Raw genomic sequence first — 56,513 nt, 5'->3', positions numbered from 1 at the left:
TGGTCGCGGTGCCGACATTGGCGACGTCAACGATGGTCTTGCCCGCAAGATCCTCGAGCTCGACGGTCGGCGCGCCGGCAGGTCCGGCCAGGATCCAGGGATTGCCGGCGGCGACGGCGCAGAACGAGACGAGACGGTCCTCGCCGTCCTCAAGCATCTTCATCGTCACCATCGGCCCGCCGACGGTGAGTTCGGCCCCTCCGGCGAGCACCGCCGGGACCTGGCCGCCGCGCACGGTGTGGCCGCCGGTTCCAGCGACCTGGAATTCCACCGCGACGCCCTCGGCGCGGAAGAAGCCGAGCGCCTCGGCGACGAAATGAACGCCATAGTAGATGCGCGCCTCGCTGGGGTCGCCTTGGTTGAGGCGGAGCACGGGCAGCGGCGGCTGGCTTTGGTCGGTCGGGGTCATCGGGCGCCTCCATCTTCGACGAGGTGGCTTGGGCGAAGCTCGGCGAGCGAGGCGGCGCCGAGCCAGCTGGTGATGGCGAGGGCCTCGTCGAGCCAGCCGCGTAGCATCGCTTCCAAAGCCGCCTCGCCGCCGCCGACGAGGGCGGTGATCACGGGGCGAACTGTGACGGCGAAGTCGGCGCCGAGGCAGCGTGCGACGACGAGGTCGGTCCCGTTGCGCACGCCGCCGTCGAGCCCGAGCGGCAACGGCGTCTCACCGCGCAGCGCCGGCAGCTGACGCGCTGACGCGGCCCAGCGGCCGCTTTGCCGCAGGCCGATGTTCGAGGCGATGATGCCGGCGGCACCGGCGCTTTCGGCCTTCGTCGCATCGTCTGGATGCAGGACACCCTTTAGCAGCACCGGCAGGTTTCGCTCAGCCGCGGCGCGGCAGACGGTCGCGATGTCGGGCCAGCCCCAGCCTGGAAAAGCAGAAAGAGGGGAGACGCCGGGCCCCGTCGAGCCGATCGTCGACCAGCCGCGGCGGACCAGCTCTTCTCCAATTGAAAAACCGCCCGGCTGCAGGCCAGGCACCGGGTGCACCGGCGCCAGCACCGTCAGCACCAGGCCCATCGCCTTGGCGTCGGCGGCCGTGTCGAGGAGGCCGAGAATGCGGTCGACGGGGCCGGCGGCGCGCAGTTGCAGGAAGGCGGCGTCGTGCGCGGTTGTGATCTCGGCGAGCGGTGTAACGGTCTCTTCCGAAACCATCAGCGGCAGGCCGATGCGCTGGCAGACGCGGGCGATCGGCATGAGGCCGTCCTCGTTGAACACGCGGTCACCCGCATAGGCGCCGACCGCGATAGGCCCTGCAAAATGGCGTCCGAGGAGTGGGAGGCGGACGTCGGCCCCTTCGGCGCCGGTCAACACCCGGGGCAGCAGCCGGTAGCGGGTGAGATCGTGGGCATTGCGGTCACCCTCGTCCGGCCCGGCATCTCGCGGCTGGCCGATCATGTAACGGTAGAGCGCCTCGCCGAGCACAGCGCGGGCTTCGTCGGCGAAGGGCAGCGGCGCGGTCATGCCGGTACCGCTTGCTTGCCGGCGAATTCCTGGCGCAGGAAGGCGGCGAAGGATTCCGTTTCTGGCGCCTGCAGCCGTGACGGGGGGCCTTCCTCGACCAGTCGTCCGTTCTGCAGGAACACGATGCGGTCGGCGACGGTCGCGGCAAAGGCGATGTCATGCGTCGAAATTAGCATGGTCATGCCGGTCTCTGCGAGGTCGCGGATGGTCTGGTTGACCTCGCGCACCAGTTCCGGATCGAGAGCCGAGGTCGGCTCATCGAAGAGGAGGACGTTGGGCTCGCTGGCAAGCGCCCGGGCAATTCCGACGCGCTGCTGCTGGCCGCCGGAGAGTTCGTGCGGCAGGCTGGTCTCGAAGCTCGACAGGCCGACGCTGGCAAGTGCACGGCTCGCCTTGGCGCGGGCGACGGCCTCGGGCAGGCGCTGCACGAGGCGGGGGATCGACATGGCGTTCTCCAGCGCCGTCATGTGATCGAACAGGGCAAAATGCTGGAAGACGATGCCGACGCCCGACGCGGCGCGGTTGCCCGGCAGATGCCGTTCGCGCAGCGGCTTGCCGTCCGTGGTGCGGCCGATCGGGTGTCCCTCGACCGTCACCGAGCCGCTTTTCGCTGGCGCCAGCGCCAGGATCGCCTTCAACAGCGTGCTCTTACCCGAGCCCGAGCGGCCGAGCAGCACCACGACTTCGCCGCGGCGAACGCGCAGAGTGATGCCGTCGAGCACCGTCTTGTCGCGATAGGCGACATGCAGGTCGTCGATGTCGAGGATGGTCGCGGCATTTTCGGAGAAGCGGCGCGCGGCGTACGGGCCCGTTGGCAGTGCAACCGCGGCGACGGCGTTTCTGGCCTGCTGCTTGCGGGCGCGTTTCGCACGGTGCTCCAGGCCGACCCGCCGTTCCAGGTACCATTGCATCGCCGCGATCGAAGAGGAGAGGATCACGTAGATCGCTCCGGATGCGACGAGCACCGGAATAAACAGGAAATTCTGCGAGACGATGGTCTGTCCGCGCATGGTGAGTTCGTTGACGCCGACGACAGAAGCGAGCGAGGTGGACTTCAGCAAGCCTACGGCCTCGTTGCCGAGCGTTGGCAAGATGGCCCTGAGCGCCTGCGGAATGACGATCCGGACCATTTCGGTGGTGCGGGAGAAGCCGAAGGCCTGCGCCGCCATGCGCTGGTCGCGGTCGGTCGACTGGATGCCGCCGCGAATGATTTCCGCGCAGAACGCCGTCTCGTTGATGGTCAGCGCCAAGAGCGCGCTGGTGAAAGCGGAGAAGGTGATGCCGAACTGCGGCAGCACGTTGTAGAGCAGCACCAGTTGCAGCAGCACCGGAGTGCCGCGCAGGATGTAAATGTAGGTCTGTACGGGCAGGCGGATCCACCAATGCCGCGACAAGCTGGCGAGCGCCAGAAAGAAGCCGATGATAATGCCGCCCGCGAGGGCGCCGACGAGCAGTTCAATCGCGATCACAGCTCCTTCCCAGAGATAGGGAAGGGTCAGATAGGTGAGGAAGTCCTGCATGTCGGCGCCTTCGTTGGGTTGGTCTAGCCGCGGATCTCGACCGGGCGCTCGCCGTCGGCACCCTGGCCCCAGAAGTCGAGCAGCTTCTTCTGCACGCCGGTCTCCTGGATGATCTTCATCGCCGCGAACACTGCGTCGCGGATCTCACCCTTTTCCTTGGCGACGGGAAAACCCACCATGATCGGCAGGTCGACGGTGAACGCTGTCTCCAGCGTGTCGTCGGTTTTGGTGATCTGACCAGCCGAGCCCGCCTCGGTGAGGTAGATATCGGCGCGGCCGCTGCGGACCGCCTGGATGCTGTTGTCAGTGTTTTGGACAAGCAGAAGGTCTATCGCTGGCTTACCGGCATCCACACACACTTTGCTTTGCTCAGGGATCAGCTTTGTCGCCTCGTACGCACCGGCCGCCGAGGCGACGGTCATGCCGCACAGGCTGTCGAGAGAGGTGAGCTTCTTTGGATTGCCCTTGGCGACGATCGAGCCGTCACGAACCTGGACCGAGGCGATGAAAGTGACCTGCTTCATCCGCTCTTCGGTGACGTACAGCATGGGGCCGATATCGGCGCGGCCGCTGTTGATCGAGGTGAGCAGGACGTTGAACGAGCCCGTCTGGTAGGTCGGGGTCATGCCGAGACAGCCGCCGATCCGCTCGAACAGCGAGGGATCATGACCTTCGAGGCGCGATGGGTCGTCTTCTGCCGGGGCTTCCCAGCCCTTAGTGTAGCCGCCGAGGCCGACTTTCAGCTCTTTGCCGACGAGCGACTTATGCGTTTCCTGCAAGGCTTTGCAGGCCGGCATCTCGGCGAACGCCTTGGCGCTCGGCTCGATGGTTTCCGCGGCCTGGACCGGGGCGGCGATCGCGAAAGCGAGTGTCGCGGCGCCGCCGAAAAACGCGGTGAAGCGGCGGATGGCAGTAGGCATGGGCAGTCACTCCTGGGCGCGGTTGATAGGGACGCCGTGATCGACGCCTTTCGCACCGGCGAGCCGTCGCGCGGGTCGCTCGTCAGTGCGCATGTTCCGAAAGGCGTCGGCGGGCGGCTAGTAGCCGAGGGTCCGGTCGACGACGTTCGTGAGCGGCTCGCCGGCAATGCGGCGGCGAAGGTTTTCGACGAAGATGTCGAGGCAACGCTCGACGTAGCCGTCATGGTCGTCGATGCTGCAGTGCGGCGTCATGATGAGCCGCGGGCAGGCCCAGAGCGGGTCGGTCTCCGGCAGCGGCTCGACCGGGTAGACGTCCAGCACCGCGCCGCCGAGATGGCCGGCGCGCAAGAGGCCCGCCATCGCGGCATAGTCAACCACCTTCGCCCGGCCGACGACGATGACGCCGGCACCCTTCGGTAGGGATTCAAGCCGCTTGCGGTCGATCAGCCCTTCAGTCTCCGAGGTCAGCGGCAGGGTCGAGATCAACATGTCGGCTTGGCGCAGAACCGCGTCGATCTGGTCGATCGCGATGGAGTCGTCGAGTTTTGCATCACTCGATCCTGAGCGGGTGACACCGATCACCTTGACGCCGCGCGAGCGGAGTGCCGCAGCCGCGGCCTTGCCGATGCCGCCAACACCGAGGATCACCGCGGTCTTGCCAGCGATCGGTCCGCCGAACAGCGGCTGCCACTGCCGCGCCGCCTGGTCTGCAACGAATTGCGGGATGGCATAGTTCAGCATCAGGGCCGCGGTCAGCACGAACTCGCCGCCCTTATCACCGTGCACCCCGGAGGCGTTGGTGAGGGTGACATCGGCCGGCAGCGTCGGCAGCAGCGCCTCGACGCCGGCCGACACCACCTGGACCCAGTCGAGCGCCGGCGCGGCGGCCTTGGCCGCGGCGATATTCAACTTCCGGCAGGCGAAGACGATCTCCGCGCCAGCGATCGCTGACGCCATCGCGGTGGGGGTGCCGTTCTCCGTCACGGTCAACCCATCGGTGGCGATGCCCGCCGCCACCAGCCGTTCACGCAGCCGGGTCGCCGAGAGTTGCAGAGCGTCGCTGTCATGTTCGATATGAATATGCATTCGCTCTCTCCGAGTCCGGGCTCAGCCGGCGCCAACCGCGATCGCATCCATCTCGACCAGGAGACGGGGATCGTTCAGCGTAATGCCGACTGTGGCGCGGGCCGGGTAGGGTGCCTCGAAGAACTCGGCGTAGACCGCGTTCATCGCCGCGAAATCCTCGAGCCGTGTCAGGTAGATGCCGACCTTGCCGACGTTCCGCATCGTCATGCCGGCGTTCTCGACCAGCGCCTTCATGTTCGTCAGGACCTGGCGCGTCTGGCCCGCGACGTCATCGCCTACCACCGCGCCGCTAGCGGGATCGATAGCCACCTGCCCAGATACAAATAAGATCGACCCGCACTTGAGAGCTGACGATAGAGGGGCCGAACCCATAGGGCGATCGCTGGCGGACGTGCCGGGATAAGAGATGGCGATAGGCATCAGCTGACCCTTATTTCGTATTAGCGTATATTCGTATACGAAATTTGTTCGGTCAATGTTTAGCGTGCATATCCTTTACTCAAGCCATGCCCAAATATTGCGCTTTGCGTCAACTGCAGCTAAAATTTTTAGCGATCGAAACTCTCTTGCACCATAAGAGGTTTTCAGAGGAGCGAAGTAATTACCCTGAGTTTGCGGGATGTTCAGGGTGTCTCGGAGTGCAACAAACCAATATGCGGAACGTGTCCTAGGCTCAGGACTCATTGATCAGATCTAGAAGATGACGGTGGCTGCGATGCAAATGGCTGAGAAGAAGGTATGGGCGCATCGGTCGTAGCGGGTTGCGACGCGCCGCCAGTCCTTGAGCTTGGCGAACAGGTTCTCGATCTTGTGGCGCTGGCGGTAGAGGGCCCGGTCGTAGGCGAACGGGATCTTGCGGCTTCGGCTCGACGGGATGCAGGGCTCGATACCTCGTGCATTCAGCGCCGTTCGAAACCAGGCGCTGTCGTAGCCCCGGTCGGCGATCAGATGGGCGGCGGGTGGCAGGGCGTCGAGCATGAGGCGAGCGCCTCTGTGATCGCTCATCTGGCCTTCCGACAGCAGCATGACGATCGGCCGCCCGTCGTTGTCGCAGACGGTGTGGAGTTTGGAGTTCAGTCCGCCCTTGGTCCGCCCGATGCGACGGGGAACATCCCCTTTTTAAGGAGGCTCGCCGCCGTGCGGTGAGCCTTGAGGTGCGTGGCGTCGATCATAATGCGCTCGGGCTTGGGCCCCTGGCCGGCGAGCCCGGCAAAGATGCGATCAAACACCCCCAGCCGCGACCAACGGATGAATCGGTTGTAGAGCGTCTTGTGCGGCCCGTAGCCGGCGGGCGCGTCCTTCCACTGCAACCCGTTGCGGATCACGTAGACGATACCGCTCACCACCCGCCGATCATCGACCCTTGGAACCCCGTGCGACAAAGGGAAAAACGGCGATATCCGCGCCATCTGGCGCTCGCTCAGAAAAAACAGACCGGCCAACCGAACCTCCGTTCGAAAGCACCACTGAATCAGACTTCAAAGTGAATTTATAGGTCCTGAGCCTAGGTTTAGCAACTCAATCAACGACCCTTGGGATCACGCAGCAAGATGCAAATGGCCGTCGGGGGCAAAGGAAATGTCAGCTCTGATCTCCTTTTTCCGATTAGCGGACAGGTCGCTTTCGCCCCCGAAGCGACTGCAAATCGAGCGATGCGGACAGTTGCAATAGGCTACATCCACTTCGCTTTCATCGTGAATGGATGGCTGGCCAGACGCACGGGATCGCATCGGCCAGCCGATGAACAATTAGGCGAAGGCTACAGTGAGTGCTTCGTCGATCGCCGTGGTGATGGCATCGATATCGTACACAGACGCAACGAGCGCTGGGGCAAGGCAAAGGACATTATTGAGCCCGGGCACCGAGCGATTGGACGCGCCGATCATGACGCCGCGCGCGGTGGTCTCGGCAATGACCCGAGCGATGCTCTTCTCGTCCACAGGCTCCTTGGTTGCGCGGTCCTTGACGAGTTCCGCCCCTTGGAAGAGGCCCATGCCGCGCACGTCGCCGATCACGGCGTGCTTGTCCTTCAATGCCTCGAGATTGGCTCGCAGGCGCGCGCCCATGGCTAGGCAATTTTCGAGTAGATGCTCGTCCTCGATGATGCGCATGTTCTCGAGCGCCGCCGCAGGCCCGCCGGCACAACCGCCGAACGTCGAGATGTCGCGGAAATGAGCCATCGGATCGGCCGCACTTTTGAACATTTCGAACACGGCTTCGGTGGTCACCGTGCAGGAGATGGCGGCGTAGCCCGAGGCGACGCCCTTGGCCATGGTCACGAAGTCGGGCTGGATGCCGAAGTTCTGGTAGCCGAACCAGGTGCCGGTGCGCCCGAGCCCACAAACCACCTCGTCGATATGAAGGAGGATGTCGTACTTCCGGCAGATCTCCTGTACGCGCTCCCAGTAGCCCTTCGGCGGCACGATGACGCCGCCGCCCGCCGTGATCGGCTCAAGGCACAAGAGGCCGACGGTCTCCGGCCCCTCGCGTAGGATTACCTCCTCAATGGCATCGGCCGCGCGCTCGCCGTAGTTCCCGACGTCCCACTGCTTGCGGTACTCCAAGCAGTGGGGAACCATGACGAAGCCGTCGGGATAGGGGCCGTACATGGCCGCGCGTTCCGGCTGGCCGCCCGCGGCGAGCGTGGCGATCGTGGTGCCGTGGTAGTCGCGCTCGCGGTAGAGGATCTTCCACTTGCCTCCGCCGTGATGGCGCTGTGCGATCTGGCGCACCATCTTGAAGACCTTCTCGTTGGCCTCCGAGCCGGAATTATTAAAATAGACGCGCGACAGGCCCGGCATCTTTTCGAGAAGCTTTTCGGCGAAACGCGCCGCCGGGATCGAGCCCGCCGACTGGGCGAAGTAGTTCATCCGCACGAGCTGGTCGCGCACGGCATCTGCGATGGAGGTGCGGCCGTAGCCAACATTGACCGTCCAGACGCCGCCCGACAGCGCATCGAGATACTCGCGCCCAGCGGCATCCCAGACCTTCAGCCCCTTGCCCTCCACGATGATGCGCGGATCGTTGGTCTCCAGCGGCTTGTGCTGGAGCATGTGGTGCCAGACGTGACGGCGGTCCGCCTCGATGATGGGGCGCATGTCGTTGGGCTGGGGAACGGCGTTCATGGCGTGGCTCTCTTGGAAGTAGGACTGAAAGATGCTGGCGTCAGTGCATGAATTCGGGTTCGGAGCGGGCGAGCTGTCTCTTGACGCTTTCGAGGTGCAGCCGCGCGCTTTCCGGGTCGCCTTCGCGCATCTGGCGATAGGCGCGCTCGGCGATCATGGGCGCGATCGGCTTGAGGGGACGCCCGAGCGACATCGCCTTCACCTGCGCTTCGGCGGCACGCTCGAGATAGTAGAGGTCGTCGAAGGCTTCGGCGATCGTGGGACCGAGTACCATGACGCCATGGTTCTTCATGAAGACGATGTCGGCGTCGCCGATCGTGGCGGCGATGCGCCGGCCCTCGCTCTCGTCGAGCGCGAGGCCGTTGTAGTCCTCGTCGACGGCGGTGCGGCCGTAGAACTTGAGGGCCGTCTGGCCTGCCCAAACGAGCGGCGGCCCTTCCGTCATCGCAAGCGCAGTTGCATGGGGCATGTGCGTGTGGAACGCGGCTGTCGCGCGCGGCAGCGCCTTGTGCAGCGGGGCGTGGATATAGAAGGCCGTCGCCTCCGGCTGGCCCTCGCCCGCGATCACCCGGCCCTCGAAGTCGCAGATCAGGAGCTTGGAGGCGCTGATCTCGGCGAAGGCCCAGCCATAGGCGTTGACGAGGAAGAGGTCGTCATGGCCGGGCACGACCGCCGAGAAGTGGTTGCAGATCCCCTCCTGCAGCCCGAGCCGGGCCGCCATGCGGAAGCAGGCGGCCAGATCGATCCGCGCCTGGCGCACGGCGTCCGTGTCGAGCGACTGGTTGCGGAGCACGGCGGGGGAACCGGATTGGACGGTGAATTCGTGGGCCAAGGCGGGTCGTCTCCTCGCAGGCGTTGGATGGGGCGGACACGCGGCGTTCTTCGCCGGATGGGGGGTCCGGCGACGATAGGGTGGCGACCGCTCGGTCGGGGGGTCAGATTCGGTCTAGGGAATGCGCCAGAAGCTCGACCCCCCTGCCGATACGCTCGGCGTCGATGGCATTGAAGCCGAGGCGCATGAAATTGGTCGGGGCAGCGCTCTCGAAGAAGAACTGCTCGCCGTACTCGAAAACGACGCCCTGGCGCGCGGCCGCCCAGGCGAGCTTGCGGGTGTCGATCGCGCCCGGCGCCGCCAGCCAGAACGCGCTGGCCGTCGGCGAGCCGATATGGCGGCACGCATCGAGATCGCGGGCGAGCGCCCCGTGCAGGAGATCGCGCCGGCGGGCATGCTCGGCTTGGAAGGCGCGCAGGTGCGCGTCGTAATAGCCCTGCGCCAGGAACTCGGCCATCATGCGCTGGTTGTTGAGCGGCGGATGGCGATACATCAGCCGGCGCAGCGAGCGCAGTTCGTCGACGAGATCCGCGTCGGCCACGAGATAGCCGAGCCGCAGACCCGGCGAGAAGGGCTTCGACAGGCTGCTGAGATAGATGACGCGGTTGCCGGCGCCGCCTGCCTTGATCGCCGGAAGGGCGTCGCGGTCGAGGTTGAGCTCTGCGTCGTAGTCGTCCTCGATCACGATCTGGTCGTTCCGCCGGATGCCTTCCATCAGCCGCTCACGCCGTTCGACGCTCATGACGATGCCGGTCGGCACTTGGTGGCTGGGCGTGAGGTAGACATAGTCGCATTCGGCCATCTGCGGCGTGAGCACGAGGCCTTCCTCATCCATCGGATGAAGCTGCACGTCGGCGCCGTGCAGTTCGAAGATCGACAGGGCATCCCGGAAACCCGGCGTCTCCATCACCACACGCGTCTGGCGGTTCATCAGCAGCGCGGCAATGAGATAAAGTGCGTTCTGGGAGCCGAGCGTGACGAGGATCTCGTTGGGCTTGGCCCAGATGCCGCGCTTGGGCAGGACGCGCGTGCGCAACTGCTCCACCAGCATGTCGTCGTCGCGGTCGAACCGGTCGTGCAGCCAGGACGGCGCGCTCTCTCGGCGCAGCGCCTTGCGCGAGGCCTCGCGCCAGCGCTTCAGCGGAAACAGGTCGCGCATCGGCTGGCCGTAGACGAAGGGGTAAGGGAAACGTGCCCAGTCCTGCGGCCGGAAGACGCCAGACGTCATGCCGGGGCGGAGCTTGAAGCGTCGTTCCCAGTCGAGCGCCCCGGTCCCGCCGGCCTCTGCCACGGCGTCCCCGCTGCCCTCGGATGCTTGGCCATGGGCCGTGGGGGGAGATCCGCCGGCATAGGCGGGATGCAGGAAGAAGCCGCGGCGCGGTTGGCTGACGATGTAGCCGCTGTCGAGAAGGCTCTCGTAGACGAGGTTCACGGTGTTGCGGGAGACCCGCAGCTGGTCAGCCAGCTTGCGGCAGGAGGGCAAGGGCTCACACGCCGGGAAGCCGCCGCCGAGGATCGCCGAGACCAACGCCTCGCGAAGCTGCTCCTGCAGCCCGCGGCCCGGCTCGAAACGGACGGGGAGAAAGTGGTCGATCATTGGGGGCTCCGCGCAAGCTGCGAGGGAGTCCCAGGCAAAACTTGCGCCAGACAGCCGGATGCAGACCGACCCATGCGGCAGGGGGCGGCGGCATGGAACGCGGTCCGCCATCCTCGTCCGCCGAAGGTTTGGGCAGCAGCGTCGAGGCGCCTCTGGCTCAAAGGCGCCCAGGCTGCCTGCGTGATATGCAGGGCGCATGGGTCAGGTCCTGAGGCCCCTTGGGGGACGCGATCTCGGGAGGGGCGGCACCCGGACTTCGAGGGTCCTCCACCGGCCGTCCGCGATCCTAGAGACGGATTTTCGCGGAGCGATAGGACCAGTTTCGTCGTCGAATGGGTCCAGTCAAGCCTCTGACATTGCGGAAACCTTGCGGCGGCGGCCGTTTGGGTGATGCGGTGCACCCTGACACGAGCGCATTGCAAAACTGGTCCTATCGCTGCTTGAATAGGCATTTCTATGATCCGTTTATTCCGTCAGCAGCCTGGTCGACAGGCCGCCGCCGCTTCTTCCGAGAGCGTCTCATAGAACAGGAGCTTCCGATGCCCATGACGAGAATGGCCCAGGCCTTGAGGCCGATCAATTTGCTGCGTGGTCTGGCCCTGGTCGGCGCGTTCGTATCGTCCTTGTCCACGGCCCTTGCCGACATGTCCGACATCAAGGCCAAGGGCGTCATGACGGTCGCGACGGAGGACGACTACGCGCCGTTCAACTACATCGTCGACGGCCAGCCGGAGGGTTTTCACAAGGAACTCCTGGAAGACCTGCAGGCCTTCGCCAAGAAACAAGGATTTGAGGTCAAGCAGGAAATCCTGCCCTGGACCGGTCTCCTGGCCTCGGTCTCGTCCGGCCAGTACGACATGGCCTTCACCGGTGCGCTCGTCACCGACGACCGGCTTCGCGTCTTCAACTTCGCTCCGCCCTTCGCCTCGGCACAGCACTACTATGTCAAGCGCAAGGGCGACGACCGGATCGGCGACATCGCCAGCCTCTGCGGCAAGACCGTTGGGCTGCAGGCCGGCAGCGCGCTCCTCGCCCGCCTGCCGGAGCTCAAGAAGATGATGGCGGACAAGAACTGCGAGATCGGCCAGGTGGTCGAGTACCAGTCCTACCCGGAAGCCTATGCCGACCTCGCCAACGAGCGACTCGACTACGTGATCAACGCGCTGATCTCGATCAACGACCTCGTCAAGAACAAGGGCGACGTCTTCGAGAAGGGCATGGCCGTGTCGGGCGCCGGCTTCGCGGCCTGGCCGATGCCGAAGGAAAGCCCCGAACTCCTCGAATTCGCGACCGCCTTCATGAAGGAGGCGCGCGACGGCGGCCGCCTCGCCGCTCTTCAGGCCAAGTGGTTCGGCGAAGCCTTCCCCGACCTGCCGACCGACCCGATCAAGGACGTGGAGCAGTTCCACAAGCTCGCCGGGCTGAACTGACGTCGCCGGCCTCCCGCTTTCCATGCGCGACGGCCGACATCGGACACGACCACCTTCGATGACGGGCGGACATGACGCAAAAAGCCTGGCTACTGCTTCTGGAAGGCGCCTGGGTCACGCTCTGGATTTCGGGCAGCGCGATCGCCATCGGCCTCGTTCTCGGCCTCGGCGTCGCGCTCCTGCGCGCCGCCCGGATCCCGGTGCTCGATCAGGTGCTCGCCGTCTACACGAGCCTTGCACGCGCCACGCCGCTCGTCACCCTGGCGCTGTTCCTGTTCCTGGCCGCGCCCCGCTTCGGCATGCCGCTGGACCGGACGACGACGGCGATCCTCGCGCTGACGCTGAACACGACCGCCTTCAACGCCGAGATCTGGCGCACCGCCTTCCTCAACTTCTCGCGCGAGCAGCGCGAGGCGGCCTATGCCTGCGGGATGGCGCCCGTGACCTTCTTCCGCCACATCATGCTGCCGCAGATGGTCACGACCAGCCTTCCCGGCCTCGTCAACGAAATGTCTTTCCTCGTCAAAAGCAGCCCGGCCATCGCCATCATCGGCCTCGTCGACCTCACGCGCGTCACCAACCGGATCAGCGCCGTGACCTACCAGCCGCTGCCGCCCATCCTCGCCGCCGGGTTTCTCTACATGATCATGATCGGCGTCCTCATCAAACTGCAGTCCCGGGCCGAGCGGAAGGCCAACCGGCTGGCGATGTGAGGAGCGCTCGATGACCGAATGGACCATCCTCTGGGAAAGCCGCGACATCATCCTGTCGGGCCTCTGGATAACGCTTTGGATCTTCGCGCTCTCGACCCTCGGCGCCTTCCTGATCGGCGGCCTCATCGTCTACGGCATGGAAGGGGGCGGCGCCTTGGCCGCCGCGCTGCGCGGCTACGTCAACGCGATGCGCGCCCTGCCTTTCCTGGTGCTGGCCTATCTTCTCTACTACGGCCTGCCGCAGCTCGGCCTGCGCATGTCGGCCGTCACTGCCGGCCTCCTCGCCATGACGATCTACCACGGCGCCTATTTCGCGGAGATCCTGCGCGGCGCGCGCCTGGTGCTGCCGCCCGGAACGGTGGAAGCGGCCAAAGCCTACGGTTTCCTGCCGCACAAGACCTTCCTGCGCATCATCTCGCCGCAGCTCCTCCTGCGCACCCGCCCGATGATCGGCAACCAGCTGATCTATGCGCTCAAGGACACGTCCTTCCTCGCCATCATCACCGTGCAGGAGCTTACCGCGGCCGCCAACGCGCTCCAGGCCCAGTACTTCATCCCGACTGAAGCCTTCGTCGTCGTCATCGCCCTCTACTGGGCCATCACCGTCTGCCTCGAGCTTGCCGTGAAGAAGGCCGGCGCGCTCGGCATCAAGCGAGGCTTCGAGAATGTCTGAGCGGCCGGCCGTCGAGATCCACAAGCTCTGCAAGAGCTTCTCAGGCTTCGAGGTCCTGCGCGACATCGACCTTACGGTCGCCAAGGGCGAGGTCGTGAGCGTGCTGGGCTCTTCGGGGTCGGGCAAGTCCACCATGCTCCGCTGCATCAACTGGCTGGAGGAGCCCGACAGCGGCACGATCCGCATCGCGGGCGAGCGCATCGGTTTCAACGAGGCCAAGAAGCGCAAGATGACCAACCGCGAGATGGCCGCCATCCGCGCGCGCGCCGGCATGGTCTTCCAGAGCTTCAACCTCTGGCCCCATCTCAACGTCGTCGACAACGTGATGATCTCGCCCGTCCAGGTGAAGGGCATGCCGAAGGCGCAGGCCCGGGAGGCGGCGATGCGGCTTCTGGAGAAGGTTGGGCTCCTCGAAAAGGCCGAGGTCTATCCCTTCACCCTGTCGGGCGGGCAGAAGCAGCGCGTGGCCATCGCCCGCGCGCTCGCCATGAGCCCGGAGGTCATCCTCTTCGACGAGCCGACCTCGGCGCTCGATCCCGAGCGCGTCGGGGAGGTTCTGCAGGTGATGCGCGACCTCTCGGCGGAAGGGTACACGATGATCGTAGTCACCCACGAGATGGACTTCGCGCGCGCCGTGTCCGATCAGGTCGTCTTCCTCGACAAAGGGCTCATCGTCGAGAAGGCGCCGCCGGAGAAGTTCTTCGGCAACCCTGATTCGGAACGCGTGCGCAAGTTCCTCGAGCGTATGGACTGACGCCTCCGCGGCCGTCCCGGCTATTCCTACTTCAGAAAGTCTCGCCGCCGCGCTTGCGCGCGGCAGTGCTCATTCGCCCCCAAGGACCCCGTCATGACCAACGTCGCCTTCATCACCGGCGCGACCTCCGGCTTCGGCCGCGCCACGGCCCGCCGCTTCGCCAGCGAAGGCTGGGCGCTCGTCCTCACCGGCCGACGCCTGGAGCGGCTGGAGGACCTGAAAGCCGAACTGGAGGATCGGGTGCCCGTCCATATCGCCGCGCTCGACGTGCGCGACGCGTCGGCCGTCCAGGCTGTCGTGGACGAACTACCGGCCGCGTTCCGCTGCGTCACCGCGCTCGTCAACAATGCCGGCCTCGCACTCGCGCCGGAACCAGCACCCCAGGCCGCACTGGCGGATTGGCATACGATGATCGACACCAACGTGACCGGCCTCGTGAACACGACGCATGCCGTCCTGCCGCTCCTCATCGAGACGGGCACGGGCTCCAGCATCATCAACATCGGCTCGGTGGCCGGCGAGTGGCCCTATCCCGGCAGCCATGTCTACGGCGCGACCAAGGCCTTCGTGAAGCAGTTCAGCCTCAACCTGCGCTGCGATCTCCTGAAGACGGGTGTGCGCGTGACCGACATCGCGCCGGGCGCGGCCGAAACCGAGTTCACCATGGTGCGCACGCGCGGCAACCAGGCGGCCTCCGACGCGATCTACCGCAACACCACCCCGCTGACCGCCGAGGACATCGCGGACCAGATCGTCTATGTCGCCACCCTTCCGGCGCATATCGCCATCAACCGGCTGGAGATCATGTCCCAGCGCCAGGCCTGGTCGCCCTTCGCCGTCGATCGGGACGCCTGAGCCGCTATCCGGCGAGGGCTCGACGGCCATGGACATCATCGGCACGATCATGGCCGCCGGACGTTCGGCGGTGGAACTGTCGCTCTTTACGCTCCTGCCCGTCATGGTCGTCATGTTATCGATCATGCGGCTGGCGGAGGCCGCGGGCCTCCTCGACAGGCTGACGCGACTCCTCGCGCCGCTGCTTCGCCCTTTTGGCCTGACGGGCCTCAGCGTAATCGCGCTCCTGCAGGTCAGCTTCGTGAGCTTTGCCGCGCCGGTCGCCACGCTCGCCACCATGGAGCGCCAGGGCGTCTCGGATCGGCATCTCGCCACCACCTTCGCCATGGTCCTGGCGATGGGACAGGCCAACGTGGTCTTTCCGATGGCCGCGCTGGGGCTCGACATCGGACGGTTCATCGCGATCTCGATGATGGGCGGGCTCGTGGCTGCGACCCTGACCTACCACGTCTTCGCAAGCCGCCTCTCCCGCGATGGACAGAGCGACGACACCCTCGTCTCGCTGGCAGCCGTGGAGGACGCGCGGGGCGTCCTCGCGATCATCAATCGGGCGGGGAGCGAGGCGTTTCGGATCGCGACGGGATCGATTCCGATCATGGCCCTCTCGCTGAGCATTATCGCCGGCGTACGGGCTGCGGGCGGGCTTGATGGCCTTGATTGGCTTCTCTCAACGCCCCTGGACCGGCTCGGGATCGATCCGCGCCTGATCGCACCCACGTTGAGCAAGTACCTTGGCGGCGGCGTCGCGGCGCTTAGTGCCATGGCCACTCAGGAAGCCGCTGGCGCGATCGACGCAGAGTTCGTCAACCGCGCGGCGGACTGGCTCGTCCACCCGCTGGATCTGCCGGGCATCGCCATCCTGACCACGGCCGGCAGCCGCGTGGCGAAGCTCTGGGTTGTCGCAGCAGTTGGCGCTTCCGTGGGTATTTTCGTGCGCGCGACAGTGGGAATGTTCATAGGAGGCTAAGACGGTAGAAGTATAGCGCTTTCCAATTACTCTTTAGTATGGCTTGGGAGGCCCGAACGTCACCACCCGCGACGATGGATTCAAGATCTGCATCGTTGGTCGCTGTCATTGTGCTGAGCCTAGACAGAAAGCGATAGGTCGATGCCGGTGTCGGCGCACTGGCACTCATGGGACGACTGCTTTCAGGCTACCTGCCCCTAAAGCGGTCCGTCTGCTTCCGGCCCAACTTCTCACAAGCCACTGATTCGCTGGAGGAGCAATCGGCAGCGCTTGGATCACTATGGACTGACGCTGGATGACGGTCGGCACTGTGGTTCCAAACGGGTAGCAGTTCGCGTACTCAACATTTCTCGTCGCGGAGTGACGGGTTGCATGAGTCAGAATCGCCAGCGATGAAGCGCGGAATGTTTTGCAGTAACCTAGAGCTTAACGATAACGATACTACTATCGTGATGCTGTGCCGTCTGCGCGCAAGTGAATGAAAAAGGGGGGGGTGAATGCCGGCTTACGATAGGCAGACGTCATTGAGAATTTGGAACGAATATCACGTTCTCAAGCTGATGGTTCGTCCGGCAGCCGGGTTCAGCCTTGTGCCGAGCGACGATCTGCACGGGAAGGTCGTGCGTGAACTCAACAACTATATCTCGAACATCGCTAGTCCGTATTTTGCGATATGGACCAGGGAGTTCTTCGATCCACGATCGCCGGTCATCGACTATTCCACCGTAGCTGAACCGAACGCCTTCGCGATCGGAGACTCGATCCCGTTGAACGGCGGGCGCTGCCTAGCCAGCATCGTCCTGCCGTCTGCCTTTGTTGAAGCTAAACCCAATCCACGGGGAAGGCCCGGGTCGTCGTCGCGCACAAACGTGACGTCTCAGCAGGTCACGCGCGCTTGCATCACCGGTCTCTACGACCCGATCGAGCTCGGTGTCGCGCGCGCGGTCATGGTGCAAGTCTATCGTCTCGTTCGTTTCATCGCTGGCCACCTGGACGCAGAAAATCGAGAGGTGGCCAATGATCGTGCCATGGACGCCCTCCATCCTTATGTCGAACCGCTCAGTGCTATGACCTTCCATCGCGGTTCATCTGGACTTGGAGTGGACGACGGACGATCCGTCGTAACGAAGATCCTCACTGATATGTGCGAGGAGGCGCCAGCTCACGTCGCTTTCATCTACGGTACGCAAGACAGTCGTGAGATGGGCTGGGCATGGGCGAAGGCCGGAAAGGCCCAACCGCGAAAGTTGAACGCCAAGCCGACCGATTTGCCTCAAGTCCAGGACATGCTGGCGGTTCTTCAGAGTCTTGTGGCTCTCCGTCTCGAGGCGCGTGTCAAGGCCGATGCTATTCGACGTCTGAAGCGGGAGGCGGTCAAACAGGACAAGCTTTCTGTATCCGATACGGCCGGGGAGGGATACGACGTTCCCAGCGACGTGGCCGAAGCCATTGGCTTGATGCGGTATGCCGACCGCTTGCCGGGCGATGCCATGATGGTCCGTTTGGCGCATGAGTTCGAGTTCGATGCATCGCGTCTGATGCCAACGAAGGCTTATCTGCGCCCGCTGATGGAGGCTGCGATGGCTGTGGGTGCATACGAGCGACGGGTGGAAACGGAGCGTTCAGTGCTGGCGACCTATGGTCTGCGAGCGTGGTCCAGGGGGTTCTACGGACTTTCCCATCCGGCGTGTCAGGCGGCATTGGAGATCGCCTCAACGATCCCGAATCCGCTTCTTCCAGCGTTGGACGAGATGCCAGAGATGCTCCCGGTGGATGCTGAGATGCGGCGCCTTAAATCGACACCATAGCTGGTCGAGGAGCGAATCGAGCGAGGCTTCCACCTTCGACGGGTAGCACACAATCATGACGTAAAACCTCACCGGGCGAGGGAGATCGTACAGACACTGCTCGTATCCGTCCCTGAGTCCTTTCGCGTAGCGGTTCCGGCGGGATGCCTTCAACTGGGCGCAGCGATCCTCAAGGGCGGCCACCTTCCCAAGGGTTTGCCGGTTGCAATTCAGGATACAGGCTTCGCGTTTGGCGAGAAGCTGGCCAAGCTGCCTGGGGGGAACCAGTTGTGCCGCTTCCATGATAACAGCTGCCAACTGATCGGGGTGGCAGCGGAGGATTAGCCGGTGAAGGGGCGCGCGATCGTCGCGCACCCGCTGGATGATGGATGGATCGAGACGCTTCATCAGCCGAACAGCACCGCGAAGGTCCGCTCCATTCCGGCGCGCCAGGCGGTCAAGTCTCCGCGGATGTATGATGCGAGGACCATCCGTTCCTTGATCTCGGGCATCAAATCCTTGATCGCCATATCCGGCAGCTGCCATGGGGACAGGGACGTCCGACCGATCGCGGTGAGAGTACGCATCGGCAGCCGCGGGTGGCGCGCGGAGTAACGGCGGTCCAACGTTTTGAGGATCGTCGTGTAGGCCTTCTGCGCCGATGGCACGCCCAAGTCCTCGACGCTCCCTCCGTCTTCGCACAGGAGTGGTACGATGCGGGCCGTCGGCAGAACCGCCTCGGCACGTTTGATGGTGCGGCAGGCCAGGAGAATGGCGTCCGGATGCGTTGTCGTTGGAACGATGACGGTGACGGCACGCCGCCGTTCGGCGAGTTCGTGGTCGAGGTCTAGAGCGGCTGCAGCGTCGAAGAATCTGGCGTCGTTATTGGCGCCGCAGTCGACGATCGTGACGCCACGGCCTTCCAAGATCTGCATGAAGAGCGGCTCGAGCGCGACGGCATCCGCCAGATCGTCCTGCCGCAGCGTATCCGCCGACGGCATGCGGATCGTCGTCACCAGATCGCCGAACATCGAGGGCAGCGTCAGTTGGTCGTCGATCTGGCAAACACTGACGTCGGGTGTCCTGGCAAGAAAAAAGCTCGTCAGCGCCGCAGCCGTGGCGGTCTTGCGGGTGCCACCGCGCTCGGTCGCGATGATGGCGATTTGATCGACGGGCGCGTCGTTCGTGTGGGCATCAAAGGTCATGATCTATTGCTTTCAAAAGGGCGCGGCTCTGAAGGATCCGTGCGCTGGGGGAGGTCGGAGGGGTGGCTTCGGACGATGCGGCGTCCGGAACCGCGGCCGGGATTTGGGTGGGTCGGAAGGGTTGCCGGTGAATTGGTTGCAGATGCAGTCGCTCGCGCGAAGGGAGCAAAGCCGGCGCCCGGCGGAACAGGGAGCGCAAGGAGCCTGCCGAAAGCGGGGGACGGTCCATCGCGATGAGAGGTGCCGAAAGGACGCCGGCGATGTCCCGCCAGCCGACGCCATCGTCTCGGGCAGCCCGAATCATCGCTGCGCACTGGCGAACGGCATGGGATATGGATGCGTTGCCGATGTCCGTCCGCAGCGACGTTCGGAACGCGGTCGCCAACTCGGCCGCCGTGATGCTGGTGCGATAAGTCATGGCGCTGAGCGTACGACGCAGGCGGAAGCGCAGACCCCCCACTTAATTCGTGTCTCGATCTGCGCTCAGCGCTTCATGGTCACGGGCCGGTTGCGATGACGTCGTCGACGAGTTGGTACGCTCGGCGAATTAAGTGGGGGGTCCGGCCGCTAGGCGATCGCCACGATCGCCTGCATGTCAGACGAACGCCGAAGATACCCCAAGTCGCCATATCCTCGTCCGTTCGCCGCAGTGGTGGAAGGGACAATCGCGATCGGAGAACCTGAGTTGGCTTTGTTGGGCGCAGTGCTCGAGAACATTATCTCTGAGGGTGAATGGGATCCCAAACGACGGGCGGTTCGTGTTGCGGACGGTGGATGCGAGTAAAAGGTATGATCGCGTGACGGATCAGAAGCTCGTGCCGGCGGTCGCCTACTACCGCGTTTCCACCAAGCGACAGGAGCGCGAGGGAATCAGCCTTGCGGACCAGAAGGTCGCCGTCGAGGCGTACGCAACCCAGCACGGCTTTACGCTGGTCGAGGCCTATGTCGATGGCAAGTCAGCTCTGACGCAGAATCGTCCCGCACTCCAGCGTCTCCTACGAGATGCTGCAATCAACCCGCCGCCGTTCCGCGCCATCATCGTCTACGCTCAGTCCAGATTTGGACGGAACGCGCCGGAAACCGAGCTGACCCTCCGCGATTTGCGGCGGCGCGGTGTGGAACTCTACTCGGTCACCCAGCAGATCGCACGCGACGAGGGCGGCGATCTGATGCGACAGCTCCTGGCCGTCGTCGACGAGCATTCGAGCCGCGAGACCGCCAAGCATGTTCGCAGCACCATGAGGGCGAATGCAAGCGCGGGCTATTGGAACGGGTCTGCACCGCCGTTTGGCTACAGGACCTACGTCTGCGAGGTGGTGGGTAAGAAGCAGAAGAAGAAACTTGCCGTCGATGAGGTGGAAGCGCCGGTCGTGCGCATGATCTATCGCCTCGCGCAGATCGGCGACAACCGATCGGGGCCAATGGGTGTGAAGAACATCGCCTCCCATCTGAACGCAGCCGGTTACCGCACGCGCAGCGGCAAGATGTGGCATACGGGACCGCTGCACGCACTGATGACCAACTCCGTCTACAAAGGAGTCTACGTCTACAACCAGACGGATTCGCGGACGCGCGAGGCGAGAGATGACAGCCAGCACGTGCAGGTGTCCTGTCCCGCGATTGTGGATGCCTCGACGTGGGATGCGGTGCGCCAGTTGCTGCGGAGTCGCAATCCGAAGGTCGCCCTGCCTAAGACCGTCTTGGGCCCAATCCTTCTGACCGGCCTCGTGCGATGCGCCGACTGCGGGGGTGCCATGACCATTCGAACCGGCAAGAGCGGTCGCTATCGCTACTACACTTGCGCTACCCAGCAGGCCCGCGGGAAGTCGGCTTGTGCGGGTCGCTCGGTACCGATGGACAAGTTGGATCACGCCGTGACCACGACGCTTGTTCGCCATCTGTTCGAGCCTAGCCGACTGGCGCGTATGCTGCAGATGATCGACGAGCGGCGTGCAAGCTCGTCGGCATCGGAGAACAGGGAACTCATCCGAATCGAGGAGGAGTTGGCACGGGCGAACGCGCGACTGGCCGTCCTCTACGATGGCGTCGAACTGGGTGCGTTGAGCCTGCGTGATCCGGACATCGCCGGTCGCATCGAGCGAGCCAAGACCGAGCGGGCGATCGCTCAGGCCGGTAAGGAGCGCGTGCTGGCCCGGATCGGACCGAGCCTTGACCTGACGCCTGAGAAGGTTGTCGCGCTCTCACAGGTCATGTCCGACCGCATCGCGAACGGTGCGGTGGCGTTCCGCAAGAGCTACATCCGGGCGACGGTGGACAGCATCGTGGTCGGCGACCATGTCGCCACCGTCCGGGGCCGAAACGACGTCCTGCGCCAACAGATCGGAAAGGTCGATCAGTTGGCAGAACTGGTGCCCAGTTCTGTTCAGGAATGGCGCACCCGACAGGATTCGAACCTGTGACCTCTGCCTTCGGAGGGCAGCGCTCTATCCAGCTGAGCTACGGGTGCCTCTCGCGGGCGCGGGGCCTGCGATGCAGTCTTTCTTGGACGGACCGTTGATACAGGAGCGGCGGCGGGGGGGCAAGACGGGATCGTCGCGTCAGCGCTCGTCGTGCGAGGCGGGGCGAAGGCGCCGGGCGAGCGTGCGCTCGAGCTGGGTGAGGGCGTCGTAGACGAGCACCGCCAGCACCGCGACGATGGCGCCGCCCTGGAGCACGAAGGCGGCGTTGTCGGAGAGGAGGCCGGCGATGATGACCTCGCCGAGCGTGCGCGCGCCCACCGTCGAGCCGATCGTCGCCGTGCCGAGGCCGATCACGGCCGAGAGGCGCAGGCCCGCCACCATCAGCGGCAGCGCCAGCGGCAGCTCGACGCGCCAGAGCCGCTGCCAGCCGGTGAGGCCCATGCCGCGCGCCGCCTCGATCACCGCCGGGGGCAGGGTGGTGAGGCCGGTCAGCGTCGTCTCGAAGACGGGCAGCAGCGCGTAGAGGAAGAGCGCGATCAGCGTCGGCGTCTCGCCGAAGCCGACGGCGGGCACCGCGAGCGCCAGCACCGCCACCGGCGGGAAGGTCTGGCCGACATTCACGAGGCTGCGCGACAGCGGCAGGAACTCGGCGCCGACGGGCCGCGTCACGAAGATCGCCATCGACACGGCGAGGAGCGCGGCGAGCGTGGTCGACAGGGCGACGATGCGCAGATGCTGCCACGTGAGGTCGAGCAGGTCGCCCTGGTTGTAGATGACGGGCGCGCCGGCGCGCGCAAGCGGCGCCAGAACCGGCGCGGCGAGATCGGGAAAGCCGAGCAGCACCACGAGGAGGGCGACCGCGAGGATGCGCGCGGCGAGAGCGAGGAGGCCGCGTGCCCCGAAGGCGGGCGCCCCGAGGCGGATGGCGCTGGCCCTCACGCGGCGGGCCGCGCGGCGGCGGCGATCAGCGAGGCGGCCGTGACGATGCCGAGCGGGCGCCCGGCGGCGTCCGTCACGGGAGCCGACGCGCGCCCCGTCCAGAGGAGGTCGGCGAGCGCGTCGCGCCGCGTGGCGCCGACGGGGATCGGCGGCCCGGCGGCGGTGCCGGGCTCGGCCAGCGCCTCCAGCGTTTCCAGCGACAGTACCTTGAAGGCCCGGTCGCCGCTGCCGATCATCTCCTCCACGAAGGGGCTGGCGGGCCGCGACAGGATGTCGACGGGCCGGGCGTATTGCACGAGGCGACCGGCATCCAGCACCGCGATGCGGGCGCCGAGATGCACGGCCTCCTCCATGTCGTGGGTGACGAGGATGATCGTGGTGCCGGTGGCCTTCTGCACGGCGAGGAGATCGGCCTGCGCCTTGGCGCGGATGATCGGGTCGAGCGCCCCGAAGGGCTCGTCCATCAGGAGGATGTTGGGCTTGGCCGCGAGCGCGCGCGCCACGCCCACGCGTTGCTGCTGGCCGCCCGAGAGCTCGTGCGGAAAGCGCCCGGCGAAGAGCGCCGGGTCGAGGCCGAAGAGTTCGAGCAGCTCGTGCGTGCGGGCCTCGCGCCGACGCCGGTCCCAGCCGAGCAGCCGTGGCACGGTGGCGATGTTCTCGGCGACGGTGCGGTGCGGAAACAGGCCGTGGTCTTGGATCACGTAGCCGATGCGCCGGCGCAGCTCCGGCCCCTTGATCGTTCGGTTGTCGACGCCGTCGATGAGAATCGCGCCCGCGCTCGGCTCGGTCATCCGGTTGATCATGCGCATCAGCGTCGTCTTGCCCGAGCCCGAGGTGCCGACGATCGCCGCGATCGTGCGCGGCTCCACGGTCAGCGTCACGTCGTCCACCACGCTCCCGTCGCCGTAGCGCTTGCTGACGTTTCGGATCTCGATCATGGCGCGCGGCCCTTCGATGGGGTCGAGGCGAGGTCCACCGCGGCGTCGAGCACCACGGCGGAGGCGAAGGCGAGGGCGACGGTGGGCACGGCGCCGAGGAGCACCAGATCCATCGCCGTCTGTCCGACGCCCTGGAACACGAAGACGCCGAAGCCCCCGCCGCCGATGAGCGCGGCGATCGTGGCGAGACCGATATTCTGCACGAGCACGATGCGGATGCCCGTGAGGATCACCGGAAAGGCCAGCGGCAGCTCGACCTGGAACAGGCGCTGGCGGCCGCTCATGCCGAGGCCGCGTGCGGCGTCGTCGGCGGCGCGCGGCACGCCGGCAAGGCCCGCCACCGTGCTCGCCACCACCGGCAGCAGCGAATAGAGGAAGAGCGCGACGAGCGCCGGCGCGACGCCGACGCCGCGAAGGCCGATCGCCTGCGCGGCCGGCACATGGGCCGCGATCCAGCCGAGCGGCGCGATGAGGAGCCCGAACAACGCGATCGACGGAATGGTCTGCACGATGTTGAGGACGTTGAGGATGGGCTCGCGCAGCGCCCGGATGCGGTGGCAGGCGATGCCGAGCGGCAGACCGACGAGGCTCGCCGCGGCCAGCGAGCCGAGCGCCAGCACGACGTGGCGCGTCGCCTCGCGCCAGAAGCTGTCGGCGCGGCCCGCATATTCGCGCAAGATCGACAGACCGTCGAGCCGCCCGGAGCCAAGCAGCAGCGCCAAGCCGGCGGCGAGCGCGGCGAGCAGCAGCACGCGCAGAGCCGGCGAGGGGCGGAGGCGCGTCAATCCGTCGGCGGCGAGCATCGCGAAGGCCAGCAGCAGCAGCCAGAAGCCGGCCGCCGGCGACACCCGCGCATAGCGATCGCCGGCACCCGTGAGGTGCGCCGGCGACAGGCCGAGGGCGAGGAACAGGAGCACGACGACCACGGCCGCGGCGAGAAGGCGGGCCCATGCAGGCGTGCGCAGCAGCGCGACCAGCGCCCCCGCCGCGACCGCGAACAGGAGGAGGCCTGCGACCGAGGCGGGCAGCGCGTCGGTGATCCCGCACCCCTCGCCGGCGACGATGCGGTTGGCGCGAAACAGCGCGAAGGGCGCGCCGAGCGCGCCGAAGGCGGCGAGAGCGGCGACGGGAAGCCCGACCTTGTTGATCCCTCCTCTCAACGGCCCCTCTTTCCCCGGCTCGGCGGTGCGCCTTTCCGGCGACCGTCACACGCTTCTATTATGGAGCGGGAATCCGAGGCGTCAGCGGGCGCTGCGACACGGCGACGCCATCCTTGTGCCGCCCGCAACGTTTCGTAACTGGAAGGTCATCCTGCGGCCATGCTCGGCCCTTAGACGGCGAACGGCATTCGCTTCACGCAACGAACCTGGGATGGCATGGCCCACCGGCTCCGAAACACCTTCGTGATCCTCGCGCTGGCAGGGGGGCTCGTCGCCGGCGGGGTCGTCTGGCAGCGCGGCCGCGTCGTGCCCGACGTTGTCCCGGCGACAGCCGTCGCCGCGCCGGCGGTGCCGGTGGAACTCGCCAGCCTCGAGGTTTCGGCCGTCGCACGCGAAGACATCGCACGCACGATCCGCGTCTCGGGCTCGGCCTCGCCGCGGCGCCAGACCGTGGTGACCGCGCAGGTGTCCGGCCGGCTCGAGGCGGTCGAGGTCGAGGTCGGCGACACGGTCGCGGCCGGCCAGACGCTGGCGCGCTTCGACACGGTGGCGCTGCGCTCGGCGCTCGATGCGCAGCAGGCGACGCTGGAGGCGCGCGAGGCGCAGCGCCGGCTCGCGGCCTCCGTGCTGGAGCGCGCGCGCAAGCTTGGCACTGCCGGCATCTCGTCGGAGGCGACGCTGCTCTCGGCCGAGGCCGATCTTCTCAATCTCCAGGCGCAGGTGCGCGGCCTCGAAGCCTCCGTCGCCGATGCTCGCAAGGCGCTCACGGATGCCGTCGCGACCGCGCCCTTCGACGGGGTGGTGGCCGAGCGCAAGGTCGAGCCGGGGCAGAGCGTGCCCGTCAACACCGAGCTCCTCACCGTCGTCGATCTTCGGGAGATGGAGATCGAGGCGATGGTGCCGACCAGTCGCATCGCGGAGGTGCGCGTCGGCCAGCACGCCGCCATCCGGCTCGAAGGCACGAGCGGACGCACGCTCGACGCCGTGGTGGCGCGCATCGCGCCCGTGGCGGTGGCGGGCTCGCGCGCGGTGCGGGTGTTCCTCTCGGTCGACAATCCGGAAGGGCTGCTGCGCGGCGGCCTCTTCGCCACCGGCGAGATCGAGGTCGAGCGGTTCCGCGACGTCATCGCGCTGCCCGCCGGCGCCATCCGCCGCGACGAGGCCGGCGCCTTCGTGCTGAAGGCCATGGACGGGCGGCTGCGCCGGCAGGGCGTCGACACCGGCGCGGTGTTCGCGGACCGCGGCACGGTGGAGATCGCGCAAGGTCTGAAGCCTGGTGACGTCGTGGTGACGGCGCCGCTGCCCAATCTCAAGCCCGACGTCGAGGTCACCATCGTCGATCTCGGCGCGGATCTCAGCTGAGATGGTCCTCACCCGCATCTCCGTCGCCCATCCCGTCTTCGCCACGATGATGATGGCGGCGATCGTGGTGATCGGGCTGTTCGGCTACTCCCGGCTCGGCGTCGAGCAGTTTCCCGAGGTCGACCTGCCGGTGGTGGTCGTGTCCACGACCTATGACGGCGCCTCGCCCGAAACGGTGGAGAGCGAGGTGACGCGGCCGGTGGAGCAGGCCGTCAACACGATCGGCGGCGTCGACGAGATCTCCTCGCAATCCTTCGAGGGGCGCTCGCTCGTGATCGTCGAGTTCACGCTCGACACCGATTCGCGAACCGCCGCGCAAGAGGTGCGCGACCGCGTCTCGCGCCTCAAGGCCGCCTTCGCCGACGGGGTCGACACCCCGCAGGTGACGCGCTTCAACCCCGACGACCAGCCGATCCTCTCGCTCGCCGTCTCCTCGCCGACGCGCTCGCTCACCGAGATCACGACCGTTGCCGACCAGATCGTGACCAAGCGGCTGAACGTCGTGGCCGGCGTCGGGCAGACCTCGATCGTCGGCGGCGCCGAGCGGCAGGTGCAGATCCTGCTCGATCCCGAGCGCATGGAGGCACTCGGCGTCGGCGTCACCGCCGTGCTCGACGCGGTGCGGCGCGGCAACCAGGATTTCGCGGCCGGCACGCTGATCTCGGGGGCGGATGAGCGCACCGTCACGGTGGAGGGGCGCATCGCCGACGTCGCCGGGTTCGAGCGCCTGATCGTGGCGCAGGAGGGCGGCGCCCCGATTTACCTCGCCGACGTCGCCGCGGTGCGCGAAGGCGGCGCCGAACTGACGAGCCGGGCGAGCCGCGACGGCGTGCCCGCGCTCGGCATCGACGTCGTGAAGATTCAGGGCGCCAACACGGTGGAGGTCGCCGACAATCTGCGCGCCGAGATCGCCCGGCTGCAGACCGAGCTCGGGCCCCAGGGGCTGCAGCTCGCCGTCTCGCGCGACAATTCGCGCTCGATCTCGGCGCAGGTCTCCGAGGTGCAGCGCACGCTGGTCGAGGGTGCGTTCCTCACCGTCGCGATCGTCTTCCTCTTCCTCAACTCCTGGCGCTCCACCGTGATCACCGGGCTGACGCTGCCGATCTCGGTGATCGGCACCTTCGCGGTGATCCATGCGCTGGGCTTCACGCTGAACACGATGACGCTGCTGGCGCTGTCGCTCGCCATCGGCATCCTCATCGACGACGCCATCGTGGTGCGCGAGAACATCACGCGCCATCTCGCCATGGGCAAGTCGCATCGGCAGGCAGCGCTCGACGGCACGAACGAGATCGGCCTCGCGGTGCTGGCGACGACGCTTTCGATCGTCGCCGTGTTCCTGCCGGTGGCCTTCATGGGCGGCGTCATCGGCCGCTTCTTCCTGCAGTTCGGCGTCACCGTCTCGGTGGCCGTCCTCATCTCGCTCTTCGTCTCCTTCACGCTCGACCCCATGCTGTCGAGCGTCTGGTACGATCCGCACTCGCAGCCCGGCGCGAAGCGCGGGCCCCTCGGCCGGCTGGTGGCGCGATTCGACCGCGGTTTCGAGCGCCTCGCAGGCTCCTATGCCGGTCTGATCCGCTGGAGCTTCCGCCACCGCATCCTTACCGTGCTGATAGTGCTCGCGATGTTCGTCGGCAGCCTGATGCTGGTGCCGCGCATCGGCGCCGAGTTCATGCCGGAGGGCGACAACGGCGAATTCACCGTCTCGATCGAGGCGCCGCAAGGCTCCTCGCTCGACTATACGAGCGTGAAGGTGGCCCAGGTCGAGCGCGTGCTGCGCACGACGCTCGAGGTCGCCAACCTCTATTCCACGATCAACGCCAGCGGCGCGCGCGGCTTCAACGCCGCGACGATCGCCGTCACGCTGAAGCCCGTGACGGAGCGCTCGCGGTCGGTTTCCGAGATCATCGATCCGCTGCGGCGCGACCTCGCGCGCATCGCGGGGCTCACCGTCTCGCTCAACCAGTCCTCGTTCGGGGGCGGCGGGGGCGGGGCGTCGGCGAAGCCCTTGCAGCTCTCGGTGCTCGGCGACGGGGAGGGCGAGCTGAAGCGCCTGTCGGACCGCATCATCGCCGCGCTGACGGCCATTCCCGGCGCCGTGGAGGTGGAATCGTCGATCGACGACCTGCAGCCGACGCTCGCCGTTCGCGTGCGCCGCGAGGCGGCGAGCGATCTCGGCATCACACTGGCCGAGATCGGCGACACGCTGCGCCCGCTCGTCGCCGGCAACGCCGTCTCCGTGTGGAACGCGCCGGACGGCGAGACCTACGACGTCAACGTACGCCTGCCCGGCGCGGCGCGCGCGCGGGCCGACCAGCTGCGAGCGCTCACCATCGCCACCGGGCGGCGCGACGCCGAGAACCGGCCGGTGACGGTGGCGCTCGACCAGGTGGCCGACGTCGTCGACAGCGTGGCGCCCGCCTCGGTCAACCGGCGCGACCTCTCGCGCGAGGTACGCATCTCCGCCAACGTCGAGGGGCGCCCGCTCGGCGAGGTGACGGCCGATCTGCAGCGGGCGATCGCGGGTATCGAAATGCCGCCGGGCTACCGGCTCTCCTTCGGGGGCGACGCCGAGAACATGGCGGAGAGCACCGGCTACGCCGTGCAGGCGCTGGGTCTCGCCGTGATCTTCATCTACCTCATCCTCGCCTCGCAGTTCGGCTCGTTCCTGCAGCCGGTGGCGATCATGATGTCCCTGCCGCTCTCGCTCATCGGCGTTCTCATCGGGCTGCTCGCCGCCGGCTCGACGCTCAACATCTTCTCGATCATCGGCTTCATCATGCTGATGGGCCTCGTGACGAAGAACGCCATCCTCCTCGTCGACTATTCCAACCAGGGTGTGGCACGCGGCCTGTCGCTGCGCGACAGCCTGGTGGAGGCCGGCGCGGTGCGCCTTCGCCCCATCGTGATGACGACGTTGGCGATGATCTTCGGCATGGCGCCGCTGGCGCTGGGCCTTGGCGAAGGCGGCGAGCAGCGCGCGCCGATGGCCCATGCGGTGATCGGCGGGCTGATCTCCTCCACCATCCTGACGCTCGTCTTCGTGCCTGTGGTGCTGACCTATCTCGACGGCTTCCGCCGCCGCACGCGCCGCTTCCTGCCGCGCTCGGCCGACGACGGGGCGGCGCATCCGGCGGAGTGAGCGGGTCGCCGCTTCGCCGTCGCGGCTGCGGCCGAGCCGTCCTTTGGTCGAAACTTCCTTCGGATGCCGAACTTTCGAGACGGATTGCCCTTGCAACCGTGTGGTGTCTCGCGCCTCATGTCGGCCATTGCGGGCGTTCGTCGAACGCCCGCTCTACGACCCGCGACGGGCTTCGCCCCGCGTCGCCGCAACGGAGTGTTCCATGGCCCGATTCGCATCCGCCCTTCTCGCCGCCGCTGCCGCGTCGACCCTTCTGGTCTCCGCCGCCCTCGCGGCCGATCCCGCCAGCTGCAAGACCGTGAAGATGTCGGATCCCGGCTGGAGCGACATCACCTCCACCAACGCGCTCGCCTCGACCGTGCTGGAGGGCCTCGGCTACGAGGCCGACGTCGAGACGCTCGCCGTGCCCATCGGCTACCAGTCGCTCGCCAACAAGCAGATCGACGTGTTCCTCGGCAACTGGATGCCGGCGCAGCAGAAGTTTCGCGACGAGCTCGACGCGAAGAAGTCGGCGGACGTGCTGACCAAGAACCTCGAAGGCGCCAAGTTCACGCTCGCCGTGCCGAACTACGTGGCCGAGGCCGGCGTCAAGGACGTCAAGGATCTTGCCGCCAACGCCGGCAAGTTCAAGAAGGAGATCTACGGCATCGAGCCGGGCGCTCCCGCCAATCTCAACATCCAGTCGATGATCGACGCGCCCGACTACGGCCTCAAGGGCTGGAAGCTCGTCGACAGCTCCGAGCAGGGCATGCTCAGCCAGGTGCAGAAGGCCGGACGCTCGAAGGACTGGATCGTCTTCCTCGGCTGGGCGCCGCATCCGATGAACAACATGGGCCTGACCTACCTTTCGGGCGCCGACCAGTTCTTCGGCCCGAACTACGGCGGCGCCGAGGTCTTCACGCTGGCCCGCGCCGGCTACGCGGGCGAGTGCCCGAACGTCGCCAAGCTCTTCGAGCAGGTGAAGTTCACCGTGCCGATGGAGAACGAGATGATGGCGGCGCTCGCCGACGGCACCGACGCGAAGAAGGCCGCGAAGGACTGGCTGAAGGCCAACCCGGCGGTGCTCGAGCCCTGGCTCGCCGGCGTCACCACGCTGGACGGCCAGCCGGGTCTCGAGGCCGTGAAGTCCGAGATCGGGGGCTGAGGCCTCGGCGATTTCACGTCGTCTGCCGGCCATTCAAATGGCCGGCAGCGGCCGGCAGCGGCCGGTCGCTCCGGTCCTTGCCTGCGCTCCAGGCGCGCCGTTCGCTTAGGTTTCCTGTCTCTCGACACGAGCGGGCTGCGGCGACGCTGCAGGAGCGGATCGGCCCGATCGAGCTTAGCCGGACGTGACGATGAGGGCCGATGGCGTGCGAGGCGGAAAGGGCCTCGCATGCCCTGACGACTTGCGGAAGCGTCCTCTCAGGCGCCGCGAGATGCTCTCCTTCTCCACCACCCATAACGCTTTGCGATGGCGATTGCCTGCGGGCAAGGGGCGCCGTAAGCCTCTCGTGCCCGATCGCCAAGCCCGAGTCCCCATCATGAACGTCGCCCGCCCCAACGTCCTCGTCATCATGGTGGACCAGCTCAACGGCACGCTGTTTCCCGATGGGCCGGCGGGCTTCCTGCATGCGCCGAACCTCAAGGCGCTGGCGGCGCGCTCGGCCCGCTTCGTCAACACATATACGGCGAGCCCGCTTTGCGCGCCGGCGCGCGCCGCCTTCATGAGCGGCCAGCTACCCTCGAAGACCCGTGTCTACGACAATGCCGCCGAGTTCGCCTCCGACATTCCGACCTTCGCCCATCACCTGCGGCGCGCGGGCTATCGGACGTGTCTCTCGGGCAAGATGCATTTCGTCGGGCCGGATCAGCTGCACGGCTTCGAGGAGCGCTTGACCACCGACGTCTACCCCGCCGATTTCGGCTGGACGCCGGACTACACCAAACCTGGCGAGCGCATCGACTGGTGGTATCACAATCTCGGCTCGGTGACGGGGGCGGGCGTCGCCGAGATCACCAACCAGCTCGAATACGACGACGACGTCGCGCATTGCGCCACCGCCAAGCTCTACGACTACGCGCGCGGCAACGACGACCGGCCCTTCTGCCTCACCGTGTCCTTCACCCATCCGCACGACCCCTATGTCGCGCGGCGCCGCTTCTTCGATCTCTACGAGAGCTGCCCGGCGCTGGAGCCGGCGGTGGAGCGGATCCCCTTCGGCGAGCAGGACCCGCATTCGCAGCGCCTGATGATGGCCTGCGACGACCACGAATATCACATCGCCGACGCGCAGATCGCCCGCGCGCGGCGCGCCTACTACGCCAACATCTCCTATATCGACGAGAAGGTGGGCGAGCTCATCGACGTGCTCGACCGCACGCGGATGCTGGAGGACACCGCGATCCTCTTCGTCTCCGACCATGGCGACATGCTGGGCGAGCGGGGTCTCTGGTTCAAGATGAACTTCTTCGAGGGCTCGGCGCGCGTGCCCTTGATGGTGTGCGCCCCCGGCCTGCCCGCCGGGCCCTACATGCAGCCGGTCTCGACGCTCGACGTGCTGCCGACGCTCGCCGAGATCGTCGGCTTCGATCTCGGGTCTTCCGCCGCGTGGCTCGACGGGCATTCGCTCTTCGACACGGCGCGGCGCGGGCAGCGCGCCGAACCGGTGCTCATGGAATACGCCGCGGAGGGCTCGGTTGCCCCGCTCGTCTCGATCCGCCAGGGGCGGTGGAAGTTCGTGCGCTGCGCCGCCGACCCCGACCAGCTCTTCGATCTCGAAGCCGATCCGCGCGAACTCGTGAACCTCGCGGCCCAGCCCGCCTTCGCCGAGATCGTCGCCGGGTTCGACGCCGAGGTGCGGCGGCGCTGGGATCTGCCGCGCTTCGACGCCGAGGTGCGCCAGAGCCAGGCGCGCCGCCACGTGACCTACGAGGCGCTGCGCAACGGCGCCTACTACCCGTGGGATTTCCAGCCACTGCAGCGCGCCTCCGAGCGCTACATGCGCAACCACATGAATCTCGACAATCTCGAGGATTCGCAGCGCTTTCCGCGCGGCGAGTGAGGGCGGGCGGGTCTCGCAAAGGGCGCGATTGCTTAAGCCTGCCGCGCGATGCCTCGACCGAGGCCGGGTCTGCCGCTTCTTTGCGCTTGCCGCCGCAGCGGGCTTGGCCTAGCGTGAAGGCAATCGCCGCTGCGGGAGAGACCGGCTTCATTGCCGGCGCCGAAGGAGCAACCGCCCCGGAAACTCTCAGGCAAACGGACCGCGCGGCGCGATTTGAATCCGGAGAGTGACGGTGCCCGAACGCATCCGTCCGCCGAAGGAGAAAGCGGTTTCGGGACTGATCCCGGCTCCGTGAAACTCTCAGGCCAATGACGGAGGGGCACGAAGCCAGACCCGACGATTCGGGCAAAGGATTATCGTGACCTCAGTCGCCGTCATCGGCGCCGGCATCACCGGCGTGACCACTGCCTATAAACTCCTGGCCCAGGGCCTCGACGTCACCCTCTTCGACCGAAACGGCTATTCGGCGATGGAGACGTCCTTCGCCAATGGCGGCCAGCTCTCGGCCTCCAACGCCGAGGTGTGGAACAACCCGGCCACCTTCATCAAGGGCATCAAGTGGATGTTCCGGAAGGACGCGCCGCTCCTCGTCCATCCCGCACCGACCTGGCACAAGCTCTCCTGGATGGCCGAGTTCGTGATGGCCGCGCGCTCCTACGAGGCGAACACGATCGCCACCGTGAAGCTCGCCATCGCCGCCCGCCGCCATCTGCTCGAAATGGCCGACGCCGAGGGCATCGACTTCGACTGCGTGAAGCGCGGCATCCTGCATGTCTACGAGACCGAGGCCGAGTTCCAGAGTGCGCTCAAGGTGAACAAGCTCTACGAGAAGGGTGGGCTGGAGCGCGACGTGCTCGACGATGCCGGCATCCACGCGATCGAGCCGGCGCTGGCCGGGCGTTTCCGTGGCGGCTTCTTCACGCCGAGCGATTTTACCGGCGACATCCACAAATACACGCGCGGCCTCGCCGACGCCTGCCTGCGACGCGGCGGTACCATCCGCTTCGATGCCGACGTGACGCGCCTTTCCAAGCGCCAGGAGGGCGGCGTCGCCGTCTTCGCGCGGCGTACGGGCACGCAGGACGAGGCGGCGCGCGAGGATTTCGACGCCGTGGTGGTCTGCGCCGGCATCGCCTCGCGCCGCTTCGCCCATATGCTCGGCGACCGCGTCAACATCTATCCGGTGAAGGGCTATTCGATCACCGTGAACCTCGACGACGAGGCGAGCCGGGCCGGCGCGCCCACCGTCTCGCTGCTCGACGACAAGGCCAAGATCGTCACCAGCCGCCTCGGGCCGAACCGCCTGCGCATCGCCGGCACGGCGGAGTTCGCGGGCGAGAACCGTGACATCCGCATGGCCCGCATCAAGCCGCTGGTGGACTGGTGCCGCTACCGCTTCCCCGGCGTCTCCACCGCCTCGGTCGTGCCCTGGGCGGGCCTTCGCCCGATGATGCCCGATATGCTGCCGCGCGTCGGGCAGGGCAAGGCGGAAGGCGTCTACTACAACACCGGCCACGGCCATCTCGGCTGGACGCTCTCGGCGATCACCGCCGACACGATCGCGGCCGAGGTCGCGGGCGACTATGCGGCGCCCGGCGTCGCCGTCTCCGGTGCGCTGAAGCCGGTGGGCACGGTGCGCGCCGAGGCCGAGCGGTTGACCGAAGCCGCCTGATCGCCTGATCCCCTGCCTCGCGGGCAGGCGGCATCGTCCCGTCTGCTCGCGGGAGTTGTCATCCGGCAACTGCTCCCGATCTGTCCCCCGCATGTCCTCCTTCGCCGCGCGGCCCGCATCCTCGGGCCGTCGAAACGAGCGAGGACGAGAGCGATGGCCATCACACGAGAGGTCGCGGATGCCGCGCGGGCGGTGGAGGCGCGCGAGGGCGTTGCCGCCGCCGTTCTGCTGGCGGTGGCGCTGGTGGAGACGAACGCCCGTGCAACAGCGCGGGTCGGCGAGCGCGACGAGCCTCTGATCCGCTTCGAGGGCCATTATTTCGACCGGCTGCTCGCTGAACCCGCCCGGCGCATCGCCCGCACCGCAGGGCTTTCGCACCCCAAGGCCGGGCGCATCCGCAACCCCGCCGGCCAGGAGGCGCGCTGGCGTCTGCTGGCGCGCGCCGAGGCGATCGACCCCGAGGCCGCCTTCGCGGCGACCTCCTGGGGGCTCGGGCAGGTGATGGGCGCGCACTGGCAGAGGCTCGGCTTCCGCTCGGCCGCGGACCTCGCCGTGATGGCGCGCGGCTCGGCAGAGGGACAGCTGACGATCGCCGCCCGCTTCCTCAAGCTCGGCCACCTCGCGGACCGCCTCGTCTCGGGCGACGCGGCCGGCTTCGCGCGGCTCTACAACGGCCCGCGCTACGCCGAGAACGCCTACCACACCAAGATCGCCGCGGCCTACCGCGCGGCGCGCCGGGCGCTGGGAGAGGGCGCCTCCGCGCCGGCCTGATCCCTGCGAAACGGTGGCCGCCGGGGGGATCGGTCCTATGTCAGCCCTCATGACCATCCCCCCCGCTCTCGACCCCGCCCGTCACGCCCTCTTCATCGACTTCGACGGCACGCTCGTCGAACTCGTCGATGATCCGCAGGCCGTGGCGATCGACCGCGCGGCGCTGCTGCGGCTGGCCGCGCTGCAATCCGAGTTGAGCGGCGCCTTCGCGGTGCTCTCGGGCCGGCGCATCGCCGATCTCGACCGCTTCCTCGAGCCGCTGCGCTTCGCCGCCGCCGGTGTCCACGGGCTGGAGCGGCGCGGCGGCCCGGATGATCCGATCGAGCGCCTCGCCGGTCCCGAGCGGCTCGACCCGCTGCGCCGCGACCTCGGGCGACAACTTGCCGGCCGCGCGGACCTGCGCCTCGAAGACAAGGGGCTGGCGCTGGTGCTGCACTATCGCGGCCATCCCGAGTTGAAGGCAGAAGCCGAGCGGCTGATGGCGGAGGCGGTGCACGGCGACGAGGGGTTTGCCGTGATGAACGGCGACCACATCGTCGAGGTGCATCTCGCCGGCATGGACAAGGGCCGCGCGCTCGCCGCCTTCCTGGTGGCCGATCCCTTCCGGGGGCGGGTGCCCGTCTATCTCGGCGACGACACGACGGACGAGTTCGGGTTCCGCGCGGTGAAGGAGCGGGGCGGGATCGCGATCAAGGTGGGAACGGGCTTGAGCGAGGCGGACTACCGGCTGGCCGGCGTCGATTCGGTGCATCGCTGGCTCGGCGCGCCCGGCGAGCCGTCGGCTGCAGGAACGGGGAGCGAATAGCATGGCGGAACAGTCGGGACGTCTCGTGGTGGTCTCCAACCGGGTGGGGCCGCTCAGCGACGAGGGCAAGGCCGGAGGGCTGGCGGTGGGCCTCGCCGATGCGCTGCGCCGGCGCGGCGGGCTGTGGTTCGGCTGGAGCGGCGAGATCTCGGACGCCGGCTCGTCGAGCGAGTTGAAGACCGAGACGCATGGCTCGACCTCGCTCGTCACCATCGACCTGACGCAGGACGAGATCGACGGTTTCTATTTCGGCTATGCCAACCGCTCGCTCTGGCCGCTGCTGCACTACCGGCTGGACATCGCCTCCTTCGAGCGCTCGTCGGATCGCGTCTACCGTGCCGTGAACCGACGCTTCGCCGAGCGCCTCGCGCCGCAGCTGGAGGCCGACGACCTCGTCTGGATCCACGACTACCACTTCTTCTACATGGGCTCGGAACTGCGCCGCGCCAGCTACGACGGTCGGCTCGGCTACTTCCTGCACATTCCCTTCTGCCCGCCGGAGATGCTGACGGCGCTGCCCGCCAGCCACGATCTCGTGCGCGCCCTCCTCGACTACGACGTGGTGGGCTTCCAGACCGAGGGCGACCGGCGCAACTTCGTGGCCTTCTGCGTGCAGGAGCTCGGCGCCGAGGACGTCGACGGCGACCGCGTGCGAACCAGCGACGGGCGCGTCGTGCGCGCCTCCGCCTTTCCGATCGGCATCGACGCCGAAGGCTTCGCCGAGTTCGCCACCTCCGAGGAGGCGCGCGAGCACGAGGCGATGGTCAACGACATCTCGCGCGGCCGCCACCAGATCGTCGGCGTCGACCGGATGGATTACTCCAAGGGCATCGTGGAGCGCTTCCGCGGCTTCGAGCAGCTGTTGGAAGACCACCCGGAGGAGCGGGGGCAGGTGCAGTTCCTCCAGGTCGCGCCGCTGTCGCGCTCCGAGCTGGAAGCCTATGTCGATCTTCGCAACGAGCTGGAGGGCTTGGCGGGCAACATCAACGGCCGCTTCGCCACGCTCGACTGGAACCCGATCCAGATCCTCGTCAACGGCTTCACCCGCCGCGCGCTCGCCGGCATCTACCGGGCCGCGCAGGTCTGCATGGTGACGCCGCTGCGCGACGGCATGAACCTCGTCGCCAAGGAGTTCATCGCCGCGCAGGATCCCGCCGACCCCGGCGTGCTCATCCTCTCGCGCTTCGCCGGGGCGCGGGCCGAGCTTCCCGAGGCGCTGATCATCAACCCCTATTCCACCGACGACGTGACGCGCGCCCTGCTGCAGGCGCTGAAGATGCCGCTGGAGGAGCGCCAGCGCCGCCACGCCGCGATGCGCGAGCGGGTGTTCCGCAACACCGCGCAGAACTGGTGCGAGACCTTCCTCGCGGTGCTCGACGCGCCGGCCGAGCGCGACCTGCAACCGCGCTCCTGGTGGCACCGCTGGGGCTTCGGCGGCGGCCCGACCGGGGGATCCTGACCGCAATAGCGCATCTGGACCTTGGCGCCCGGCGGTGCGACGATCGTCGGACTGCATGGCATGCCGGGAGAACGGGCGATGCGCAAGAACACGGTCTGCCTCTGGTACGACGGCGAGGCGGAAGCTGCGGCGCGCTTCTATGCCGGGGTCTTCCCGGACAGCGCGGTCGGCGCGGTCCACCACGCGCCCGGCGACTACCCGTCCGGGCAGATGGGCGACGTGCTGATGGTGGAGTTCACCGTGGCCGGTATTCCCTGCCTCGGGCTGAACGGCGGCCCGACGTTCCAGCACAGCGAGGCCTTTTCGTTCCAGATCTCCACCGAGACGCAGGAGGAGACCGATCACTACTGGAACGCCATAGTGGACAATGGCGGCGAGGAGAGCGCCTGCGGCTGGTGCCGGGATCGCTGGGGCATCTCCTGGCAGATCACGCCGCGCGTGCTGATGGAGGCGATGGCGGCGGGCGGCGACGAGGCCCGGCGCGCCTTCGCGGCGATGATGGGGATGGGCAAGATCGACGTCGCCGCGATCGAGGCGGCGCGGCGCGGCTGATGCGCGACCGGCCCGCCAAACGCCGGCCGAGCGGCGGCGGGGGTGTTCCGGCGGGCCGGTCGATAGGCTAAGGATGGGCCAACCGCGATCCCCGAGGACGACGACATGACCCAGAAGACCCACGCGCTGATGGACATCCTGACCGCGCAGCCCGTGATGCCGGTGGTCGCCGTCGATTCGGCCGCGGACGCCGTGAAGCTCGCACGCGCGCTCGCCGCCGGCGGCCTGCCGGGCATCGAGGTGACGCTGCGCACCCCGGCCGCGCTCGACGCCATCCGCGCCATCTCGGCCGAAGTGCCGGAAGCCCGCTGCGGCGCCGGCACCATCCTGACCCCCCGCCAGTTCGACCAGGCGGTGGAGGCGGGCGCCCGGTTCATCGTCTCGCCCGGCACCACCCACGAAGTGCTCGACGCCGCCAAGGCCTCCGACGTGCCGCTACTGCCGGGCGCCGCGACGCCGAGCGAGCTGATGGCGATGATCGAGGAGGGCTACGAGATCCTCAAGTTCTTCCCCGCCGAGCAGCTCGGCGGCATTCCCTATCTCAAGGCGCTGGCGCCGGTCTTCCAGGGCATTCGCTTCTGCCCCACCGGCGGCGTCTCCGTGAAGAACGTGCGCGACTACCTGGCGCTGCCCAACGTCGTCTGCGTCGGCGGCTCCTGGGTGGCGCCGAAGGAGATGGTCGCGTCCGGCGACTTCGCCGGCATCACCGCGCTCGCGGCGGAGGCCGCCGCCCTCAAGGCGGTCTGACGCCGCAGGGCCGGCCCTCGTGGCGTCGCGTCCCTCGCCGCCGTGCTCGGGCGCTTTATCTGGCTGTCCGGTCGGACGAAGGCAGGACGGTTCATGACGGGCAGGATCTGGGCGCGGGCCGCGGGGCTGGCGCTGGCGATGGTACTCTCCGGCTGCTCGGCGGCCGGCTTCCTCAACACGGTGACCAGCCGCTCCGGCTACGAGACGGTGCGGGACGTGCGCTACGCGCCGGGCGCGCGCGGCACGCTCGATCTCTACGTGCCCGCCCGGGCCACGGCGCAGACCCCGGTGGTGGTCTTCGTCTACGGCGGAAGCTGGGATTCGGGCTCGAAGGACCTCTACCGCTTCGTCGGACAGTCGCTGGCGAGCGACGGGTTCATCGTCGCCGTGCCCGACTACCGGGTCTATCCCGAGGTGATCTTCCCGCGCTTCGTGGAGGACGGCGCGCGGGCGGTTGTGGCGGTGGAGAAGCTGGCGCGCGAGGGCGGGCACGGCATTCCCGCCGGGCGGCACAAGCTGGCGCTGATGGGCCATTCCGCCGGCGCCGAGATCGCCGCGCTGCTCGCCTTCGACGCGCGGTACCTCGAGGCCGCCGGATCGAGCGCTTCCCGTGTCTCGGCCTTCGTCGGGCTCGCCGGCCCCTACGATTTCCTGCCGCTGACGGAGGAGCGCTACAAGCGGATCTTCCCGCCGGCGGTGCGCGCCGCCAGCCAGCCCGTGAACTTCGTCTCGGGCGACGAGGCGCCGGCGCTGCTGGTGGCCGGCCTCGACGACACGACCGTGAACCCCGAGAACACGCGCTCCATGGCGCGGGCGATCCGCGCGGCGGGCGGCGAGGTCGAGGAGGTCCTGCTTCCCGGCATCGACCATATCGGCGCGGTCTCCTCGCTCGCCACCGCCCTACCGCTCGGCGACCGGAGCCTGCGCCGCACCGTCCTCACCTTCCTGGAAGAGCACACGCGATGACCGATCTCACGCACTGGACCGCCCGCAACCTGCCGAGCGCCGAGCCGATCGAGGGGCGCGGCGTGAGCGTCGAGCCGATGGTGGACGAGGCGCGCTTCGGCGAGCTCTTCGCCGCCTTCGAGGGCAACGACCGGCTATGGGACTATCTCGCCTACGGGCCGTTCGAGACGCCCGACGCCTTCGCCCGTTTCGGCCATTCGACCTATCTCGGCAACGACCCGCTGTTCCACGCGATCGTGCCGCACGGCTCGGGGGTGGCCGAGGGCGTCGCCGCGCTGATGCGGCTCGACCCCGCCAACGGCGTCGGCGAGATCGGGCATATCTGCCTCGCGCCGAGCCTGCAGATGACGCGCGCGGCGACGGAGGCCTTCTACCTCCTGTTCCGGCGGCTCTTCGACGAACTCGGCTATCGGCGGCTGGAATGGAAGTGCAACGACGCCAACGCGCCTTCCAAGCGCGCGGCCGAGCGTCTTGGCTTTCGCTACGAGGGCCTGTTCCGGCAGCACATGGTGGTGAAGGGCCACAACCGCGACACCGCTTGGTATGCCATTCTCGATGGGGAATGGCCGATGGTGCGCGCCGGTTTCGAGCGTTGGCTGGAGGAGGCCAATTTCGGCACGGACGGGCGACAACGCCGATCGCTCGCCGACTGCCGCACCCGGCCCTGACGGTTCGGCGCTAGCTGCGCGCTGGCACGATGGTGATCAGCGCATTCGAGGGATAGACGCTCTCGAACAGGACGCCGTCGCCGGGAATGAACTGCAGCACGGTGGCGCCGCCGCTGTCGGCCATGATCAGCGCGCCGTCGTCGGTGGTCTTCCAGTAGGCGACGCGGGCGAGCTCCGGCGAGGCCGCGCAGTCCGGGCCGATCGGCATGCGGCGGAAGCCGGCCGCGGCCTCGGCCGGGCCGGCCATTTTGCAGGTCGCGCCGTTGCGAAGGTCGATGAGGCGCACGGCCGTGGTCGGCGCCTTGGCGCCGGCCGGCGCGATCGAACCGGTGATCTCGGCGGAGGGGCGCATTGCCGAGACGAGGCTTTCGGCGGAGGCCGCGTTCGGCCCCTGGATGTTGGAGGCGAGGATCGTGCCGACGAAGCCGACGCCGAGCGCCACGGCTGCAAATCTCATGACAGGTCTCCATGCGATCAAGCGGGCAGTATGACCTCGTTAATCTTACCTGAAGGTTAACGCGCGCGTTTTGCCGGTGGCCTTGGGCGTTCACGCTCGCGTGCGCCGCCCGATCAGAACTTGCCGTCGATCCGCAGTTCCACGCTGCGCGTGTCGCCGGCGCCGCCCCACAGTGCCTTATGCTCGAGCCGCGCGCTCCAGTCGGGCGTCAGCTCGGCGCGGATGCCCGGCGAGAAGGAGAAGGTGCGGGCCGAACTCGCGGCCAGCCGGTCGCTCGCCGCGTCGACGCGCGAGAGGTCGCGCAGCATCTCGAAGCGCAGCCCGGGCTTGATGAGAAGCCCCTCGGTGCGCAGCGTGTAGTCGGCGCGAAGGCCCGCCACTGCCGAAAGGCGGCGCGCGCTGACGGCGACGCTCGTGGGCGCCGAGAACGGGCCGATCGCGGAGAGTTCCGCGCGCCCGTAGGGCGAGAGCAGCCATCGGCCCTTTCGCGCTTCGTAGCCGAAGGTCAGCGCCCCGAAGGAGAGGGTGCGCCCGGAGAGGCCGAGCGCAGGTTCGGCGGGGGCCGGATCGAGCGCGGTCTCGACGCGCGCGAGCCCCGCCACGGCGTCGACGAACGTATGCGTCGTCGGGTGGACGCTGCCATAGGCCGCCAGGCTGGGCACGGCCACCGAGCCTGCCGCGCCGAGGCCTTGGTCGAAGCCGAGCGCCAGCCCATAGGAGCGGTCGGCCTCGGGCTTCACGTCGAAGCCGGCCGAGAGGCCGGCGGCGGAGCGGCCGGGCGCCAGCATGCCGTCGCCGCGCCGGCCGAGGTCGACGCTGCCGAGCCACCAGAGGTCGAGGTTCCCCTCCGCCTGCGCCGCGCGCTTGATCTCCATCGTGCGCGAGGGAACACCGCGCGTCAGGATGTCGTCCTGCAGGTAGATCTGCGGCAGAACGGGCGTGGGGTCGTCGATGAGAAAGGGATCGACGGGTGCGTCGGTCTCCACGGTGCCGAGCCGCAGCGTCAGCTCGACGCCGGAAGCCTCCTTGCGGTCGGCGTCGCGCAGGCGCTCCAGCCGGTCGCCGAGGCGCGATGAGACCGCCGAGGCGAGTGTTGCAGTGAGATCGGCATTCTCCGCGACACCACCGAGCGCCGGCGAGGCGGCTGCGAGGGTCAGCGAGAGGCTGGCGACGAGCCGGCCTCTCAGTCGCGGACGAAGAAGACGATGCGATCGGGAGGGAGGGGACATGGCCGTCTCCTTCTGTTTCAGCAGTCGTTCTTATCGCATTGCAGCATGAACCGGAACTGGATCGCCCGATCGTGAACGCTTCCGCGGATCAGCCCTTCGCGCGACGCACCAGACCGGCCTCGGCGCTCTCGGGCACGGGCGTCGCGAGGTCCTCGCCCGCGAACCAGCGCGACAGGTTGTCGGCCACGAGATCGCCCATGGCGATGCGCGTGTCGCGCGAGGCGGAGGCGACATGCGGCAGCAGCACGGTGTTGCGCAGGGCCCGCAGTTCCGCCGGGATGCGCGGCTCGTCGGCGAAGACGTCGAGCCCGGCGGCGGCGATCCCGCCCGACTGCAGCGCCTCGATCAGCGCAGCCTCGTCCACCGTCGAGCCGCGCCCGATGTTGACGAGGATGCCGTCCGGCCCGAGGCGCTGTAGAACAGTGGCGTCCACGGCCCGGTCGGTGGAGGCGCCGCCGGGCGCGGCGATCAGGAGGATGTCCACCGCCTCGGCGAGATCGGCGAGCGTGGCGTGATAGGGATAGGCGACGTCCGAGCGCTTCGAGCGGTTGTGGTAGTGAATGGTGACGCCGAAGCTTTCCAGCCGGTGCGCGATGGCGAGGCCGATGCGCCCGAGGCCCATGATGCCGACGCTCTTGCGGCGCATCGAGAAGCGGGTGAGCGGGTAGGGGCCCTTGGTCTCCCAGTCGCCCGAGCGCGCATGCGCCTCGGCATGGTGCAGCTCGCGCACCGTCATCAGCGTCAGCGCCACCGCGGTGTCGGCCACCTCGTCGGTGAGGACGTCCGGCGTGTTGGTGACGGCGACGCCGAGCGTGGCTGCGTGGGCGGCGTCGATCCCGTCGTAGCCGACGCCGAAATGGCCGACGATCTCCAGCGCCGGGAGATCGGCCATGTCGGTGTTCTCGAACGTGCCGGCCACCGCGACGGCGCGGATCGTCTCGCGCTCGCCGGCGGGCAGGAGCGACAGGTTCTTCTCGCTGAGATGATGCACATGCGCGAACCGCGCCTTCAGTTCGGCGAGGCCGTCGGCATTGTAGGGGCCGAAGACGAGAACGGGGGCGTCGGACGGGTCGGTCATGGAAGGCTCCGGAAAAAAGGCGCGGGGGCGTCAGTCGCCCGTGCCGCCGAGGCGGCTGGAGCGGCGAATGCGCAGATGCGGGGTGATGAGTTCGAGGCTCTCGCGCGCCGGCTCGCCCGCGAGCCGGGCCAGCAAGGCCCCGGCGGCGCGCTGGCCGACCTCGCTCTGGCCGTTCGAGACGGTGGTGAGCGGCGGCATGGCGATGGCGGCCTCGTCGATGTCGTCGTAGCCGCAGACGGCGATGTCGATGCCCGGCCGCAGGCCGGCGCGCGCCAGGCCGTACATCAGGCCGAGCGCCACGAGATCGGAGAAGCAGACCACGGCATCGGGCCGGTCCGGCAGCGCCAGGAACTCGGCCGCCGCGTCGAAGCCCGAATGGCGCGAGCGCGGCCCCTGGATGCGCCAGTCCGGCCGATAGTCGATGCCGGCGCGCTCCAGCGCCTGCCGGTATCCGAGCTCGCGGTCGCGTCCCGTAGAGGTGAGGTCGGTGCCGCCGATCATCGCGATCTTGCGGTGGCCCTCCGCGATGAGATGATCGACCACGAGCGACATGCCGTAGGTGTCGTCGCCGCGAAACGACGTGACGCCGGAGCCGTCCACGGTACGCGCGATCAGCGTCACCGGCAGGTCGTTGTCCTCGGCGAGGCGGATGTCGGAGGCGGGCGTGCCGATGGCCGGCGACATGATCAGCCCGTCGGCGCCGAGCTGCAGCATCGTCTCGAGAAAGGCGCGCTGCTTGGACAGCTCGTCGTAATGGTTGCAGAGGACGAAGGTCTGGCGGTGACGGTCGAGCTCGTTCTCCACCGATTTCAGGATCTCGCCGTAGAACGGGTTCATGATGTCGTGGACGCAGACCCCGACGATGCCCGACTTGGAGGTGCGAAGGCTGGCGGCGCGCCGGTTGTAGATGTAGCCGGAGACCCGCGCCTCTTCCTTGATGCGCTCGCGCGTGATCTCGGCGACGAGCGGGCTGTCGCGCAGCGCGAGCGAGACGGTCGCCGTCGACAGGCCGAGCGTCTCGGCGATCGTCGATAATTTGACCTTCTGCGCCACCTATCGCCGTTCCGCATCCATCGAAGACCCCGTCGTGCACGGGTTTAAAGGAGGAAGCGCCGCAAACGCAACCGGAGGCGGCCGATGCGCCGCCGCGCCCGCCGGCATCACGGTGCCTCGTCGTCGGCGCCGGCGTCCGGCGCGCCGCCGAAATTGCGCTCCACCCGCGCCAGCAGCTTGCGAAGGGTCTTGCGCTCCTTGCGCTTCAACCCGCGCAGCGCCGTGCGCTCGGTCTCGTCCCGCGCCTGCCGCACCGTGGCGAGCACCCCGTGGCCGCGCTCGGTGAGGTGGACGAAGCTCTGACGGGCGTCGGTGGTGCAGACGCGCTTCTCGACCAGCCCCTCCTTCGTCATGCGGGCGATCGTCTTGGTGATCGTGGGCGGACGCACGGCGAGCGCTTGCGCCACCTCGCGCAGCGCCAGCCCGTCGCGCTCGCCCAGAAGCAGCAGCAGCGAATCCTGGCCGGGATAGAGCCCTTCCGCGGCGAGCCGGCTGGAGAGGGCGGTGCGCGCCACGCGCGAGGCCACCGCGAGCTGGGCGAGCATCGGACGCTTGTTCGTCTTGTCCGCCATGATTCCCGTCACCTCTCGTGTGCGCGCCCGAGGATGACGAAGCGCCGCCGCGCTGTCCACCGCGCGTGGGCGGGTTTCGCGAGATGCCGCCGGCCGTTAAGACGCTTTCCATGTTCGCGACGCAGGATGCCCGCCCATGCCGATCCGCCCACGCTTCGAGGAGATGACGAGCGCCGAGCTGCGCCAAGAGAGCCCCGGGGCGCTGGCGCGGGCCGTGGCGGTGGTGCCCATCGCCGCCACCGAGCAGCACGGCGCGCATCTGCCGCTCGGCACCGACGCGATGATCGCCGAGGGCATGGTGGAGCGGCTTCTCACGCGGCTGGACGGCGGCGCCGCCGTCACCGTGCTGCCGGTGCAGCGCCTCGGCACGTCCGACGAGCACCTGAGCTTTCCCGGCACGCTGTCGCTGGACTGGCGCACGGGCGTCGAGACGCTGCTGCGCATCGGCGAGGGGCTGGCGCGGGCGGGCTTTCGGCGGATCGTGATCGTTTCCTCGCATGGCGGCAACACGCAGGCGATGGAACTCGCCGCGCTCGACCTTCGCCGACGCCTGGGGCTTCTCTGCGCCACCGCCTCGTGGGGCCGGTTCGGCCTGCCGGCGGGGCTCGTGCCGGAGGCGGAAGCGGCGATCGGCATCCATGGCGGCGCGGTGGAGACGGCGCTGATGCTGGCCTTCCGGCCCGAGCTGGTTCTCCGCGAGCGTGTCGCCGACCAGCCCTCGCTGCAGTCGGCGCTGGCCGCGGAGAACCGACATCTGCGCGCCCACGGCCGACTCGGCTTTGGCTGGCTGGCGGAAGACCTCAATCCCGTGGGCACGGTGGGCGACGCGCGGCTCGCCGATGCCGCCATGGGCGAGGCGATCGCGGCCCATCAGGTGGCGGGCTTCACGGCGTTCCTCGAAGACGTCGCCCGCTTCGATCTTGCGCGCCTCGCGCCGCCGGCGGGCTGACGGTCCCAGCCATTCGCGGCGGGCACGAGGCCCCGCGTGCAATCCGTCGCGGCGAGGCCTATATCGGGCATCCCGAGCCAAAGGAGGCCATCGATGTCCGACACCGCCCGCACCGCGCCCGCGCCGATTCCCGTCACCGTCCTCACCGGCTATCTCGGTTCGGGAAAGACGACGCTCCTCAACCGCATCCTCTCCGGCAACCACGGCAAGCGCTACGCGGTGATCGTCAACGAGTTCGGCGAGATCGGCATCGACAACGACCTCATCGTCGAGACCGACGAGGAGATCTACGAGATGAACAACGGCTGCGTCTGCTGCACCGTGCGCGGCGACCTCGTGCGCGTGGTGGAAAACCTGACCAAGCGCCCCGGCCGCTTCGACGCGATCATCGTGGAGACCACCGGCCTCGCCGATCCCGTGCCGGTGGCGCAGACCTTCTTCATGGACGAGGACGTGCGCGCCAAGACCAAGCTCGACGCCGTGGTGGCGCTGGTCGACGCCAAGCATCTCGGCCTTCGCCTCAAGGATTCGCGCGAGGCGGAAGACCAGATCGCCTTCGCCGACGTGGTGGTGATCAACAAGAGCGACCTCGTGACTCCGGAGGAGCTCGCCGCCGTCGAGGCGACGGTGCGCGCCATCAACCCGCATGCCGCGATCCATCGCACGACGCGCGCCGGCGTCGATCTCTCGCGCGTGCTCGAACAGGGCGCCTTCGACCTGACGCGGGTGCTCGACGAGGATCCCGCCTTCCTGGAAGCGGCCGCGCACGCCCATGACGAGCATGTCTGCGGCCCCGACTGCGGCCACGACCATCACGACCACCATGGTCACGCCCATCACGACCATGCGCATCACGATCATGGGCACGAGGATCACGGGCACGACCATCACGGCCACGCCCATGGCGCCGTCGCCCCGATCCACGACGTGACGGTGACCTCGGTGTCGCTGCGCGGGGGCGAACTCGACCAGAACCGCTTCTTCCCCTGGATCCAGAACCTGACGCAGACCGAGGGGCCGAACATCCTGCGCCTCAAGGGCATCATCGCCTTCAAGGGCGATCCCGACCGCTACGTCATCCAGGGCGTCCACATGATCATCGAGGGCGACCACCAGCGCCCGTGGCGCGAGGGTGAGGCGCGCGAGAGCCGTCTCGTCTTCATCGGGCGCGAGCTCGACGCGGCGCGGCTGGAAGCCGAGTTCGCCGCCTGCGCCGCGAAGACCCGCGAGACCACCGCCGCCTGATGCCGCACATCGCTCCCTACAGCTTCGATGGCCATGTCGAGGCCGCGCTCTTCCTCGCGGGCGAGCCGGTCTTCGCGCTGGCCGACGGCACCATTCGCTTTCCCGCCGGCGGCGAACGCGTGCTCGACGCCCATCGCGGCGGTCTCCTGACGGCGCGGCTCGACGGGTTCGCCGGCCAGCTTCTCAGCGGCGGCGAGGACGGGCGCGTGGTGGCGACGCACGCCGACGGCAGGATGACCGAGATCGCCACCGCCGGCCGCCGCTGGGTGACGTCGGTGGCCGGCGGGCCGAACGGCACGGTGGCCTTCGCGGCCGGGCGCAGCGCCTTCGTGCGCGACGCCAAGGGGGCGGTGCGCGAGTTTCCCCATCCGCGCACCGTCGAGGACGTGGCGCTGGCGCCCAAGGGCTTGCGCCTCGCCACCGCGCGCTACGACGGCGCCTCGCTCTTCTTCGCGGGCACCGACGCCGCGCCGCAGGAACTGGAGTGGAAGGGCGCCCATACCGGCGTCTTCTTCTCGCCCGACGGGCGCTTCCTCGTCACGGTGATGCAGGAGAACGCGCTACACGGCTGGCGTCTCGAAGACGGCAAGCACATGCGCATGACCGGCTATCCCGCCAAGGTGAAGAACTGGTCCTGGTCGGCCAAGGCCAAGTTCCTCGCCACCTCCGGCGCGCCGGCGGCGATCCTCTGGCCGTTCTCGGGGCGCGACGGACCGATGGGCAAGGGTCCGCTCGAACTCGGCACCCGCGGCGACACGATGGTGACGGCCGTCGCCTGCCACCCCACCGACGAGCTCGTGGCGATCGGCTATGCCGATGGCATGATCCTGGCGGTGCGCTTCGGCGACTCGCGCGAGGCGCTGCTGCGCCGGGGCGGCACGTCGGCGGTCTCGACCCTCGGCTGGGACGCCAAGGGCCGCTTCCTGGCCTTCGGCTCCGAGGGCGGCGAGGCGGGCGTCGTCGACATCGCCGCGCCGTGACGGCGCGCTGCCGATCGGCGGCGGGTGCGATCAGGCGCGGGGCGGGCTGACGTCGTCGAGGCGCGAGGAGAGGACGACGTCCTCGTCCAGATCGAGTTCGAGATCGGCGTCGATCAGGCAGCGCAGGCCCTCGGGCCGGTAGTCGACCGAGACGGTGCCGCCGAGTTCCAGCGAGAGCGACTGCTCGATGAGGCGCGAGCCGAAGCCGCGCGTCAGCGGCGGCGCGACGGGCGGCCCGCCGCTCTCCAGCCATTCGAAGCGCAGGCGCTGCGCCCCGTTGCCCAAGGCGACGCGCCAGACCACGCGCACCGTTCCCTCCTCGTTGGAGAGCGCGCCGTATTTCACGGCGTTTGTGGTGAGCTCGTGCAGCGCCAGCGCCAGCGCCAGACTCTGGCGCGCGGTCAGGCGCACGTCCGGCCCCGACCAGGCGATGCGGCCATGGTCGGCCGCGCTGCCCGGCGCCGTCGACTGGGCGACGACGGCCGCGATCGGCGCGCTCGTCCAGCTCGTCTGCGTCAGGATGTCGTGGGCGTGGCTCAGCGCGATCAGCCGGGCCGAGAAGGCGGCAAGCCCGTCCTGCACGTTGGCCGCGCGCCGCAGCGTCTGGTTGGCGAGGGCGTTGACCATGGCCAGCGTGTTCTTCACCCGGTGCTGCAGCTCGCGCGTCAGGAGGACCTGTCGCTCTTCGGTCTCGCGCTCGTCGGTCACGTCGCGTACTGCACCCACGAGCCGCGTCATCCGGCCGTCCTCGCGCACCGTCTGCCCGGTGACGTGGACGAAGCGGACCGCGCCGTCGTCGCGCCCGACCGTCCGGGTCACCATGTCGACGAGGCCGTCGCCCTTCAGCGAGCGGTCGAGATCGGCGAGGACGCGGGCGCGGTCGTCGGGATGGAACAGCGGCTTCAGCGTGCGATGGAAGGAGATGGGCTCGTCGGCGAGAATGCCGAAGGCGGTGCGGCAGCGCTCGTCGCTGACGAGCGTTCCCGTGTTCAGATCGAAGTCGAAGGAGCCGATCTGGGCGGTCTCGTGCGCCAGTCGCAGCCGCGCTTCGGCCTCGCGCAGCGCCTGCTCGGTTCGGCGCCGGCGCGAGAAGGACCACGCCCGGTTGAGCACCTCGCGCACGAAGCCGACGTCCTCGTCCGACCAGCTGCGAGGCCGCGAGCAGTGCAGGTAGAGGATCACCTGCACCCGGCCGTTCTCGACCACCGACATGTTGAGCATCGAGCGCGAGCGGATGTGCTGCCAGGCCGCCGCGCCGTCGGCGGTGGCGGGATCGGCCGAGACGTCGTCGATGGCGATCAGCCCGCGGCGCAGGCCCGCGACGAGGCTGCTGCCGAAATCGGCGATTCGCAGGCGCCCGGCCAGCGGCTCGAAGCCGGGCCGCGTCCACTCGCCGACCACCGTCGCGAACTGCTCGAGAGAATCGACCGTGGCATAGCCGACGCGGTCGATGTCGATCGTCTCGCCGAGGATTTCCAGCGCGCACAACGTGTAGTCCACGGGCTCGCCGAACGCGCGGCCCTCGTCGCCGAGCCGCAGCAGCGCGGCCTGGCGACGCTCGCGCTGGCGCTCGCGCGTGACGTCGACGACCGCGCCGAGGAAGCGCGCCGGGCACCCGCTCGCATCGGGCAGGGCGCGGCCCTGCGCGCGCACCCAATGCACGTCGCCCTCCGCGTCCACCGTCCGGTAGTCGTGCGCGAAGAGACTGCCGCTGCCCAGCGCCGCGTCGATCGCCGACCGGAGGCCGTCCACGTCCTCCGCCATCACGCCGCCGAGATAGCGCGACAGCGGCAGCCCGGCCGCCGCCTGTTCGGCGTCCACCCCGTAGAGCCACGCGAAACGCGCGTCGGCGACCACGAGGTCGCGTCGAACGTCCCAGTCCCACGTCCCCACCAGCGCCGACGTGTCGAGCGCCAGTTGCAGCCGCTCCTGATCGGCGGCAAGACCGCGCCGCGCCTCGTCCTCGCCGGTGTGGTCGCGCAGGATCATCACGAGCCCGGCCTCGTCCGGCGCGTCGCCTTGCAGCGGCAGGAGGGTGGCGTGAACGAGGATGCGGGTGCCGTCCGCCCGCAGGCACCAGCGCTCGCCGGACAGCCGCTCGCCGGCCCGCAGCGCGGCCCAATCCTGCGCCGGCCGACCGGCCAGCCGGTCTTCCGGCGTCGTGACGAACGCGACCGGCTGCCCCAACGCTTCTTGTGTGCGGTGGCCGAGAAGGGCCCGCGCCGCGTCGTTCCAGAGAGTGATCCGGTCGTCGCCGTCCGCCGCGACGATCGCGAAGCCATCCAGGCTGTCGAGGATCCGGCGTTCGTCCGGTGCGGCGCGAAGGCGGTCGATCTCGGCGCGCAGGCGAGCGATCTCGAGGGTGGCCGCCGCTCGGTCGCCGTCGAACTCTGCCGTCATCCCTTCTGGTGCCCCCTGCCGCGGCCTATCCGCCCAAGCCGCCGCGCGGCGGCTTGGGTTCTCGCTGATGACGATAGCAGAAAGATGGTTTTGCGAAGCGGTCAACGCGAAGCCGGCGGATACGCACCGTCGGAGTATGATTGGCTGGCTACCAAATGCCGAGCGACGGCGTATCCCGCGCCGCCGCGTGCCGTTCAGTCGGCCTCGACAGCCATGCGACCCGTCGGGCGGATCGCGCCCTGCGCGCCGGCCAGGGCCCGCCGCTCCAGTTCGAGGCCGAGCAGCCGGTGGCGCTCGAACGGTCCGGGCATCGCGAGTTCCGCCGCAGGCGCGGCGGAGAAGCCGAAGCGCTCGTAATAGGGGGCGTCGCCGACGAGCACGATCGCCCGGTGGCCGCGCCATAGGCTTTCGGCGACCGCCCGGCGCATCAGCGAGGCGCCGATGCCGAGGCCCGCGAATTGCGGCGCCACCGCGAGGGGCCCGAGCAGCAGCGCGTCGACGCTCGCGCCGTCGCGCTCGCCCGCAGTCACGTTCCACAGGCGCACGGTGCCAACGAGCGCCCCGTCCTCGGTCTCCGCGACGAGCGACAGACCTTCGGCGGGCAGGCGCCCGCGCCGGATCGCCTCCGACGACTTGCGGGTGCGCCCGGCGCCCATCGCGGCGTCGAGAAGCGCCTCGCGCTCGGCCGCGTCGCCGGCACGCTCGGCGCGCAGGGTCACCGTCGGCGCGGCGAAGGGGAGGTCGGCGAAGAGGGAGACGAGAGCGGCCATGGGAGCGATCCTCGCGAAAAAGGCGAGCGAAAAGGCGTCCGCCGCCGCCGGACGAACCGGCGCGCACGGGGTCAGCCCTCCGGCGCGAGGCTTGTGCCGGAGGAGGATCGGGGAGAATGGACGGCCGGGCGACGCGCCCGCGCCGGTCAGATGACGTAGGAGCGGAGCGGCTCGAACCCGTTGAACGCCACGGCCGAATAGGTCGTGGTGTAGGCGCCGGTGTTCTCGATCAGAACTTCGTCGCCGATCGTCAGCGAGATCGGCAGCGGGTAGGGCTTCTTCTCGTAGAGGACATCCGCCGAATCGCAGGTCGGCCCGGCGAGGACGCAGGGCTCCATCCGGTCGCCGTCGCGCGGCGTCGTGATGGGGTAGCGGATCGCCTCGTCCATCGTCTCGGCGAGACCGCCGAACTTGCCGATGTCGAGATAGACCCAGCGGTTCTCGTCCGCGGCGGACTTGCGCGACACCAGCACCACTTCGGCCTTGATCACGCCGGCATCGCCCACCATGCCGCGGCCCGGCTCGATGATCGTCTCCGGCAGGCGGTTGCCGAAATGGCGTCGCAGCGCCGCGAAGATCGAGCGGCCGTAGGCCTGCGCCGTCGGCACGTCCTTCAGGTAGCGGGTCGGGAAGCCGCCGCCCATGTTGACGAGCGTCAGGGTGATGCCTTGCTCGGCGAGGTCCGCGAAGACCTTGGCGGCGTCGGCGAGCGCGGCGTCCCAGGCCTCGGTGTCGCACTGCTGCGAGCCGACGTGGAACGAGACGCCCGTCGCCGCGAGGCCGAGGCGTTGGGCGTGGACGAGCACGTCCACCGCCATCGCCGGCACGCAGCCGAACTTGCGCGACAGCGGCCACTCGGCGCCGGCGCCGTCCGTCAGCACGCGGCAGAAGACGCGGGCGCCGGGGGCGGCGCGGGCGACCTTCTCGACCTCCTCGACGCAATCCACCGCGAAGAGCGACACGCCGAGCGCATGGGCGGCCGCGACGTCGCGCTCCTTCTTGATGGTGTTGCCGAAGGAGACGCGGTCGGCGGTGGCGCCGGCGTCCATCGCCATCTCGATCTCGGCGACGGAGGCGCAGTCGAAGGACGAGCCGAGCGAGGCGAGCAGGCGCAGGATCTCGGGCGCCGGGTTGGCCTTCACGGCGTAGTAGATCGACGAATCCGGCAGCGCCTTGCGGAAGGCCTGGAAGTTGTCTTCCACCACGTCGAGATCGACCACGAGGCAGGGACCGTTGGGACGGCGGGTGGCGATGAAGTCGAGGATGCGCTGCGTGGCCATGGAAAGCTCCGGTGAACCGTAAGACGGGTTGACGAGGAGCGCACGCGCCCAGCCCACGAGCAGCCGGTGGAGACCCCGCTCGTACGAAGGACGCGAAACGCGACATGCTTCGGCCGGCGCACGGCACGAAGCCGCACGAAGACCGTAGGAGTCTGCCATGGCTTGGAGGGCTTGAACCCGCCGCACTTCAGGCAAGGATGGTGTGCCTCTGCAGTATTCCCGGCTATGGAGACCGGGAGAGACCAGAAAGGCCCGCACCGTCGTTGCTTCAAGGCGTCCACGATTTCGCCAGCAGCGAAACCGACCTGGAGGCTGAACCTCCAGTGACCGACCCGGATGACCCTCGCATTCGAAGGACCGGGGGACGCCCACAGGCACGTGCGACATTGGGCAAGGGCGGATATAGAAACCCCGACTGTCATACACAACAGAAAAATGCGGCCCCGACGCCATTTCCCGGCCCGCACTGGACATGGGCGTGCGATGTCGTCAGACGGCAACACCGGTCAGTCTCGCGTAAGGATCATCTGCCGATGGACACCCTGACCCGCATGCGCGCCTTCCTGTCCGTCGTGGACGCCGAAGGCTTCTCGGCGGCCGCGCGCAAGACCGGCCGATCCAAGGCACTCCTGTCGAAATACGTGCGCGAGCTGGAGGACGAACTCGGCGTCCTCCTCATCAACCGCACCACGCGGCAGGTGGCGTTGACGGCGGCCGGCGAGATCTACGTCTCGCGCGCCTCCACCATCCTCGCCGATCTGGAGGCACTGAACGAGGAGGCGCGGGAGGCCACCGGCGAGGCGCGGGGCACGTTGCGCGTCACCGCCGCGCGCACCTTCGGCGACGCCGCGCTCGGGCTCTCGCTCGTGGAGTTCTCCGCCGCCCATCCCGACATCTCGCTCGATCTTCATCTCAACGACGCCTTCGTCAATCTCGTGGACGAGGGCTTCGACGTCGCCATCCGCATGACGCGGCTGACCGATTCGGCGATGATCGCCCGGCGCCTCGCCTCGCTCGACTTCACCATCTGCGCGACGCCCGAATTCCTGGCGATCCATGGCACGCCGACCCATCCGACCGACATCTCGCGCATGCCGGCGGTGATCGATTCCAACGCCAAGGCTCTCTACAACTGGACCTTCAAGGACCCGGCGACGGGCGACCCGATCCCGGTCAACGTCTCCGGCCGCTTCTCAGCGAACTCGCCCTACACGGTGCGCGCCGCGACGCTGGCCGGGCTCGGCGTCGCCCTGACGCCCGACTTCGTGGTGCGCGACGACATCGCGCAAGGGCGGCTCGTCTCGATCCTCGAGGATTTCGTGCCGCGCGACGCCGGCATCTACGCGGTGTTTCCGCACCGTCGGCACCTGCCGGCGCGCACCCGCGTCTTCGTTGACTTCTTGGCAACCTGGTTCCGCAAGAATGCCGGGGGACGCGACTCCGCCGCCGACTGACGGCGCGAGACCGCCTGCTCCGATTCCGAGGTCCGCCATGCTCCGTCCGCTCGCCGCCGCGCTCATCCTCCTCTCGCTCGGGCTCGCCGGCCCCGCGGCCGCCGCGCCGGCGACCAAGCGTCCGATCGCGAGCGAGCGCGAGGAGACCGTGTTCATCGGCGACTATGAGCCCGGCACGATCGTGGTGATGACGAGCGCACGCCAGCTCTTCCTCGTCACCGGTCCGGACTCGGCGCTGAAATACGACATCGCCGTCGGCAAGCCGAGCGAGCAATGGTTCGGCAAGAGCTGGGTCTCCAAGAAGCGCCTCAACCCGACCTGGGTGCCGACCGCCTCGATGCGGGAGGCCAAGCCCACGCTTCCCGCCTCGGTCGGGCCGGGACCGAAGAACCCGCTCGGCCAGCGCGCGATGAATCTCGGCTGGGGCACCTATCGGATCCACGGCACCAACTCGCCGAACTCGATCGGCTCGGCGGCGTCCGCCGGGTGCTTCCGCATGCGCAACGCCGACGTGGTGGACCTCTTCGAGCGCGTGCATGTGGGCGCCGAGGTGATCGTTCTGGAGTAGAGCGGCCGCACCCGCCACCGCATTTCCGCCCTTGTTCTCCCCGAACACCGGTCGTCCGATCGGGGACGGACGGCAGCACGGCGGGGATCTCGGCATGAAGCGTCGACAGGGACTGGCGATCGCGCTGGCGTTGGGGGCCTCGTCGGTCGGGATCGGCGCCGCCGAGGCGCATCCCCACGTCTTCGCGGATTCGCGCATGGAGATCGTCGGCGACGCCGCGGGCCATCTCGTGTCGGTGCGCAACGTCTGGCGCTTCGACGAACTCTTCTCCTCCTCCGTGGTGGTCGATTTCGACAAGAACGGCAACGGCGCGCTCGACCCCGACGAGTTGGAGGCGGTGAGCGAGACCGTCCTGAAGTCGATCGCGGAATGGGACTTCTACACCTTCGTCTCGGTCGGCTCGCGCGACGTCAAATTGAACCCGCCGCAGACGATCCGCGGCCTGTGGGACCACGGGCAGCTAACGCTTCTCTTCGAGATGACGCCGGCCGAGCCCGTCGATCTCAAGAAGCAGCCCGTGACCTTCACGGTCTATGACGAAAGCTATTTCGTCGCCTTCGACTTCCCCGACGAGAGCCGCTTCCAGCTTCTCGACCTGCCGAAGACCTGCCGCAAGACCTACACGCAGCCCGACCCGGACGCCGAGGCCAGCGACTGGATGAACTCGGTCTCCATGCTGAAACCCGGCCAGTCCATTCCCGCCGACGGGGTCGACTATTCCAAGCTGCTCTCGACCCGGATCGACGTGCAGTGCGCGCCTTGAGGAACCCGGCCGCCGCGGGGCTCGCCGCCGTCGCACTGCTCGCCCTGTGGCTCGGCGCTGCGCAGGCCCAGTCCTCGCTCGGCATCGGCAATGCCGAGGTCTCGGCGACGCCGAGCGGCCCCTTCGCCGCGCTCTTCGCCGGGATCATGGCGGTGCAGCGGTCCTTCTTCACGGATCTGCGCCATGCGCTCGTCGGCATCCGCGACGGGGAGACGGGCTTCGGCTGGCTCGTCGGCCTCTCCTTCGTCTACGGCGTGTTCCACGCGGCAGGGCCCGGCCACGGCAAGGCGGTGATCTCGTCCTACATGCTGGCCAACGAGGTCGAGCTGAAGCGCGGCGTCGCGCTGTCCTTCGCGTCGGCGATGGCGCAGGGGGCCTCGGCGGTGCTGATCGTCGCCGTCGGCTGGTTCGTGCTGCGCGGCTCGGCGGTCTCGATGACCGATGCCGCCTGGGGGCTGGAACTCGCCTCCTATGCCGGCATCGCTCTTCTCGGCCTCTGGCTGCTGGCGCGCCGCCTCAAACCCCTCGCACGGCGGCTGCCGGCGCTCGCCCTCGCGCTGCGCCCGAGGGCTGCCACGCCCACCGGGCTTCTGTTCGCGGGGCAGGGCACCTTTTCCGACGGGCGCGCGGCGCCCGCGCTGCCGCGCGCATCCGGCGGCTACGGGGCGGAGATCTGCGGCGATCCCGCCGGCGACGCCTGCGACTGCGGGCGGCCGCACATCCTCGACCCCCGGGCGCTGCGAGGTCGACCGCCCGGCTGGCGATCGGGCGCCTCGGCGGTGCTGGCGATTGGGCTGCGGCCCTGCTCGGGCGCGATCGTGGTGCTGACCTTCGCCATCCTCAACGGGCTCTATCTCGCTGGCGGCCTGTCGGTGCTGGCGATGGCGCTGGGCACCGCGATCACCGTCTCGGCGCTGGCGACGCTGACGGTGCTGGCGCGCGACACGGCGCTGCGCCTTGGCGGCGCGCGGCGAGGCGGCGCGTTCCAGGCCGGGCTCGAGATCGCCGGCGCACTGGCGCTGACAGCGCTCGGCGCCGGGCTGTTTCTCGCCTCGCTGCCGGGCCTCTGACGGCGCCGGGCAGCCTTCGCTAGCGGGCGTCGCGATAGGTGCGGCAGGCGCTCGCGAAGGCCTCGAAGATCGCGCGCGAAGGCGCGTCGCTCGCTGCCCAGTATTCGGGATGCCACTGCACGCCGAGCGCGAAGCCCTCGGCACCCTTCACCGACACGGCCTCCACCGTCCCGTCCTCGGCCAGGGCCTCCACCGCGAGCCCCTCGGCCAGTCGGTCGATCGCCTGGCGATGCAGCGAGTTCACCTGGATCGGCGCGGCGCCGACGATCTGCGCGAGCGCGCCGCCTTCCGTCACCGCCACGGGATGGCGGAGCGCGAACCGCTCGCCCTGTTCGGGATGGGGGCGCACGCGATGGTCCATCCGGCCTTCGCCCTCCTGGATCTCGGTCGCGAGCGAGCCGCCGAGCGCGACGTTGAGCTCCTGGTGGCCGCGGCAGATCGCGAGCAGCGGCAGGCCGCGGGCGAGCGCCATGCGGATCAGCGCCTCGGTCAGCCGGTCGCGCGCGGGGTCGTAGGGCTCATGGGCGGGCGAGGGCGCCGCGCCGTAGCGCTCGGGATGGACGTTGCTCACCGAGCCCGTCAGCAGCACGCCGTCGACGCGGTCCAGCACCGTGCCGAGCCCGGTTTCGGAAACGAGCGCCGGCACGATCACCGGCACGGCGCCGGCCACCTCGACCAGCGCGTCGAGATAGGTCGAGGGGCTGGCGTGCCAGCGGTAGTTCTCGAACTCCCGCACGTCGCCGGGCACCGCGATCAGAAGTCCTCGGCTGTCCATGGGGGACCTTTCTCGGCAAGCGCTCGGGATCGCGCCTCTTTCCACCGGCGAGGGCGCAGGCGCAAGCCTCGCGTCATGCCCACAGCGTCCGGTTAACACCTCGTTAACCATACGGGCCGATGAATCACAGGCGTCAAGATCGTCACAAACCTTCGGCTCGCGCAGCCGATCCCGGCGGGCGACGCCGAGATGGCGTGCGGCCCCGGGTCCCGTCGTTCGGCGCTCCCGTCCGCCCGCTCGCGAAAGGCTCCTCGCATGATGCCCGTTCTCTCCATCGGCTCGCTGAAGACCTCCGGCTCGACG

General features: G+C 68.3%; 51 protein-coding genes, 1 tRNA gene and 1 riboswitch (2 of these 53 only partly in view). Of the genes, 28 read left to right on the top strand and 24 right to left on the bottom strand.

Annotated elements, in window-relative coordinates; genetic code table 11:
• From GGR04_RS14385 to GGR04_RS14340, 10 genes are all read right to left on the bottom strand, one after another.
• On the bottom strand, positions 1-409 hold the beginning of the coding sequence (locus GGR04_RS14385) for an ABC transporter substrate-binding protein (protein WP_183200610.1). The gene continues 581 nt to the left of window position 1, outside the view; 409 of the gene's 990 nt are visible here — the first part of the coding sequence; it begins with the start codon at positions 407-409; the stop codon falls past the left edge of the window.
• Positions 406-1,461: an alpha-hydroxy acid oxidase gene (locus tag GGR04_RS14380; protein WP_183200609.1), complete on the bottom strand. Its 1,056-nt coding sequence runs from the start codon at positions 1,459-1,461 to the stop codon at positions 406-408. Before GGR04_RS14380 ends, GGR04_RS14385 begins: the two co-directional genes overlap by 4 nt.
• On the bottom strand, positions 1,458-2,981 hold the full coding sequence (locus GGR04_RS14375; RefSeq protein ID WP_183200608.1) for an amino acid ABC transporter permease/ATP-binding protein: 1,524 nt from the start codon (positions 2,979-2,981) through the stop codon (positions 1,458-1,460). Before GGR04_RS14375 ends, GGR04_RS14380 begins: the two co-directional genes overlap by 4 nt.
• A gap of 23 nt (positions 2,982-3,004) precedes the next feature.
• On the bottom strand, positions 3,005-3,901 hold the full coding sequence (locus GGR04_RS14370) for a transporter substrate-binding domain-containing protein (RefSeq protein ID WP_183200607.1): 897 nt from the start codon (positions 3,899-3,901) through the stop codon (positions 3,005-3,007).
• A gap of 117 nt (positions 3,902-4,018) precedes the next feature.
• Positions 4,019-4,987, bottom strand: coding sequence for a D-2-hydroxyacid dehydrogenase (locus tag GGR04_RS14365; RefSeq protein WP_183200606.1), 969 nt, complete (start codon positions 4,985-4,987; stop codon positions 4,019-4,021).
• A 21-nt stretch (positions 4,988-5,008) separates the two neighbouring features.
• On the bottom strand, positions 5,009-5,407 hold the full coding sequence (locus GGR04_RS14360) for a RidA family protein (RefSeq protein ID WP_183200605.1): 399 nt from the start codon (positions 5,405-5,407) through the stop codon (positions 5,009-5,011).
• A gap of 273 nt (positions 5,408-5,680) precedes the next feature.
• Positions 5,681-6,429, bottom strand: a protein-coding gene (locus GGR04_RS14355; RefSeq protein WP_183200604.1) for an IS5 family transposase whose coding sequence is annotated in 2 segments (ribosomal slippage) — positions 5,681-6,096 and positions 6,096-6,429 — 750 coding nt in all. Because the reading frame shifts where the segments join, the coding sequence is not laid out codon by codon here.
• A gap of 306 nt (positions 6,430-6,735) precedes the next feature.
• Positions 6,736-8,112: an aminotransferase family protein gene (locus GGR04_RS14350; RefSeq protein ID WP_183200603.1), complete on the bottom strand. Its 1,377-nt coding sequence runs from the start codon at positions 8,110-8,112 to the stop codon at positions 6,736-6,738.
• A 40-nt stretch (positions 8,113-8,152) separates the two neighbouring features.
• Positions 8,153-8,944, bottom strand: coding sequence for an aldolase (locus GGR04_RS14345; protein WP_183200602.1), 792 nt, complete (start codon positions 8,942-8,944; stop codon positions 8,153-8,155).
• Positions 8,945-9,047: 103 nt separating this feature from the next.
• Positions 9,048-10,541 (bottom strand): aminotransferase-like domain-containing protein, encoded by a 1,494-nt coding sequence (locus GGR04_RS14340; protein ID WP_183200601.1) that lies wholly within the window; start codon positions 10,539-10,541, stop codon positions 9,048-9,050.
• A gap of 644 nt (positions 10,542-11,185) precedes the next feature.
• Between GGR04_RS14340 and GGR04_RS14335 the strand changes: the two genes are divergently transcribed.
• The 7 genes from GGR04_RS14335 to GGR04_RS14305 all read left to right on the top strand — a co-directional run bounded on the left by GGR04_RS14335 (position 11,186) and on the right by GGR04_RS14305 (position 17,741).
• A complete protein-coding gene (locus GGR04_RS14335) occupies positions 11,186-11,971 on the top strand; it encodes a transporter substrate-binding domain-containing protein (RefSeq protein WP_210291794.1) in 786 nt (261 codons plus the stop codon).
• 71 nt (positions 11,972-12,042) lie between these two features.
• Positions 12,043-12,684, top strand: coding sequence for an amino acid ABC transporter permease (locus GGR04_RS14330; protein ID WP_183200600.1), 642 nt, complete (start codon positions 12,043-12,045; stop codon positions 12,682-12,684).
• Positions 12,685-12,694: 10 nt separating this feature from the next.
• Complete coding sequence (locus GGR04_RS14325; RefSeq protein WP_183200599.1) at positions 12,695-13,357, top strand: amino acid ABC transporter permease; 663 nt, start codon at positions 12,695-12,697, stop codon at positions 13,355-13,357.
• Positions 13,350-14,111 carry an amino acid ABC transporter ATP-binding protein gene (locus GGR04_RS14320; protein WP_183200598.1) on the top strand — a complete coding sequence of 254 codons (762 nt, stop codon included), beginning with the start codon at positions 13,350-13,352 and terminating at the stop codon, positions 14,109-14,111. Before GGR04_RS14325 ends, GGR04_RS14320 begins: the two co-directional genes overlap by 8 nt.
• 93 nt (positions 14,112-14,204) lie before the next feature.
• Positions 14,205-14,966 (top strand): SDR family NAD(P)-dependent oxidoreductase, encoded by a 762-nt coding sequence (locus GGR04_RS14315; RefSeq protein ID WP_183200597.1) that lies wholly within the window; start codon positions 14,205-14,207, stop codon positions 14,964-14,966.
• Between the two features lie 28 nt (positions 14,967-14,994).
• On the top strand, positions 14,995-15,933 hold the full coding sequence (locus GGR04_RS14310) for a nucleoside recognition domain-containing protein (RefSeq protein ID WP_183200596.1): 939 nt from the start codon (positions 14,995-14,997) through the stop codon (positions 15,931-15,933).
• A 497-nt stretch (positions 15,934-16,430) separates the two neighbouring features.
• Positions 16,431-17,741, top strand: coding sequence for a hypothetical protein (locus GGR04_RS14305; RefSeq protein ID WP_183200595.1), 1,311 nt, complete (start codon positions 16,431-16,433; stop codon positions 17,739-17,741).
• Positions 17,742-18,127: 386 nt separating this feature from the next.
• Here GGR04_RS14305 and GGR04_RS14300 read toward each other — a convergent pair whose 3' ends face one another.
• A complete protein-coding gene (locus tag GGR04_RS14300; RefSeq protein WP_183200594.1) occupies positions 18,128-18,925 on the bottom strand; it encodes a hypothetical protein in 798 nt (265 codons plus the stop codon).
• Between the two features lie 797 nt (positions 18,926-19,722).
• On the opposite strand from GGR04_RS14300, the gene GGR04_RS14295 reads away from it, so the two are divergent.
• Positions 19,723-21,345, top strand: a complete 1,623-nt coding sequence (locus tag GGR04_RS14295; protein ID WP_183200593.1) for a recombinase family protein — start codon at positions 19,723-19,725, stop codon at positions 21,343-21,345.
• Here the strand turns inward: GGR04_RS14295 and GGR04_RS14290 are convergent.
• From GGR04_RS14290 to GGR04_RS14275, 4 genes are all read right to left on the bottom strand, one after another.
• Positions 21,316-21,392 (bottom strand) — tRNA-Arg (locus tag GGR04_RS14290). The genes GGR04_RS14295 and GGR04_RS14290 overlap by 30 nt on opposite strands.
• A gap of 91 nt (positions 21,393-21,483) precedes the next feature.
• The gene (locus GGR04_RS14285; protein ID WP_183200645.1) at positions 21,484-22,269 is read right to left on the bottom strand and encodes an ABC transporter permease; all 786 of its coding nucleotides are present in this window, start codon (positions 22,267-22,269) and stop codon (positions 21,484-21,486) included.
• Positions 22,270-22,280: 11 nt separating this feature from the next.
• On the bottom strand, positions 22,281-23,222 hold the full coding sequence (locus tag GGR04_RS14280; protein WP_183200592.1) for an ABC transporter ATP-binding protein: 942 nt from the start codon (positions 23,220-23,222) through the stop codon (positions 22,281-22,283).
• Positions 23,219-24,382 carry an ABC transporter permease gene (locus GGR04_RS14275; RefSeq protein ID WP_183200591.1) on the bottom strand — a complete coding sequence of 388 codons (1,164 nt, stop codon included), beginning with the start codon at positions 24,380-24,382 and terminating at the stop codon, positions 23,219-23,221. Before GGR04_RS14275 ends, GGR04_RS14280 begins: the two co-directional genes overlap by 4 nt.
• Before the next feature lie 216 nt (positions 24,383-24,598).
• Here GGR04_RS14275 and GGR04_RS14270 point away from each other — a divergent pair, with 216 nt between their 5' ends.
• From GGR04_RS14270 to GGR04_RS14215, 12 genes are all read left to right on the top strand, one after another.
• Entirely contained in the window at positions 24,599-25,744 is a 1,146-nt protein-coding gene (locus GGR04_RS14270; RefSeq protein WP_183200590.1) for an efflux RND transporter periplasmic adaptor subunit, read from the top strand.
• Between the two features lies 1 nt (position 25,745).
• Positions 25,746-28,886 (top strand): efflux RND transporter permease subunit, encoded by a 3,141-nt coding sequence (locus GGR04_RS14265; protein WP_183200589.1) that lies wholly within the window; start codon positions 25,746-25,748, stop codon positions 28,884-28,886.
• Between the two features lie 202 nt (positions 28,887-29,088).
• A complete protein-coding gene (gene choX / locus GGR04_RS14260; RefSeq protein ID WP_183200588.1) occupies positions 29,089-30,030 on the top strand; it encodes a choline ABC transporter substrate-binding protein in 942 nt (313 codons plus the stop codon).
• Between the two features lie 376 nt (positions 30,031-30,406).
• Positions 30,407-31,927 (top strand): choline-sulfatase, encoded by a 1,521-nt coding sequence (gene betC / locus GGR04_RS14255; protein WP_183200587.1) that lies wholly within the window; start codon positions 30,407-30,409, stop codon positions 31,925-31,927.
• A 122-nt stretch (positions 31,928-32,049) separates the two neighbouring features.
• Positions 32,050-32,139, top strand: a riboswitch (glycine riboswitch).
• A 146-nt stretch (positions 32,140-32,285) separates the two neighbouring features.
• A complete protein-coding gene (locus GGR04_RS14250; protein WP_183200586.1) occupies positions 32,286-33,599 on the top strand; it encodes a D-amino acid dehydrogenase in 1,314 nt (437 codons plus the stop codon).
• A gap of 153 nt (positions 33,600-33,752) precedes the next feature.
• Positions 33,753-34,370, top strand: coding sequence for an N-acetylmuramidase domain-containing protein (locus GGR04_RS14245; RefSeq protein ID WP_183200585.1), 618 nt, complete (start codon positions 33,753-33,755; stop codon positions 34,368-34,370).
• A gap of 37 nt (positions 34,371-34,407) precedes the next feature.
• Positions 34,408-35,175, top strand: a complete 768-nt coding sequence (gene otsB / locus GGR04_RS14240; RefSeq protein WP_183200584.1) for a trehalose-phosphatase — start codon at positions 34,408-34,410, stop codon at positions 35,173-35,175.
• Position 35,176: 1 nt separating this feature from the next.
• Complete coding sequence (locus tag GGR04_RS14235) at positions 35,177-36,634, top strand: alpha,alpha-trehalose-phosphate synthase (UDP-forming) (protein WP_183200583.1); 1,458 nt, start codon at positions 35,177-35,179, stop codon at positions 36,632-36,634.
• 78 nt (positions 36,635-36,712) lie between these two features.
• Positions 36,713-37,186, top strand: coding sequence for a VOC family protein (locus GGR04_RS14230; protein WP_183200582.1), 474 nt, complete (start codon positions 36,713-36,715; stop codon positions 37,184-37,186).
• 105 nt (positions 37,187-37,291) lie between these two features.
• On the top strand, positions 37,292-37,933 hold the full coding sequence (locus GGR04_RS14225; protein ID WP_183200581.1) for a 2-dehydro-3-deoxy-phosphogluconate aldolase: 642 nt from the start codon (positions 37,292-37,294) through the stop codon (positions 37,931-37,933).
• 93 nt (positions 37,934-38,026) lie between these two features.
• On the top strand, positions 38,027-38,899 hold the full coding sequence (locus GGR04_RS14220) for an alpha/beta hydrolase (protein WP_183200580.1): 873 nt from the start codon (positions 38,027-38,029) through the stop codon (positions 38,897-38,899).
• Entirely contained in the window at positions 38,896-39,567 is a 672-nt protein-coding gene (locus GGR04_RS14215) for a GNAT family N-acetyltransferase (RefSeq protein WP_183200579.1), read from the top strand. The genes GGR04_RS14220 and GGR04_RS14215 overlap by 4 nt, the downstream gene beginning before the upstream one ends.
• Positions 39,568-39,577: 10 nt before the next feature.
• Here GGR04_RS14215 and GGR04_RS14210 read toward each other — a convergent pair whose 3' ends face one another.
• The 5 genes from GGR04_RS14210 to GGR04_RS14190 form a co-directional block, all read right to left on the bottom strand.
• Positions 39,578-40,024, bottom strand: coding sequence for a hypothetical protein (locus tag GGR04_RS14210; RefSeq protein WP_183200578.1), 447 nt, complete (start codon positions 40,022-40,024; stop codon positions 39,578-39,580).
• Positions 40,025-40,137: 113 nt separating this feature from the next.
• Positions 40,138-41,253, bottom strand: a complete 1,116-nt coding sequence (locus GGR04_RS14205; protein ID WP_183200577.1) for an autotransporter outer membrane beta-barrel domain-containing protein — start codon at positions 41,251-41,253, stop codon at positions 40,138-40,140.
• An 88-nt stretch (positions 41,254-41,341) separates the two neighbouring features.
• Complete coding sequence (locus GGR04_RS14200; RefSeq protein ID WP_183200576.1) at positions 41,342-42,331, bottom strand: 2-hydroxyacid dehydrogenase; 990 nt, start codon at positions 42,329-42,331, stop codon at positions 41,342-41,344.
• A 30-nt stretch (positions 42,332-42,361) separates the two neighbouring features.
• The gene (locus tag GGR04_RS14195; protein ID WP_183200575.1) at positions 42,362-43,384 is read right to left on the bottom strand and encodes a LacI family DNA-binding transcriptional regulator; all 1,023 of its coding nucleotides are present in this window, start codon (positions 43,382-43,384) and stop codon (positions 42,362-42,364) included.
• A gap of 107 nt (positions 43,385-43,491) precedes the next feature.
• Entirely contained in the window at positions 43,492-43,956 is a 465-nt protein-coding gene (locus tag GGR04_RS14190) for a MarR family winged helix-turn-helix transcriptional regulator (protein ID WP_183200574.1), read from the bottom strand.
• Between the two features lie 136 nt (positions 43,957-44,092).
• On the opposite strand from GGR04_RS14190, the gene GGR04_RS14185 reads away from it, so the two are divergent.
• The 3 genes from GGR04_RS14185 (at position 44,093) to GGR04_RS14175 (ending at position 47,130) form a co-directional block, all read left to right on the top strand.
• Positions 44,093-44,905 carry a creatininase family protein gene (locus GGR04_RS14185; RefSeq protein ID WP_183200573.1) on the top strand — a complete coding sequence of 271 codons (813 nt, stop codon included), beginning with the start codon at positions 44,093-44,095 and terminating at the stop codon, positions 44,903-44,905.
• Positions 44,906-44,998: 93 nt separating this feature from the next.
• Positions 44,999-46,150, top strand: a complete 1,152-nt coding sequence (locus GGR04_RS14180; protein WP_183200572.1) for a CobW family GTP-binding protein — start codon at positions 44,999-45,001, stop codon at positions 46,148-46,150.
• On the top strand, positions 46,150-47,130 hold the full coding sequence (locus tag GGR04_RS14175; RefSeq protein ID WP_183200571.1) for a WD40 repeat domain-containing protein: 981 nt from the start codon (positions 46,150-46,152) through the stop codon (positions 47,128-47,130). The genes GGR04_RS14180 and GGR04_RS14175 overlap by 1 nt, the downstream gene beginning before the upstream one ends.
• Positions 47,131-47,160: 30 nt before the next feature.
• On the opposite strand, the gene GGR04_RS14170 is transcribed toward GGR04_RS14175, so the two are convergent.
• The 3 genes from GGR04_RS14170 to odc2 all read right to left on the bottom strand — a co-directional run bounded on the left by GGR04_RS14170 (position 47,161) and on the right by odc2 (position 51,580).
• On the bottom strand, positions 47,161-49,530 hold the full coding sequence (locus GGR04_RS14170) for a PAS domain-containing sensor histidine kinase (RefSeq protein ID WP_183200570.1): 2,370 nt from the start codon (positions 49,528-49,530) through the stop codon (positions 47,161-47,163).
• A gap of 194 nt (positions 49,531-49,724) precedes the next feature.
• Positions 49,725-50,300 (bottom strand): GNAT family N-acetyltransferase, encoded by a 576-nt coding sequence (locus tag GGR04_RS14165; protein ID WP_183200569.1) that lies wholly within the window; start codon positions 50,298-50,300, stop codon positions 49,725-49,727.
• A gap of 146 nt (positions 50,301-50,446) precedes the next feature.
• Positions 50,447-51,580 (bottom strand): ornithine/lysine decarboxylase, encoded by a 1,134-nt coding sequence (odc2, locus tag GGR04_RS14160; protein WP_183200568.1) that lies wholly within the window; start codon positions 51,578-51,580, stop codon positions 50,447-50,449.
• A gap of 533 nt (positions 51,581-52,113) precedes the next feature.
• Between odc2 and GGR04_RS14155 the strand changes: the two genes are divergently transcribed.
• The 4 genes from GGR04_RS14155 (at position 52,114) to GGR04_RS14140 (ending at position 55,435) form a co-directional block, all read left to right on the top strand.
• Positions 52,114-53,034, top strand: a complete 921-nt coding sequence (locus GGR04_RS14155) for a LysR family transcriptional regulator (RefSeq protein ID WP_183200567.1) — start codon at positions 52,114-52,116, stop codon at positions 53,032-53,034.
• A gap of 37 nt (positions 53,035-53,071) precedes the next feature.
• Positions 53,072-53,602, top strand: a complete 531-nt coding sequence (locus tag GGR04_RS14150; protein WP_183200566.1) for a L,D-transpeptidase — start codon at positions 53,072-53,074, stop codon at positions 53,600-53,602.
• 94 nt (positions 53,603-53,696) lie between these two features.
• On the top strand, positions 53,697-54,365 hold the full coding sequence (locus GGR04_RS14145) for a DUF1007 family protein (protein WP_183200565.1): 669 nt from the start codon (positions 53,697-53,699) through the stop codon (positions 54,363-54,365).
• Positions 54,353-55,435 carry a nickel/cobalt transporter gene (locus GGR04_RS14140; protein ID WP_312857459.1) on the top strand — a complete coding sequence of 361 codons (1,083 nt, stop codon included), beginning with the start codon at positions 54,353-54,355 and terminating at the stop codon, positions 55,433-55,435. The genes GGR04_RS14145 and GGR04_RS14140 overlap by 13 nt, the downstream gene beginning before the upstream one ends.
• 19 nt (positions 55,436-55,454) lie before the next feature.
• Here the strand turns inward: GGR04_RS14140 and GGR04_RS14135 are convergent, their stop codons facing one another.
• Entirely contained in the window at positions 55,455-56,210 is a 756-nt protein-coding gene (locus GGR04_RS14135; RefSeq protein ID WP_183200564.1) for a gamma-glutamyl-gamma-aminobutyrate hydrolase family protein, read from the bottom strand.
• 255 nt (positions 56,211-56,465) lie between these two features.
• On the opposite strand from GGR04_RS14135, the gene GGR04_RS14130 reads away from it, so the two are divergent.
• Positions 56,466-56,513: the start of a chromosome partitioning protein ParA gene (locus GGR04_RS14130; RefSeq protein WP_183200563.1), read on the top strand. 654 nt of this gene lie beyond the right edge of the window; 48 of the gene's 702 nt are visible here — the first part of the coding sequence; the start codon lies at positions 56,466-56,468; its stop codon lies off the right edge, out of view.

This window comes from Aureimonas pseudogalii, assembly GCF_014196835.1.
GTDB lineage: Bacteria > Pseudomonadota > Alphaproteobacteria > Rhizobiales > Rhizobiaceae > Aureimonas > Aureimonas pseudogalii.
Note: the sequence above shows the minus strand (reverse complement) of the source record. Positions and strands in the feature narration are given on the sequence as shown.

Coding starts and splice junctions, on each gene's coding strand:
- GGR04_RS14380 (WP_183200609.1), bottom strand. CDS start 1,461: ATGACCGCGCCGCTGCCCTTCGCCGACGAAGCCCGCGCTGTGCTCGGC.
- GGR04_RS14375 (WP_183200608.1), bottom strand. CDS start 2,981: ATGCAGGACTTCCTCACCTATCTGACCCTTCCCTATCTCTGGGAAGGA.
- GGR04_RS14370 (WP_183200607.1), bottom strand. CDS start 3,901: ATGCCTACTGCCATCCGCCGCTTCACCGCGTTTTTCGGCGGCGCCGCG.
- GGR04_RS14365 (WP_183200606.1), bottom strand. CDS start 4,987: ATGCATATTCATATCGAACATGACAGCGACGCTCTGCAACTCTCGGCG.
- GGR04_RS14360 (WP_183200605.1), bottom strand. CDS start 5,407: ATGCCTATCGCCATCTCTTATCCCGGCACGTCCGCCAGCGATCGCCCT.
- GGR04_RS14350 (WP_183200603.1), bottom strand. CDS start 8,112: ATGAACGCCGTTCCCCAGCCCAACGACATGCGCCCCATCATCGAGGCG.
- GGR04_RS14340 (WP_183200601.1), bottom strand. CDS start 10,541: ATGATCGACCACTTTCTCCCCGTCCGTTTCGAGCCGGGCCGCGGGCTG.
- GGR04_RS14335 (WP_210291794.1), top strand. CDS start 11,186: ATGTCCGACATCAAGGCCAAGGGCGTCATGACGGTCGCGACGGAGGAC.
- GGR04_RS14330 (WP_183200600.1), top strand. CDS start 12,043: ATGACGCAAAAAGCCTGGCTACTGCTTCTGGAAGGCGCCTGGGTCACG.
- GGR04_RS14325 (WP_183200599.1), top strand. CDS start 12,695: ATGACCGAATGGACCATCCTCTGGGAAAGCCGCGACATCATCCTGTCG.
- GGR04_RS14320 (WP_183200598.1), top strand. CDS start 13,350: ATGTCTGAGCGGCCGGCCGTCGAGATCCACAAGCTCTGCAAGAGCTTC.
- GGR04_RS14315 (WP_183200597.1), top strand. CDS start 14,205: ATGACCAACGTCGCCTTCATCACCGGCGCGACCTCCGGCTTCGGCCGC.
- GGR04_RS14310 (WP_183200596.1), top strand. CDS start 14,995: ATGGACATCATCGGCACGATCATGGCCGCCGGACGTTCGGCGGTGGAA.
- GGR04_RS14305 (WP_183200595.1), top strand. CDS start 16,431: ATGCCGGCTTACGATAGGCAGACGTCATTGAGAATTTGGAACGAATAT.
- GGR04_RS14300 (WP_183200594.1), bottom strand. CDS start 18,925: ATGACCTTTGATGCCCACACGAACGACGCGCCCGTCGATCAAATCGCC.
- GGR04_RS14280 (WP_183200592.1), bottom strand. CDS start 23,222: ATGATCGAGATCCGAAACGTCAGCAAGCGCTACGGCGACGGGAGCGTG.
- GGR04_RS14270 (WP_183200590.1), top strand. CDS start 24,599: ATGGCCCACCGGCTCCGAAACACCTTCGTGATCCTCGCGCTGGCAGGG.
- GGR04_RS14265 (WP_183200589.1), top strand. CDS start 25,746: ATGGTCCTCACCCGCATCTCCGTCGCCCATCCCGTCTTCGCCACGATG.
- choX (WP_183200588.1), top strand. CDS start 29,089: ATGGCCCGATTCGCATCCGCCCTTCTCGCCGCCGCTGCCGCGTCGACC.
- betC (WP_183200587.1), top strand. CDS start 30,407: ATGAACGTCGCCCGCCCCAACGTCCTCGTCATCATGGTGGACCAGCTC.
- GGR04_RS14245 (WP_183200585.1), top strand. CDS start 33,753: ATGGCCATCACACGAGAGGTCGCGGATGCCGCGCGGGCGGTGGAGGCG.
- otsB (WP_183200584.1), top strand. CDS start 34,408: ATGTCAGCCCTCATGACCATCCCCCCCGCTCTCGACCCCGCCCGTCAC.
- GGR04_RS14235 (WP_183200583.1), top strand. CDS start 35,177: ATGGCGGAACAGTCGGGACGTCTCGTGGTGGTCTCCAACCGGGTGGGG.
- GGR04_RS14230 (WP_183200582.1), top strand. CDS start 36,713: ATGCGCAAGAACACGGTCTGCCTCTGGTACGACGGCGAGGCGGAAGCT.
- GGR04_RS14225 (WP_183200581.1), top strand. CDS start 37,292: ATGACCCAGAAGACCCACGCGCTGATGGACATCCTGACCGCGCAGCCC.
- GGR04_RS14220 (WP_183200580.1), top strand. CDS start 38,027: ATGACGGGCAGGATCTGGGCGCGGGCCGCGGGGCTGGCGCTGGCGATG.
- GGR04_RS14215 (WP_183200579.1), top strand. CDS start 38,896: ATGACCGATCTCACGCACTGGACCGCCCGCAACCTGCCGAGCGCCGAG.
- GGR04_RS14210 (WP_183200578.1), bottom strand. CDS start 40,024: ATGAGATTTGCAGCCGTGGCGCTCGGCGTCGGCTTCGTCGGCACGATC.
- GGR04_RS14205 (WP_183200577.1), bottom strand. CDS start 41,253: ATGTCCCCTCCCTCCCGATCGCATCGTCTTCTTCGTCCGCGACTGAGA.
- GGR04_RS14200 (WP_183200576.1), bottom strand. CDS start 42,331: ATGACCGACCCGTCCGACGCCCCCGTTCTCGTCTTCGGCCCCTACAAT.
- GGR04_RS14190 (WP_183200574.1), bottom strand. CDS start 43,956: ATGGCGGACAAGACGAACAAGCGTCCGATGCTCGCCCAGCTCGCGGTG.
- GGR04_RS14185 (WP_183200573.1), top strand. CDS start 44,093: ATGCCGATCCGCCCACGCTTCGAGGAGATGACGAGCGCCGAGCTGCGC.
- GGR04_RS14180 (WP_183200572.1), top strand. CDS start 44,999: ATGTCCGACACCGCCCGCACCGCGCCCGCGCCGATTCCCGTCACCGTC.
- GGR04_RS14175 (WP_183200571.1), top strand. CDS start 46,150: ATGCCGCACATCGCTCCCTACAGCTTCGATGGCCATGTCGAGGCCGCG.
- GGR04_RS14170 (WP_183200570.1), bottom strand. CDS start 49,530: ATGACGGCAGAGTTCGACGGCGACCGAGCGGCGGCCACCCTCGAGATC.
- GGR04_RS14165 (WP_183200569.1), bottom strand. CDS start 50,300: ATGGCCGCTCTCGTCTCCCTCTTCGCCGACCTCCCCTTCGCCGCGCCG.
- odc2 (WP_183200568.1), bottom strand. CDS start 51,580: ATGGCCACGCAGCGCATCCTCGACTTCATCGCCACCCGCCGTCCCAAC.
- GGR04_RS14155 (WP_183200567.1), top strand. CDS start 52,114: ATGGACACCCTGACCCGCATGCGCGCCTTCCTGTCCGTCGTGGACGCC.
- GGR04_RS14150 (WP_183200566.1), top strand. CDS start 53,072: ATGCTCCGTCCGCTCGCCGCCGCGCTCATCCTCCTCTCGCTCGGGCTC.
- GGR04_RS14145 (WP_183200565.1), top strand. CDS start 53,697: ATGAAGCGTCGACAGGGACTGGCGATCGCGCTGGCGTTGGGGGCCTCG.
- GGR04_RS14135 (WP_183200564.1), bottom strand. CDS start 56,210: ATGGACAGCCGAGGACTTCTGATCGCGGTGCCCGGCGACGTGCGGGAG.